The sequence below is a fragment of the Sporosarcina beigongshangi genome (genome assembly GCF_033485195.1).
Lineage (GTDB): Bacteria > Bacillota > Bacilli > Bacillales_A > Planococcaceae > Sporosarcina > Sporosarcina beigongshangi.
Genome location: NZ_JAWLIR010000006.1, coordinates 1 through 56311 on the forward strand (window position 1 = coordinate 1; position 56311 = coordinate 56311).

At 38.5% G+C, this 56311-nt stretch carries 62 protein-coding genes, 6 pseudogenes and 2 riboswitches (1 of these 70 cut by a window edge); of the genes and pseudogenes, 43 read left to right on the top strand and 25 right to left on the bottom strand.

Features of this window, described 5'->3' with window-relative positions; all coding sequences use genetic code 11:
- Nucleotides 1-103 precede the first annotated feature (103 nt).
- Nucleotides 104-676: pseudogene (locus R2B77_RS04355) on the bottom strand (TetR/AcrR family transcriptional regulator).
- Between the two features lie 181 nt (nucleotides 677-857).
- On the opposite strand from R2B77_RS04355, the gene R2B77_RS04360 reads away from it, so the two are divergent.
- From R2B77_RS04360 to R2B77_RS04370, 3 genes are all read left to right on the top strand, one after another.
- Nucleotides 858-1415, top strand: coding sequence for an NADPH-dependent FMN reductase (locus tag R2B77_RS04360; protein WP_203247300.1), 558 nt, complete (start codon nucleotides 858-860; stop codon nucleotides 1413-1415).
- A 69-nt stretch (nucleotides 1416-1484) separates the two neighbouring features.
- Nucleotides 1485-2432: a DsbA family protein gene (locus tag R2B77_RS04365; RefSeq protein WP_232843457.1), complete on the top strand. Its 948-nt coding sequence runs from the start codon at nucleotides 1485-1487 to the stop codon at nucleotides 2430-2432.
- A gap of 20 nt (nucleotides 2433-2452) precedes the next feature.
- A complete protein-coding gene (locus R2B77_RS04370) occupies nucleotides 2453-2758 on the top strand; it encodes a monooxygenase (protein ID WP_203247302.1) in 306 nt (101 codons plus the stop codon).
- Between the two features lie 60 nt (nucleotides 2759-2818).
- Here the strand turns inward: R2B77_RS04370 and R2B77_RS04375 are convergent, their stop codons facing one another.
- Together R2B77_RS04375 and R2B77_RS04380 are read right to left on the bottom strand one after the other, a co-directional pair.
- A complete protein-coding gene (locus R2B77_RS04375) occupies nucleotides 2819-3133 on the bottom strand; it encodes a DMT family transporter (protein WP_203247303.1) in 315 nt (104 codons plus the stop codon).
- Nucleotides 3133-3474 carry a DMT family transporter gene (locus R2B77_RS04380; RefSeq protein ID WP_203247304.1) on the bottom strand — a complete coding sequence of 114 codons (342 nt, stop codon included), beginning with the start codon at nucleotides 3472-3474 and terminating at the stop codon, nucleotides 3133-3135. Before R2B77_RS04380 ends, R2B77_RS04375 begins: the two co-directional genes overlap by 1 nt.
- Nucleotides 3475-3544: 70 nt before the next feature.
- Nucleotides 3545-3642, bottom strand: a riboswitch (guanidine-I (ykkC/yxkD leader).
- Between the two features lie 304 nt (nucleotides 3643-3946).
- On the opposite strand from R2B77_RS04380, the gene R2B77_RS04385 reads away from it, so the two are divergent.
- Nucleotides 3947-4510, top strand: coding sequence for a beta-class carbonic anhydrase (locus tag R2B77_RS04385; protein ID WP_212391427.1), 564 nt, complete (start codon nucleotides 3947-3949; stop codon nucleotides 4508-4510).
- Between the two features lie 123 nt (nucleotides 4511-4633).
- Here the strand turns inward: R2B77_RS04385 and R2B77_RS04390 are convergent, their stop codons facing one another.
- Nucleotides 4634-5179 carry a cysteine hydrolase family protein gene (locus tag R2B77_RS04390; protein ID WP_203247305.1) on the bottom strand — a complete coding sequence of 182 codons (546 nt, stop codon included), beginning with the start codon at nucleotides 5177-5179 and terminating at the stop codon, nucleotides 4634-4636.
- Between the two features lie 121 nt (nucleotides 5180-5300).
- On the opposite strand from R2B77_RS04390, the pseudogene R2B77_RS04395 reads away from it, so the two are divergent.
- The 6 genes and pseudogenes from R2B77_RS04395 (at nucleotide 5301) to R2B77_RS04420 (ending at nucleotide 8955) form a co-directional block, all read left to right on the top strand.
- A pseudogene (locus R2B77_RS04395) lies at nucleotides 5301-5644 on the top strand (Lrp/AsnC family transcriptional regulator).
- Nucleotides 5645-5866: 222 nt separating this feature from the next.
- The gene (locus R2B77_RS04400) at nucleotides 5867-6127 is read left to right on the top strand and encodes a metal-sensitive transcriptional regulator (RefSeq protein WP_203247306.1); all 261 of its coding nucleotides are present in this window, start codon (nucleotides 5867-5869) and stop codon (nucleotides 6125-6127) included.
- 76 nt (nucleotides 6128-6203) lie between these two features.
- Nucleotides 6204-6368: pseudogene (locus R2B77_RS04405) on the top strand (sulfurtransferase TusA family protein); the annotation flags it as partial.
- Nucleotides 6369-6436: 68 nt separating this feature from the next.
- Nucleotides 6437-6799 (top strand): rhodanese-like domain-containing protein, encoded by a 363-nt coding sequence (locus tag R2B77_RS04410; protein WP_203247308.1) that lies wholly within the window; start codon nucleotides 6437-6439, stop codon nucleotides 6797-6799.
- Nucleotides 6800-6841: 42 nt separating this feature from the next.
- The gene (locus R2B77_RS04415) at nucleotides 6842-7138 is read left to right on the top strand and encodes a rhodanese-like domain-containing protein (RefSeq protein ID WP_212391429.1); all 297 of its coding nucleotides are present in this window, start codon (nucleotides 6842-6844) and stop codon (nucleotides 7136-7138) included.
- A 119-nt stretch (nucleotides 7139-7257) separates the two neighbouring features.
- Complete coding sequence (locus R2B77_RS04420; protein WP_203247309.1) at nucleotides 7258-8955, top strand: FAD-dependent oxidoreductase; 1698 nt, start codon at nucleotides 7258-7260, stop codon at nucleotides 8953-8955.
- A gap of 313 nt (nucleotides 8956-9268) precedes the next feature.
- On the opposite strand, the gene R2B77_RS04425 is transcribed toward R2B77_RS04420, so the two are convergent.
- Nucleotides 9269-9997 carry a MurR/RpiR family transcriptional regulator gene (locus R2B77_RS04425; protein ID WP_203247310.1) on the bottom strand — a complete coding sequence of 243 codons (729 nt, stop codon included), beginning with the start codon at nucleotides 9995-9997 and terminating at the stop codon, nucleotides 9269-9271.
- Between the two features lie 193 nt (nucleotides 9998-10190).
- Between R2B77_RS04425 and R2B77_RS04430 the strand changes: the two genes are divergently transcribed.
- The gene (locus tag R2B77_RS04430) at nucleotides 10191-11519 is read left to right on the top strand and encodes a 6-phospho-beta-glucosidase (RefSeq protein WP_203247311.1); all 1329 of its coding nucleotides are present in this window, start codon (nucleotides 10191-10193) and stop codon (nucleotides 11517-11519) included.
- Nucleotides 11520-11970: 451 nt separating this feature from the next.
- Here the strand turns inward: R2B77_RS04430 and R2B77_RS04435 are convergent, their stop codons facing one another.
- Nucleotides 11971-12711, bottom strand: a complete 741-nt coding sequence (locus R2B77_RS04435; protein WP_232843458.1) for a GTP pyrophosphokinase — start codon at nucleotides 12709-12711, stop codon at nucleotides 11971-11973.
- A gap of 342 nt (nucleotides 12712-13053) precedes the next feature.
- On the opposite strand from R2B77_RS04435, the gene R2B77_RS04440 reads away from it, so the two are divergent.
- From R2B77_RS04440 to R2B77_RS04470, 7 genes and pseudogenes are all read left to right on the top strand, one after another.
- Nucleotides 13054-13461, top strand: a complete 408-nt coding sequence (locus tag R2B77_RS04440; protein ID WP_203247313.1) for a DoxX family protein — start codon at nucleotides 13054-13056, stop codon at nucleotides 13459-13461.
- 2 nt (nucleotides 13462-13463) lie between these two features.
- Nucleotides 13464-14327, top strand: coding sequence for a VOC family protein (locus R2B77_RS04445; protein WP_203247314.1), 864 nt, complete (start codon nucleotides 13464-13466; stop codon nucleotides 14325-14327).
- A 16-nt stretch (nucleotides 14328-14343) separates the two neighbouring features.
- Nucleotides 14344-14433, top strand: a pseudogene (locus tag R2B77_RS04450) (NADPH-dependent oxidoreductase); the annotation flags it as partial.
- 287 nt (nucleotides 14434-14720) lie between these two features.
- Nucleotides 14721-15730: pseudogene (locus R2B77_RS04455) on the top strand (C45 family autoproteolytic acyltransferase/hydolase).
- An 85-nt stretch (nucleotides 15731-15815) separates the two neighbouring features.
- Nucleotides 15816-16100, top strand: coding sequence for a HesB/YadR/YfhF family protein (locus tag R2B77_RS04460; protein ID WP_203247316.1), 285 nt, complete (start codon nucleotides 15816-15818; stop codon nucleotides 16098-16100).
- Between the two features lie 179 nt (nucleotides 16101-16279).
- Nucleotides 16280-17359: a PQQ-dependent sugar dehydrogenase gene (locus R2B77_RS04465; RefSeq protein ID WP_203247317.1), complete on the top strand. Its 1080-nt coding sequence runs from the start codon at nucleotides 16280-16282 to the stop codon at nucleotides 17357-17359.
- 310 nt (nucleotides 17360-17669) lie between these two features.
- Complete coding sequence (locus R2B77_RS04470) at nucleotides 17670-17927, top strand: hypothetical protein (protein WP_203247318.1); 258 nt, start codon at nucleotides 17670-17672, stop codon at nucleotides 17925-17927.
- A gap of 253 nt (nucleotides 17928-18180) precedes the next feature.
- Here R2B77_RS04470 and R2B77_RS04475 read toward each other — a convergent pair whose 3' ends face one another.
- On the bottom strand, nucleotides 18181-19062 hold the full coding sequence (locus R2B77_RS04475) for a cation diffusion facilitator family transporter (RefSeq protein WP_203247319.1): 882 nt from the start codon (nucleotides 19060-19062) through the stop codon (nucleotides 18181-18183).
- A 317-nt stretch (nucleotides 19063-19379) separates the two neighbouring features.
- Here R2B77_RS04475 and R2B77_RS04480 point away from each other — a divergent pair, with 317 nt between their 5' ends.
- Nucleotides 19380-19955 carry a TetR/AcrR family transcriptional regulator gene (locus R2B77_RS04480; RefSeq protein WP_203247320.1) on the top strand — a complete coding sequence of 192 codons (576 nt, stop codon included), beginning with the start codon at nucleotides 19380-19382 and terminating at the stop codon, nucleotides 19953-19955.
- 82 nt (nucleotides 19956-20037) lie between these two features.
- Nucleotides 20038-22131, top strand: a complete 2094-nt coding sequence (locus tag R2B77_RS04485) for an MMPL family transporter (RefSeq protein WP_203247321.1) — start codon at nucleotides 20038-20040, stop codon at nucleotides 22129-22131.
- 654 nt (nucleotides 22132-22785) lie between these two features.
- On the opposite strand, the gene R2B77_RS04490 is transcribed toward R2B77_RS04485, so the two are convergent.
- The 7 genes from R2B77_RS04490 to R2B77_RS04520 form a co-directional block, all read right to left on the bottom strand.
- Nucleotides 22786-23358, bottom strand: coding sequence for a 5' nucleotidase, NT5C type (locus tag R2B77_RS04490; protein ID WP_203247322.1), 573 nt, complete (start codon nucleotides 23356-23358; stop codon nucleotides 22786-22788).
- Between the two features lie 2 nt (nucleotides 23359-23360).
- Nucleotides 23361-24476 (bottom strand): bifunctional diaminohydroxyphosphoribosylaminopyrimidine deaminase/5-amino-6-(5-phosphoribosylamino)uracil reductase RibD, encoded by a 1116-nt coding sequence (gene ribD / locus R2B77_RS04495; RefSeq protein ID WP_203247323.1) that lies wholly within the window; start codon nucleotides 24474-24476, stop codon nucleotides 23361-23363.
- The gene (locus tag R2B77_RS04500; protein WP_203247324.1) at nucleotides 24469-25221 is read right to left on the bottom strand and encodes a GTP cyclohydrolase II; all 753 of its coding nucleotides are present in this window, start codon (nucleotides 25219-25221) and stop codon (nucleotides 24469-24471) included. Before R2B77_RS04500 ends, ribD begins: the two co-directional genes overlap by 8 nt.
- 379 nt (nucleotides 25222-25600) lie before the next feature.
- Entirely contained in the window at nucleotides 25601-26368 is a 768-nt protein-coding gene (locus tag R2B77_RS04505; RefSeq protein WP_203247325.1) for a DUF817 domain-containing protein, read from the bottom strand.
- A gap of 46 nt (nucleotides 26369-26414) precedes the next feature.
- Nucleotides 26415-26630 carry a helix-turn-helix domain-containing protein gene (locus tag R2B77_RS04510; RefSeq protein WP_203247326.1) on the bottom strand — a complete coding sequence of 72 codons (216 nt, stop codon included), beginning with the start codon at nucleotides 26628-26630 and terminating at the stop codon, nucleotides 26415-26417.
- Nucleotides 26631-26639: 9 nt separating this feature from the next.
- A complete protein-coding gene (locus tag R2B77_RS04515; protein ID WP_203247327.1) occupies nucleotides 26640-27116 on the bottom strand; it encodes a DUF2975 domain-containing protein in 477 nt (158 codons plus the stop codon).
- 222 nt (nucleotides 27117-27338) lie between these two features.
- Nucleotides 27339-27959, bottom strand: coding sequence for a TetR/AcrR family transcriptional regulator (locus R2B77_RS04520; protein ID WP_203247328.1), 621 nt, complete (start codon nucleotides 27957-27959; stop codon nucleotides 27339-27341).
- Between the two features lie 191 nt (nucleotides 27960-28150).
- Between R2B77_RS04520 and R2B77_RS04525 the strand changes: the two genes are divergently transcribed.
- Genes R2B77_RS04525 through R2B77_RS04535 form a run of 3 tightly spaced genes read left to right on the top strand, consistent with a single transcriptional unit; the run spans nucleotide 28151 to nucleotide 30764 of the window.
- Nucleotides 28151-29080: an ABC transporter ATP-binding protein gene (locus R2B77_RS04525; protein WP_203247329.1), complete on the top strand. Its 930-nt coding sequence runs from the start codon at nucleotides 28151-28153 to the stop codon at nucleotides 29078-29080.
- A 1-nt stretch (nucleotide 29081) separates the two neighbouring features.
- On the top strand, nucleotides 29082-29963 hold the full coding sequence (locus R2B77_RS04530; protein WP_203247330.1) for an ABC transporter ATP-binding protein: 882 nt from the start codon (nucleotides 29082-29084) through the stop codon (nucleotides 29961-29963).
- Nucleotides 29964-29978: 15 nt separating this feature from the next.
- Nucleotides 29979-30764 carry an ABC transporter permease gene (locus R2B77_RS04535; RefSeq protein ID WP_203247331.1) on the top strand — a complete coding sequence of 262 codons (786 nt, stop codon included), beginning with the start codon at nucleotides 29979-29981 and terminating at the stop codon, nucleotides 30762-30764.
- Nucleotides 30765-30972: 208 nt separating this feature from the next.
- On the opposite strand, the gene dapA is transcribed toward R2B77_RS04535, so the two are convergent.
- The 3 genes from dapA to R2B77_RS04550 all read right to left on the bottom strand — a co-directional run bounded on the left by dapA (nucleotide 30973) and on the right by R2B77_RS04550 (nucleotide 34068).
- Nucleotides 30973-31857, bottom strand: a complete 885-nt coding sequence (dapA, locus tag R2B77_RS04540; RefSeq protein ID WP_203247332.1) for a 4-hydroxy-tetrahydrodipicolinate synthase — start codon at nucleotides 31855-31857, stop codon at nucleotides 30973-30975.
- A 259-nt stretch (nucleotides 31858-32116) separates the two neighbouring features.
- A riboswitch (Lysine riboswitch) is annotated at nucleotides 32117-32294 on the bottom strand.
- A gap of 110 nt (nucleotides 32295-32404) precedes the next feature.
- Nucleotides 32405-33322: a DUF7916 family protein gene (locus R2B77_RS04545; protein ID WP_203247333.1), complete on the bottom strand. Its 918-nt coding sequence runs from the start codon at nucleotides 33320-33322 to the stop codon at nucleotides 32405-32407.
- Nucleotides 33323-33348: 26 nt separating this feature from the next.
- Nucleotides 33349-34068 (bottom strand): GntR family transcriptional regulator, encoded by a 720-nt coding sequence (locus tag R2B77_RS04550; RefSeq protein WP_203247334.1) that lies wholly within the window; start codon nucleotides 34066-34068, stop codon nucleotides 33349-33351.
- A 359-nt stretch (nucleotides 34069-34427) separates the two neighbouring features.
- Between R2B77_RS04550 and R2B77_RS04555 the strand changes: the two genes are divergently transcribed.
- From R2B77_RS04555 to R2B77_RS04585, 7 genes are all read left to right on the top strand, one after another.
- Nucleotides 34428-35411 (top strand): ring-cleaving dioxygenase, encoded by a 984-nt coding sequence (locus tag R2B77_RS04555; RefSeq protein WP_203247335.1) that lies wholly within the window; start codon nucleotides 34428-34430, stop codon nucleotides 35409-35411.
- A 17-nt stretch (nucleotides 35412-35428) separates the two neighbouring features.
- Complete coding sequence (locus R2B77_RS04560) at nucleotides 35429-36025, top strand: NADPH-dependent FMN reductase (RefSeq protein ID WP_212391433.1); 597 nt, start codon at nucleotides 35429-35431, stop codon at nucleotides 36023-36025.
- A gap of 153 nt (nucleotides 36026-36178) precedes the next feature.
- Complete coding sequence (locus R2B77_RS04565; protein WP_203247337.1) at nucleotides 36179-37117, top strand: ring-cleaving dioxygenase; 939 nt, start codon at nucleotides 36179-36181, stop codon at nucleotides 37115-37117.
- A gap of 18 nt (nucleotides 37118-37135) precedes the next feature.
- Complete coding sequence (locus tag R2B77_RS04570) at nucleotides 37136-37741, top strand: flavin reductase family protein (RefSeq protein WP_203247338.1); 606 nt, start codon at nucleotides 37136-37138, stop codon at nucleotides 37739-37741.
- A 27-nt stretch (nucleotides 37742-37768) separates the two neighbouring features.
- Nucleotides 37769-38197 (top strand): MarR family winged helix-turn-helix transcriptional regulator, encoded by a 429-nt coding sequence (locus tag R2B77_RS04575; RefSeq protein ID WP_203247339.1) that lies wholly within the window; start codon nucleotides 37769-37771, stop codon nucleotides 38195-38197.
- Nucleotides 38198-38341: 144 nt separating this feature from the next.
- The gene (locus tag R2B77_RS04580) at nucleotides 38342-38962 is read left to right on the top strand and encodes a nitroreductase family protein (RefSeq protein WP_203247340.1); all 621 of its coding nucleotides are present in this window, start codon (nucleotides 38342-38344) and stop codon (nucleotides 38960-38962) included.
- A 119-nt stretch (nucleotides 38963-39081) separates the two neighbouring features.
- Entirely contained in the window at nucleotides 39082-39351 is a 270-nt protein-coding gene (locus tag R2B77_RS04585; RefSeq protein WP_203247341.1) for an alpha/beta hydrolase, read from the top strand.
- A gap of 207 nt (nucleotides 39352-39558) precedes the next feature.
- Here R2B77_RS04585 and R2B77_RS04590 read toward each other — a convergent pair whose 3' ends face one another.
- A complete protein-coding gene (locus tag R2B77_RS04590) occupies nucleotides 39559-40434 on the bottom strand; it encodes a LysR family transcriptional regulator (protein ID WP_203247342.1) in 876 nt (291 codons plus the stop codon).
- A 139-nt stretch (nucleotides 40435-40573) separates the two neighbouring features.
- Here R2B77_RS04590 and R2B77_RS04595 point away from each other — a divergent pair, with 139 nt between their 5' ends.
- The 7 genes from R2B77_RS04595 to R2B77_RS04625 all read left to right on the top strand — a co-directional run bounded on the left by R2B77_RS04595 (nucleotide 40574) and on the right by R2B77_RS04625 (nucleotide 46146).
- On the top strand, nucleotides 40574-41545 hold the full coding sequence (locus R2B77_RS04595) for a DMT family transporter (RefSeq protein WP_203247343.1): 972 nt from the start codon (nucleotides 40574-40576) through the stop codon (nucleotides 41543-41545).
- A gap of 194 nt (nucleotides 41546-41739) precedes the next feature.
- Nucleotides 41740-42738: a metal ABC transporter solute-binding protein, Zn/Mn family gene (locus R2B77_RS04600; protein ID WP_203247344.1), complete on the top strand. Its 999-nt coding sequence runs from the start codon at nucleotides 41740-41742 to the stop codon at nucleotides 42736-42738.
- Nucleotides 42739-42766: 28 nt separating this feature from the next.
- Nucleotides 42767-43870: a GTP-binding protein gene (locus R2B77_RS04605; RefSeq protein ID WP_203247345.1), complete on the top strand. Its 1104-nt coding sequence runs from the start codon at nucleotides 42767-42769 to the stop codon at nucleotides 43868-43870.
- A 31-nt stretch (nucleotides 43871-43901) separates the two neighbouring features.
- Entirely contained in the window at nucleotides 43902-44051 is a 150-nt protein-coding gene (gene rpmG / locus R2B77_RS04610; protein ID WP_203247346.1) for a 50S ribosomal protein L33, read from the top strand.
- A 55-nt stretch (nucleotides 44052-44106) separates the two neighbouring features.
- Nucleotides 44107-44376 (top strand): 30S ribosomal protein S14, encoded by a 270-nt coding sequence (rpsN, locus tag R2B77_RS04615; RefSeq protein WP_203247347.1) that lies wholly within the window; start codon nucleotides 44107-44109, stop codon nucleotides 44374-44376.
- Nucleotides 44377-44711: 335 nt separating this feature from the next.
- Complete coding sequence (locus R2B77_RS04620; RefSeq protein ID WP_203247348.1) at nucleotides 44712-45314, top strand: RIO1 family regulatory kinase/ATPase domain-containing protein; 603 nt, start codon at nucleotides 44712-44714, stop codon at nucleotides 45312-45314.
- A gap of 37 nt (nucleotides 45315-45351) precedes the next feature.
- Complete coding sequence (locus tag R2B77_RS04625; protein WP_203247349.1) at nucleotides 45352-46146, top strand: EcsC family protein; 795 nt, start codon at nucleotides 45352-45354, stop codon at nucleotides 46144-46146.
- Between the two features lie 79 nt (nucleotides 46147-46225).
- On the opposite strand, the gene R2B77_RS04630 is transcribed toward R2B77_RS04625, so the two are convergent.
- Entirely contained in the window at nucleotides 46226-46513 is a 288-nt protein-coding gene (locus tag R2B77_RS04630) for a putative quinol monooxygenase (protein ID WP_203247350.1), read from the bottom strand.
- A 30-nt stretch (nucleotides 46514-46543) separates the two neighbouring features.
- Nucleotides 46544-47011, bottom strand: a pseudogene (locus R2B77_RS04635) (Gfo/Idh/MocA family protein); the annotation flags it as partial.
- 284 nt (nucleotides 47012-47295) lie between these two features.
- Between R2B77_RS04635 and R2B77_RS04640 the strand changes: the two are divergent.
- Together R2B77_RS04640 and R2B77_RS04645 are read left to right on the top strand one after the other, a co-directional pair.
- Nucleotides 47296-48327, top strand: a complete 1032-nt coding sequence (locus tag R2B77_RS04640; RefSeq protein WP_203247352.1) for a S66 family peptidase — start codon at nucleotides 47296-47298, stop codon at nucleotides 48325-48327.
- Between the two features lie 41 nt (nucleotides 48328-48368).
- Complete coding sequence (locus tag R2B77_RS04645; RefSeq protein WP_203247353.1) at nucleotides 48369-48845, top strand: cupin domain-containing protein; 477 nt, start codon at nucleotides 48369-48371, stop codon at nucleotides 48843-48845.
- 95 nt (nucleotides 48846-48940) lie between these two features.
- Here R2B77_RS04645 and R2B77_RS04650 read toward each other — a convergent pair whose 3' ends face one another.
- On the bottom strand, nucleotides 48941-49366 hold the full coding sequence (locus R2B77_RS04650) for a GatB/YqeY domain-containing protein (RefSeq protein WP_203247354.1): 426 nt from the start codon (nucleotides 49364-49366) through the stop codon (nucleotides 48941-48943).
- Between the two features lie 343 nt (nucleotides 49367-49709).
- Here R2B77_RS04650 and R2B77_RS04655 point away from each other — a divergent pair, with 343 nt between their 5' ends.
- Nucleotides 49710-50435 (top strand): hypothetical protein, encoded by a 726-nt coding sequence (locus R2B77_RS04655; RefSeq protein ID WP_203247355.1) that lies wholly within the window; start codon nucleotides 49710-49712, stop codon nucleotides 50433-50435.
- Nucleotides 50436-50500: 65 nt separating this feature from the next.
- On the opposite strand, the gene R2B77_RS04660 is transcribed toward R2B77_RS04655, so the two are convergent.
- The gene (locus R2B77_RS04660) at nucleotides 50501-51247 is read right to left on the bottom strand and encodes an alpha/beta family hydrolase (protein ID WP_203247356.1); all 747 of its coding nucleotides are present in this window, start codon (nucleotides 51245-51247) and stop codon (nucleotides 50501-50503) included.
- A gap of 198 nt (nucleotides 51248-51445) precedes the next feature.
- Here R2B77_RS04660 and R2B77_RS04665 point away from each other — a divergent pair, with 198 nt between their 5' ends.
- From R2B77_RS04665 to R2B77_RS04675, 3 genes are all read left to right on the top strand, one after another.
- Nucleotides 51446-52789 carry a catalase gene (locus R2B77_RS04665; protein WP_212391475.1) on the top strand — a complete coding sequence of 448 codons (1344 nt, stop codon included), beginning with the start codon at nucleotides 51446-51448 and terminating at the stop codon, nucleotides 52787-52789.
- Between the two features lie 203 nt (nucleotides 52790-52992).
- Entirely contained in the window at nucleotides 52993-53739 is a 747-nt protein-coding gene (locus R2B77_RS04670; RefSeq protein ID WP_203247358.1) for a class I SAM-dependent methyltransferase, read from the top strand.
- Nucleotides 53740-53876: 137 nt separating this feature from the next.
- Nucleotides 53877-54281 (top strand): GNAT family N-acetyltransferase, encoded by a 405-nt coding sequence (locus R2B77_RS04675; RefSeq protein ID WP_203247359.1) that lies wholly within the window; start codon nucleotides 53877-53879, stop codon nucleotides 54279-54281.
- A 68-nt stretch (nucleotides 54282-54349) separates the two neighbouring features.
- Here R2B77_RS04675 and R2B77_RS04680 read toward each other — a convergent pair whose 3' ends face one another.
- The 3 genes in view from R2B77_RS04680 to R2B77_RS04690 are tightly spaced (at most 24 nt apart) and all read right to left on the bottom strand, a layout consistent with a single transcriptional unit that may run on beyond the window.
- The gene (locus R2B77_RS04680) at nucleotides 54350-55345 is read right to left on the bottom strand and encodes an LLM class flavin-dependent oxidoreductase (RefSeq protein ID WP_203247360.1); all 996 of its coding nucleotides are present in this window, start codon (nucleotides 55343-55345) and stop codon (nucleotides 54350-54352) included.
- Nucleotides 55346-55351: 6 nt separating this feature from the next.
- Entirely contained in the window at nucleotides 55352-55648 is a 297-nt protein-coding gene (locus R2B77_RS04685) for a DUF3219 family protein (RefSeq protein ID WP_203247361.1), read from the bottom strand.
- A 24-nt stretch (nucleotides 55649-55672) separates the two neighbouring features.
- Nucleotides 55673-56311, bottom strand: partial view of an IclR family transcriptional regulator gene (locus R2B77_RS04690; RefSeq protein WP_203247362.1) — the 3' portion only. 111 nt of this gene lie beyond the right edge of the window; the window shows 639 of its 750 coding nt (coding positions 112-750); the start codon falls outside the window, past its right edge; the stop codon is at nucleotides 55673-55675.

Sequence of the window (56311 nt, forward strand, 5' to 3'; positions counted from 1 at the left end):
TCCATACATCTATACTAGCTCCACGCCTTATATCGGCTGGAGGCTTAACTTAATTAAGTTAAACAGATATAGTGATCGGGTAACTGTACACCTTAGCTAGAATTTAACCGTTAGTAGACCCAAAATCTATCCCAGAAATTATATAAGGAATGGCTGACTTGATAAATTCCTCTGGCAGTATCTGCTTACTAAAACTAATCCATTCTACAGAAGCACCGTAAATTCCCCAGCATAGTATAACAGAGGTAACTTTAAAAGCTCCAACCTCTTCGATTTAAAGTTGAATTAACACCATTTTATAAAAAATGACTTCGAGCTGTTCTCGAACGATACGAGCAATGGTATCTTCGTATCCTCTATGGCAACGATTGGATAATGACTTTTGAAAATTTGTGATGGCTAGGAAGATGCTTACTAATGCTTCTTCATTTAGTTTGTCGTTTTGGTAGTCAGCACAATCCAAATTAACTAACAATACTTCTGATAGTACCTTTTCTAATAAGTCATAGATATCTTCAAAATGATAATAGAATGTGGCACGATTAATCATAGCCTCAGTTGTAATATCCTTAACGGTAATATCCTTAAATTCTTTTTCGCCTGAAAGTTCCATAAAAGAATCCATGATTAATTTGCGGGTACGTTGAACTCGAGGATCAGTCTTTAATTGTGACATGTTAATCTCCCTCCTACTTTTCAAACAAATTCTTCAATGTGTTGTATAAACGACATTTCCAATAGATTATTGGTGTTGATACTTTTAATTATGGTCTACAATTCAATTGTAAAGCAAATAATTAACTTTCAAAGCAATGTTTAATAAGCATGCTTTGCAATACACATTAGGAGGAATTGTAATGGTTAAAATTGGTGTTATCACTGGGAGTACTCGAGATTCTCGAGTAAACATACAAGTCGCAGAATGGGTGAAATCCATTGCTGATCAAAGAACAGATGCTGAATTTGAATTGGTAGATATTAAAGATTATAACCTACCAAAATTTAATGAACCTATCCCTGCAATTATGTCACAGGATTATCAAGCACCAGAAGCGAAAGTTTGGTCTGAAAAAATTAGTGAGCTTGACGGGTTTGTTTTTGTCACACCGGAATATAACAAAGCTGTTACTTCAGGATTGAAAGATGCCATCGATTATTTATATGTCGAGTGGAATAATAAAGCAGCCGGAATTGTAAGTTATGGTTCTACTCTTGGCGTTACAGCAGCTAACAATTTGCGGTTAATTCTAACTGTACCAAAAGTGGCGACGGTAGGCACTCAGCCGGCACTCAGTCTTTTTACTGATTTTGAAGAAATGAGCACCTTTAAACCAGCACCGTTTCATGAAGAAACCGTTCAAACAATGTTGAATGAGGTCGTAGCTTGGTCTACTGCATTGAAAACGATTAGATAATAATTCCAATCAATAATCAAAAGCGAGGGATAAGAACTTTACTTCATTTCTCTCGTTTATTCTAGAGAAATGAGGGAAAATAAATTGAAGAACAATAATAATATGATGTGTGATTTAGAAACAGGTGTATGTGGAGTAGCAGGGGAAGAGGAAATGGAAATCATTGATTTCAATCAACCAGAAAAAAATATTAAACTTTACTATGTGACGGACCCTATCTGTTCTCATTGTTGGGCAATTGAACCGACATTCCGTCGCTTTACAGAGCAATATGGTCATTATTTTAACCTTCACACGGTTATGGGTGGTTTGCTGGAGAAATGGCATGATGGACCTATCGATCCTGCGAACGGAATTCATAAACCAGCCGACGTTGCGGGTCACTGGAGAGAAGTTGGAGAACACTCGAGAATGCCAATTGATGGTAGTTTAATGATTGATAATCCAGTTCAATCCTCTTATCCAGCCTCTCGTGTATTTAAAGTAATCCAAAAAAATCATAGCGATGCGACAGCATTTGAATACTTGCGTCGTGCCAGAGAAGCACTTTTCGTATTTAATCAAAACATTTCAGATCAATCCGTACTGATTGAAATCGTCGATAAAATGGGTCTTGATGGGGAAGAGATTGTAAATGAAGCTGAACAACAACCAATCGGACAACAATTATTGAATGAGGACTTTGCGTTAGTTAGAAACCTAGGTGCCAGAGGTTTTCCTACAATTATCATGGTGAATGAAGAAAATAAAGGTGTGAAAATTGTTGGTGGACGCCCGTTTGAATACTATGTTGATGGATTAAAACAAGTTCTAAATGTGGAAGCACTACACCCAAAACAGCAGCCATCTGTTTCTAGCTTGCTTGAAAAAGAAAAAATGCTATTTTCTAAAGAAATTGAAGTCATGTACGATGTTGAACAATCAGAGGTTCACTCTTTTATTGAAAACGAGCTTGCACCAAATAGCTATGAGGCGAAGGAAATTTTAGGGGAATTCTATTTCGCAACTACAAAATAAGCAAATAAAGGAGAATGACTATGGCACACGTATTACAGGTGGATTTTAAAATGAATGGACCATTCGGAGACGAAATGGCTGAGGCATTTACTGATTTAGCAAAAAGCATCAACGAAGAAGACGGATTTATGTGGAAGATTTGGACAGAAAGCCCCGAAACAAGTGAAGCTGGCGGAATTTATATTTTCGAAACAAAAGAAACAGCTGAAAAATACCTAGATATGCACACGAAAAGACTAGCTGGCTTTGGAGTTGCAGACGTCAACGCAAAAATCTTTGCTATTAATCCTAAGCATACTGAGATTACTAAAGGACCGATAAAATAATAATTAAGGCACCTAAACAATCTTTCTATTATAAATTTCGTAGTGCACAGTCACCTTTATCTACGAGACAAGCTTTAAACCAACTGCTGCGCCCAATACCATGGCTATAAAAATGAGTCTTTTCCAGTCTTTTGATTCACCATAAAAAATCATGCCTAATATTGCTCCACCAGATGCACCAATTCCTGTCCAAATGGCATATGCAGTCCCCATCGGTAGTGTTTTCATGGCATATGCAAGAAAAATAAAACTTGCGCCAAAGCCGAGAATGAGTAATAGCACTGATTGCCAATCTCGATCTTTGTGCAATTTATTGATCATCAATACACCAAACATTTCAAATAACCCTGCTACAACTAAAAAAACCCAAGCCATTAAGATTCAACTCCTTCTTCAACGGTATCTTTTGTCACTAATTTCAAACCAATTACCCCTGCCAATAAAACCAAAATTAACAGCACTTTTGCGAGTTGAAACGGTTCGCCAAAAAATAAGATATCCGAAAATACGGTTCCGGCAGTGCCTAGACCTACAAATACTGCATAGACAGTACCAACAGGTAGTTCTTTGCCAGCCATAATCATTAAGTAGAAACTAACGATAATTGCAATAACTGTTCCAGTCCAAGTCCAAAAGTCATCCGCATGTTTTAACCCAATGACCCAAAAAACTTCAAAAAAAGCAGCGATAATCACTTTCACCCAGTTTGCATTCATGCAAACAACACCTCCAATTTTATTCTTACCCAAACAACAAAAAAAGCCCAAGAGACAACTGTTAAACAGTTTCTCCCAGGCTTTTATCCTTCCGTGGCATAGCAGAGCTATGAGTTTTCTCTCGGACCAGACTAACAGATTCGTTACGGAACCCTAGAAAACATTTTGCTTATGCAATTACCATCGATTATACACAAATTTCGACTTAGTTCAAGGTTAAGGTTTTAGTGAATCAATCAATTAACTTGTAGGTAACTAGCGAATGATAGGCAAACCATTAAAATGAAGTTAGATTTTTGGCATTTGACCCAGTAGTCCGTATGCTAAATGCAATAAGTATTGAAAGTGAAATGTAATAACTATTTGACAATTCATTTATTTTTTAGTTATTCTTACTTGGAAGTTGTCGTAAAGGAATTTGATAAAACGGATTTGCTAATACCGCAAAAATATGAAGTGAGGAGAGATTTTTATGATGATTAATAGTATTTTAGAATACAATGAACAATTTGTGAAAGACAAAAAGTATGAGGAGTTCCATACAACAAAGTTTCCAAACAAGAAAATGGTGATTGTCACCTGTATGGATACAAGATTAATTGAACTTTTGCCCCAGTCGATGAATTTGCGTAATGGGGATGCTAAACTTATCAAAAATGCGGGTGGCGTTATTTCCCACCCATTTGGCAGTGCTATGAGAAGTATTCTCGTGGCATTGTATGAACTAAAAGCAAGTGAGGTTTGTGTAATCGGGCATCATGGGTGTGGCATGAACAATATAAATTCACTTGAGACGATTAAGAAAATGCAAGAAGGTGGAATTTCTCAACAAACATTTGACACATTGGAGTTTGCTGGCATTAATATTGAGGAATGGCTAAAAGGTTTTGAAAATGTAGAAGATAGCGTTCGTAATAGCGTGAATATGATTAAGAAACATCCCCTTCTCCCAATTGGAACGCCTGTCCACGGCCTAGTAATTGACCCGGAAACAGGTAAATTAGATGTGGTGGTAAAGGACGCTGAAACTATATAAATCACACTAAAAAAGAATTAGCGTTATCCAGCTACTTTCCGATGATTGTATTCGGATAACGAAATAAGTAAAAGGCATTTGAGAATTAGATCATTCCCAAATGCCTTTTACAAATTGCGTTTCTTATTGCAAGAAGTCCTCTGTCGAAGTTACAGCACAATACATACCGTTAAGTGCACCAACAAACGCATAATGAACCTGTTCAGCTGGAACGACCTTACCCCCATAAGATAAGTCCCTTGTCGCACATGCATCTTCAATAAGTGTCGTCTCAAAGCCAAGATCTACAGACGCTCTGACTGTTGCATCGATACACATATGCGTCATCATACCGACAACTACTACCTTAGTTATTCCTTTTTCTTTTAATTTGCTTTCTAATTCAGTCTGTAAAAAGCTATTAGGGAAATGTTTGACGATAATGCTTTCGTTTTCCAAAGGTTGAACAGTTTCATGTATTTCAGCACCCTCCGTATCCGGAAGGAAGAATCCTAGTGCTGGATCAGCTGCGATATGCTGCACATGAAAAATATTATCATTGTTGTTCTTTCTAAAATGTTCAAGCACTTTAGCAGCGTTCGCAGCCGCTTGATCTGGATTAACTAATTCCATTCTTCCATTCGAGAAATAGTCGTTTTGAATATCTACAATAATTAGCGCTGTGCTCATTATTCTCCACCTCATTTATAGTATTTTGTTACACTATAATCATAAGTCGTACATTGATTTTTATCGATAAGTTGATGAAACACTTTGATCTTTAAAAATTTCATGGTGAAAGGAGTTTATTATGGAACTTGATAACATTGATTTTCAGATCCTTCGGTTATTATCCCAAAATTCACGTATTCAATGGAAAGACTTAGGGGAACAAATTCATATGACGGGACAAGCGGTAGGGAATCGTATAAAAAAACTTGAGGATAGTGGTGTCATTAAAGCTTACTCTCTACTAGTTGATGAAATGAAAGTAGGGCTTACGTATACGGAGAAGGCTGTTACCATATAAAAATAAAAGTTAGTTCTCAGGAGCAATTAAATCTTTTTCTGGATAAAATACTTGAGTATGGAAATTATGCTGTACATTTATCGATAAAAGAGATTAAACAACAACATCCGTTGATTGCCACATGACAATAGGTGTTGTCTTATTCAGAAGATCAATAAAAATAGTGGGCAACTAAGTACAGTTAAATTATAGGGAAAGGCAAAGTTGTCAGTGTTGACAATATACCTGTAGGGGTATAAAATAATATTTGTTAGTGCTTCTTTGATGAACAAGGTATAAAATGATAGTTTATATTAACTGGTTGTAAATCTCATCGAGAAAAAACAGCGTTGTGGAGGCGAATACCTATGGAATACAATGATCAAACGAAGAATAGAGTCAAGCGTATGGAAGGCCAACTTCGTGGGATTTTAAAAATGATGGAAGAAGACAAAGATTGCAAAGAGGTCATTACGCAGTTGTCGGCTGTTCGCTCAGCAGTAGATCGAACAATCGGTGTGATTGTCAGTTCAAATTTAGTTGAATGTGTTCAAGAAGCCGAAAAAAGTGGAGAAAAAACGGATGAACTCATTCAAGAGGCTGTCAACTTGCTTGTAAAAAGCAGATAAGAATTTTTTGGTTGACAGCATTTTTTTATTTAGTAGTATACCTATAGGGGTAAGGGTAAAATGAAGTAGAGGAATCAAAATGGCTATAAATGAACTTGAAGCTGGTCAAATATTAGAGATTCATACAACGGATAAGAGGGCTAAAAGCGATTTTCCAGCATGGGCTAACTCAGGTGGACATGAGCTTTTGAAACATGAAGAAGAAAATGTTGTATTAAAGTTTTGGTTTAAAAAAGGTTAATCTTATTTTTTAAAATAGGTAAATACCCGCGGGGGGGAAAAGCGAGACCCGTAAAGGAGATGAAAGATTTGGATTATGTCATTTACATCATTATTGCTATTTTCTTATTTTCCACCATACAGCGTGCTCTACCAACAAAAGGTGTGAGACAGCTATCAACAACTGATTTAAAAGAGGAACTCATTCACAAGAATAAGCAATTTATTGATGTCCGAACACCTGGCGAATTTAAAGGAAACCATATAAAAGGTTTTAAAAATATTCCTCTTCATCAACTTTCTCAAAAAGCGGAGCAGGAGCTTTCAAAGGAAAAAGAAGTGATTGTCATTTGTCAAAGTGGAATGAGAAGCCAAAAAGCTAGTAAGGTGTTAAGGAAAATCGGATTTACAAAAGTAGCAAATGTCAAAGGTGGCATGAGTGCCTGGAGATAACTTGAATCAGCAAATGCTTTTTTACAAAAGGAGGATTTTATAATGAAAGAAATGACTGCAAAAGAAGTAGTGTCTTTCATAAGTGAAGGAAAGGCATTAACTATTATCGATGTGCGTGAAGTATATGAAGTAACAGCGGGGAAAATTCCGGGAGCTGTGAATATTCCATTAGGATTAGTGGAGTTTCGTATGCATGAATTGGATAAGTCAAAGGAATATATCATGGTTTGTCAATCGGGAGGAAGAAGTGGCCGTGCAACACAATTCCTTGAAAGCCACGGATATAACGTAGTTAACATGCAGGGTGGAATGCTTGCTTGGGAAGGAGAAGTTAGGTGAATTTTTTTCGGAACTTTTAAGACCCACATAAATATATGGTGGAATGGTAACGATGGTCGAAACAAAGTCATATCAAGCGCATGACAGAATAAATCTAAAGTTGAAAGGTGTGGAATCGCATGAAAAAACGAATTTTAGTAGTTGGTGGAGTGGCCGGTGGAGCATCTGCTGCTGCAAGAGTACGTAGAATAGATGAACATGCAGAAATCATCATGTTTGATAAAGGACCGCATGTATCTTTTTCCAACTGTTCATTACCGTATTATTTAAGTGGAGTCGTTGAAAATAGTGAATCTTTGGTATTGATGAATCCGGAAACTTTTAAGAAACGTTACAATATTGAAGCTAGAGTGAATAGCGAAGTGATAAAGATTAATCGTGAGGAAAAAACAATTACGATTCAGGATTTGGCAACTGAGAAGTTTTACGAAGAGGCTTATGATAAATTAATCTTATCTCCAGGTGCAGCACCAATACGTCCTAATAAGATTGAGGGCATAAATAATCCGAATGTATTTACAGTGCGAAATGTGGTAGATATTCAACAGTTAAATGGTTATATAAAAGAAAAGTCTATCAAAGATGTTGCAGTAATTGGTGGAGGGTTTATCGGCGTTGAAGTGGCAGAAAACCTTCGCTTAGCTAATTATAACGTATCCTTAGTAGAATTTGCCGATCAAATCATGACACCATTTGATTATGATATGGCTCAAATCCTTCATAAGGAAATGATTGACCATCGTGTAAACCTCATCGTGAATGATGGTTTAGCCAAAATTGGTGAAGGTTTTATTGAAACACAATCTGGTAAAAAAATCGCAGCTCAGGCAGTTATTTTAGCGATAGGTGTAAAACCTGAAACGCAACTAGCAGAAAAGGCTGGTTTAGAAATTGGTGAAACGGGTGCAATAAAAGTAAATGCCAATTATGTAACAAGTGATTCCGATATTTATGCAGTTGGAGATGCCATTGAAGTATTTCATCGCCTCATTTCTAAGCCAACACGCCTAACTTTAGCCGGACCAGCTCAAAAACAAGCAAGAGCGGTAGCCGACCATATTTATGGTACGCCAAGCCGTAACCTAGGTGTGATCGGATCATCTTCTATTCATCTGTTTGACTTAAATGCGGCATCAACGGGTTTAAACATAAGAACAGCTGAAGCTGCGGGTTTTAGTTATGATTCTGTTTATGTCATACCTGGTGACAAAGTAGGGTTAATGCCAAATAGTAATGTCATGCATTTTAAGTTAGTGTATGAAATACCTACAGGTAGAATCTTGGGTGCGCAAGCGATTGGGAAAGGCAATGTCGATAAACGTATCGATGTGATCGCAACAATGATTACGATGAATGGAACATTGGAAGATCTAAAAGATCTAGAATTAACTTACTCCCCAATGCTAGGTACGGCGAAGGACGTTGTCAATCATGCGGCATTAGTTGCTTTGAACCAACTATACGGAAGATATAGCGAAGTGAAAGTTTCACAAGTTCGCGAACTAGTCGAGAATAATGCTTTTATTATTGATGCTCGTGAGCAAAATGAATATCAGGCGGGACATTTAAAAACAGCTATTAATATTCCACTAAGTGAATTTAGAAATCGTTTGGATGAAATACCGAAAGATAAGCCAGTTTATATCCATTGCCGCTCTGGGCAGCGAAGCTATAACATGGTTATTGCGCTGAGAAACTTAGGATATACGACTGTATTTAATATCTCTGGATCTTACCTAGGCATTAATCTTTATGAATACTTTAATGATTTAGTAACAGGAAGAGAAAAAATTGTTACTGAATATAATTTCAAATAATGCTTCCTGACTGTCAATTCCTAATTCAAAATGGTTATAGTGCAATAAATATGGTAGAGCATGCTTGATGGGGAGGGAGAAATGGAGTAAGTCTCCTTCCTACCTTATAAAAGATGGAAAATAGAAGTGAAGAAAAAAGTAAAAGGAAAAGCTATGATTACACTAATATCACTTGTCTCAGTAGAAAAGTTTATCGACGAGCATCCATTTAGTTTTTTGTATGTATCAAGAACTAATTGTAGCCTATGTCACGTTTTATTGCCCCAGGTGAAGGATTTTTGTTTGAGTGACTGTGGTCGCCTTTAAGTTATTTTTACTTCCTATTTATTCCATACACCTTCCGTGCCATTTCCTCCAAAATAAATACAACAGGAATTTGTGTGGTGACATTCATACTCCCAATCCACTCCTCCGTCACATAATAGGAAATATTGATATCAGATAGTTTAGCAATAGCAGATTGTTCATTGTTAGTAATGCTTAAAATCTTGCTACCTTGCTCCTTTAACTTTTGAACATGTGACAGCGTAAAAGAACTTTCTCCTGAAACAGAAAGAGCAATTGTGATACTGCTATTCAAGTCGGTATGAATGGGCACAAACCAATCTTTTATATACATAGAGAACTTACCTACACTTGAAAAATACCTAGAACCATATTCAGCGAACGTTCCTGAACTACCAAATCCGATAAAAATGATTGTCTCTGTTTTAGAAATAACATCCGCTGCATCCTCTAACTTCGACATGAATTTCTTATTTTGAGTCCGCTCTAAAAATTCTGCGACGATATACTCGTTGCTTTTTATAGCTGGGTTAGGCTTTTTTTCATCAATTAAAAGCTTAAGTTTTACTTTGAATTCTGAGAAACCTTCGCAATTTAATTTTCTACAAAACCGCATAATCGTTGAAGTGGAAACATGCGCTTCGTCTGCAAGGTCCCGTATCCGCATATAAACAACCTTTTCTCTATTCTCCATGATGTATTTATAAAGTAGCATTTCAAGATCATTGAACGTTGTGATTACTTCGTTTGTAAACAAAAGCTATTCACCCCTCGTCAGTTGTTCGCTTTCTTCCAACTTCTATTATATATCAAATGAGAAACACAGTGTTACTTTAACGAAACAAATACCTTTCATTAAAAAACAAATCTAACGCCTCCTACACTATATCTTATTGGCTCTTTCTGCCCTAGTATAAGCATTATAAATAAGTTTTCTAGGAGGATGACCAATGAGTAAAGGGATTAAGATTGTCACGATTGGTGGAGGTTCAAGTTATACTCCGGAATTAGTTGAAGGGTTTATTAACAGATACGATGAACTGCCTGTAAGGGAATTGTGGTTGGTGGATATAGAAGCGGGTAAGGAAAAATTAGAAATCGTGGGAAACCTCGCAAAAAGAATGATAGAAAAAGCAGGTCTGCCCATTCAAGTCCATTTAACACTCGATCGAAAAGCTGCTTTACAGGATGCCGATTTTGTTACGACGCAATTTCGTGTAGGCTTGCTGGATGCTCGTGCAAAGGATGAAAGAATTCCTTTAAGCCATGGTGTACTTGGACAAGAAACAAATGGACCAGGTGGACTATTGAAGGGATTGCGTACGATTCCGGTCATTTTAGATATCATTGAAGATATTAAAGTTCTCTGTCCGGACGCATGGTTAATCAACTTTACGAATCCTGCCGGCATGGTAACAGAGGCTGTTCTTAGGTATACAGATCATAAGAAAATCGTTGGGTTATGTAACGTTCCAATCGGCATCGAGATGGGGGTTGCAAAGCTTTTAGACGTGGATCATTCACGTATACGTATCGATTTCGCTGGTTTAAATCATATGGTATACGGATTAGATGTCTATCTAGATGGAGTGAGTGTAAAGGAAAAAGTCATTGAGCTGTTAGCGAATCCGGAAAATAGTAGCTTTGTTAAAAACGTCGAAGGACAAGGCTGGGAGCCAGAATTTATACGTGCACTAAATGCCCTCACTTGCCCCTATCACCTGTACTACTATAAAAAAGATGAAATGCTGCAAAAAGAGCTAGAAAACTTTAAAAATGGAACAACGAGAGCAGAAGTTGTGAAGAAACTGGAAGAAGAATTGTTCGAGCTGTACAAGGATCAGGACTTGGCGGTTAAACCACCTCAGCTAGAGGAAAGAGGTGGAGCCTATTATAGTGACGCGGCTGTACGTTTAATTTCATCAATCTATAACGATAAGCGAGACATTCAGCCCGTTAATACCATTAATAATGGGGCCATTGCTAGTATACCGTTTGACTCCGCTGTTGAGGTCAGCTGTATAATTACAAAAGAAGGACCAAAGCCAATCATTAGTGGAGATTTACCAGTTGCAGTTCAAGGTTTGGTACAGCAAATAAAATCTTTTGAACGGGTAGCAGCTGAGGCGGCAGTGACAGGAAACTATGATACAGCACTGCTTGCCATGACTATCAATCCTCTTGTTCCATCAGATACAGTAGGCAAAGCCATTTTAGATGAAATGCTAGAAGCACATAAAGAGCACTTACCACAATTTTTTCAACGTGTAGAAGTGTAATTCTTGGGCTAACAACGCATGTTAACCTCATTCAGCCAGGGTTTGGATCCCACTGAATTTGAAGGCATATCTAGCATTCAAACTACCACTTATAGTAGTAGGAAACTTCTGTAGCTGACACTTCGCTTTTAGTACAAACACATTTGCTGAGTTAAGTTAAAATGAATGGAGCAAGTTTAGTTAAATGATGAAGTTGATTTAGTGCTTATGCAAGGTCTGCTAGCGGGATTTAGAACTGATTCTAGTAACAAATTGTTCAACTATGAATAGGTGGGAGTTATTAGCACCCGATGACGGCAACTCCTATACATTATGATGGAAAAGGCAACATTCACTCAATCCAATTTGAGTGAATGTTGCCTTTAGATTTTTAGGGGCTTTTTCACGGTGCGTATTGTGTACATCTATTTTTTGGCCCAGTCGAGCCTACCATTTTCATACGTATCGTCTTCTAGTTACTATTTTCATTCATCATTTCCAGGAATTTTAGCGGGATATTGAATTCTTTCTTTTCATTAAAAAGATTTGGAGTAAACTCTTCGTCCATTCGTTTAATTTCATTGATTTCTTTATGGAGTTTCTCCATTTTTTGATCCAATTCATTGGCAGATTCTGCTGCATCTTTCAATTCTGTTATCATTTTTTCAGGGACAGATTTGTCGAATTTATAAAAAATCTTATGCTCCAGGCTTGCCCAAAAATCCATAGCAATTGTCCTAATTTGCATTTCAACGAAGACGTGCTCCACCCGATCAGACATAAACACAGGAATTTTTAATATCAAATGGAGACTCCGATAACCATTAGGCTTCGGATTTTGTATGTAATCTTTATACTCAATCACTTCAATATCCTGTTGCTTTTGAATCATTTCACTTAGTTTATAAATGTCAGAGTTAAAGGAACAGTTAATACGAATCCCTGCGATATCTCGAATGTTTTCCTTTATGGAAGACATGGAAAGTCCGATATTTTTACGAAGCGCCTTTTGTATAATGCTTTCTGGTGTTTTCAAACGAGTATTAATATGTTCAATAGGGTTGTATTCGTGTATCAATTGAAATTCTTCTTCTAAGATATTGATTTTGGTGCTTACTTCGTCTAATGCAAATTTATAAGCTAGCATGAATCTCGTCACTTCTTTTTTTAGAAGATTCAATCGGCTATAGTCTAGTTCATTTGTTAGTTTCAACATAAATTCCTCTTTTCTTTACCTTACTCAATAATAGCACGAATGTGAAAATCAGCTGAACTTAAGCCTTATTGATTTTAGCGTTTTTATGGGATATTTGCTGTTTCGTTCACCCTTTGTTCAAAAAAATGAGAAGAGGATTCCGCTTTCCCCTTACAGCCTTATATTGAAATTCATCTCGCAGCATTGCCAATGAAGCCACATTCCTCTGGGTTTACTGCTTTAAAAGAAGAAGATAACATGCCGAGTTGAAAAATATGCAATTTTATTACTTGACGATAGTTAATTTATAATATGAAGTTAGTTACATAAAGTAACTAAAAATGAAGGAGAGAAAAGAATATGAAAAGAAATGATGCAGGTGTAGTTGTTTTACGAGTGATTTTAGGTATTACCTTTTTCATTCACGGATTATCCAAATTTCAAGGGGGCATAGGGAATACGGTTGGTTATTTCGAAAGCCTGGGTATTTTAGGGTTTTTAGCTTACGCTGTCGCAATTATAGAGTTAATTGGCGGTATTATGTTAATACTTGGGATGGGAACACGAATTATTTCTGTATTGTTTGCGGTTATTATGCTGGTGGCAATTTTCACAGTGAAACTCCCAGCGGGATTTCTTGGTGATGGTCAACTGGCAGGGTATGAATTGGAAGTAGCACTACTTGCTATAGCCATTTTTCTTGCAATTGCAAACAGCACTTCTTTCTCATTAGATAATAAATTTTTTGGTGAAGAGGGAGAGAAATGAAAATGGGGACAACAAATACGAAATTTCATAGTAAGCCAAATACTTTTGTAGGCCACGTAAACATTAAGGTACAAGATTTAGATCGTTCACTTACGTTTTATCAGGAAGTTCTCGACTTTCAAATTTTAGAGCAAACTGATCAGACGGTTAAACTGACAACAGATGGCAAAACGAGTGTGTTATCAATTGAGCAACCAGAAAATGTTGTTCCGAGGCAAGGAAACACTACGGGCTTATATCATTTTGCCCTTCTTCTACCTGAACGCTCTGATTTAGCGGAAATCGTGCATCATTTTCAGGAGATAGGTTTGCGATATGGCTCGTCAGACCATCTTGTAAGTGAAGCATTATATGTCAAAGATCCAGATGGAAATGGCATTGAAATCTATATAGATCGCGATCCTTCTGAGTGGATTTGGAGTAACGGTGAAGTGGCAATGGCGGTGGACCCATTGAATTTTGAAGCCCTGCTATCTGATGGTAAACAGCGGTCGTGGAAAGGTCTACCAGCCGGCACCGTCATGGGACATATTCACTTACATGTATCTGAATTAAGAAAGACTGAAGAGTTTTATTGTAAGGGGCTTGGCTTCGAGGTGGTAAATCGCTACGGCGATCAAGCACTTTTCATCGCTACTGGTAAATATCATCATCAAATTGCTCTAAACACTTGGGCTGGGGTTGGGGCTCCTACACCACCTGTAAATAGTGTTGGCCTGGAATCGTTTACAGTCGTTTTAGCAGATGAGGTAGCAAGGGATAATGTTATCGATCAGTTGAAGAGTATTGGTGCATCTGTGACAGAAGAAAACGGTTCTTTTGTCACCAGTGATCCTTCTGGGAATCGTATTTATTTAGGGATTTAACTTAATTCAGCAGAAGTTCAAACCTGCTGATTATCATGCAGACAACGCAAACGCCATGCTTGACCAAGTTCTTGCTTGGAGCGGTGCATTAAAAACTGTACGATAAACTAACTATTTTTGTGCAAGTACAAACGCAACTAGAATTGCGAAGGTACTTGCACGTTTTTTTATTTAAAACAACTAATAAACCGGCAAGCTACAGGCATAGGAGTTACAGTGGTAGCTTTGGGTGCAGATTCCTCGGTGGAGCTCTCTGTTCATGGTAAAATGATGTTAAAGGGTAAAGGATAATTCGAGTAAGAAGACTTTATTATCATGGGATCCCCTTTTGGAAAAAGAGGCTAAATCATCGGGATTGTAGGCTTTCTACAATATAGCAGGGAGGTTGTACAGATGAAGCATTTTTACAGCGACGTTATTCAATTTAAAGGAAATCATTATGATTTTGGTTATATGCAAGGCGAGCTGTTAAAGGAGTCTCCTATCTTGTATAACCGTGAAAAACAATGGGCCGCAAAGAGAAGACGTCATTTTACGATAAATGAACAAGAAGCGATTCAACTATTCACCAAGTTTCTCCCGAGTATGCTGGATGAGCTACAGGGGTTAGCAGATGCGCTGAACTGGACGATGGAGGATGCTCTATTTTAACGGGATCCGAATTTATTATTCGAAATTATGATAGCCATCCCGGTTACTACGAAGGACGGTATATCATTTATCAGCCAACAGATACGGGATATGCGACGATAGGTCCTTCCATGCAAATAACAGGACGCACGGATGGAATGAATGAAAAAGGGCTGGCAATGGGCTATAATTTTATTAATCGGATCGGCTCAGATGATGGCTTTGTTTGTAATATGATTGGCCGAATTATTTTAGAGACGTGTGCGAATGTAGAGGAAGCCATCACTTTGTTAAAGGAAATTCCCCATCGAACATCATTTAGTTATGTCCTAATAGATCCGAGTGGCGAAACATTTGTTGTAGAAGCTTCACCAAGAAAGGTGGAAGTGAGGAAGTCCAATATAAGTACGAATCATTTTGAAGTATTAACGGAAGAAAATCGTTATCGTACAGACGACTCAATAAGAAGACAGAAAGAATTAGAAAGTCAAAGTAATGTTGATCTAGATGTCTATAGGGCATATCAGCTATTGAACGATCAAGAAAAAGAGATATTTTCTAGTAAATATGATGCCTCTGCCGGAACAATACACACAGCTGCGTATATTCCAAGAGACAGGAAGGCCTTGTTTGCCATTGGTGGCAATCGAATGCCGGTTATCTTTGATTTTAATCGCTATTTAGCGGGTGAAAGAATAAATATTAAGCAAATCAAAGGCATGCTTAATTATCATAGATCATTTGTCAATATGGATCCGATTTACGACGAATAAGCTATGCGTATTATGTATTAGAGTGGTATTCAGTCTTCAGAAGTAGGTTTACAAATGAAAATACTAAAGAAAGTGGGATGACAATATGAATTTTTCCGTAAGTAAGGAAGCCGCCAAATGGTATATAGAAGAACTGGATTTAGCACAAGGCGATTTTGTTAAATTTTTCATCAAAATATATGGCGGAATACCAACTACACATCCTAATTATTTTTTAGGATTATCCATTGGAGAAGATGGAGATGTAGGCATTAAGGATGTAGTAGAAGGAGTTACTTTTTATTTTAACAGCCATGATGAGTGGTTTTTAAAGGATTATCCTTTAAAGGTGGAAATGGGCAAGGATGAGCCAGAATTCACATCCGAATAAATAATTACTTACAAAACACCAAGCATTTCCTACTGTTTAAGAAACAGCTGGAAATGCTTTGTGTTTTAAAATAACAAATCTGTTGATTGGCCATTATTCACTAAGTACCTTAAACAAACTTCAAAGTGTTTAGCCAAGACATAGGGAAAATACAGCATGAAAGGTAGAGGTGATTGAGGTTGAAAAAATTTTTAGCGATATCTTTCTTTGCAATACTGCTACTTGCCAGCTGTTCTAAAAAAGGACAACAAGATCTTAAGGATGAGCAGAAAATGACTATAGCTCAGCAAGAAAATCAGCAACAAGTAGTAGCAGAAAATCTCGAGGCTCCTTGGTCTATTGCCGAAGTTGGCAGTATCTTCTATTTGACTGAAAGAACAGGAAGTATCGTGAAAATAGAAAATGGAGAGATGGAACGGCAAAGCGTAGAACTAGAGAAAGAACTAGCGACAGCTTCAGAGGCAGGGTTATTAGGATTTGTGTTAGCCCCGGACTTTCAGGAATCGAATCTAGCTTATGCGTATTATACGTATCGAGACACTACCGGACAATTTAACCGTATGATTACACTCCGCTTAGAAGATAATAGTTGGCGGGAAGAGAATTTGCTTCTTGATAAAATCCCAAGTGGTTCCTATCATCATGGGGGCAGACTTAAAATTGGACCTGACGGAAAACTGTACGCAACGGCGGGTGATGCATCTGAGCCTGGACTAGCACAAGACACCGATTCATTAGGTGGGAAAATTTTAAGAATGAATCTTGATAGGTCTATTCCAAGTGATAACCCATTTCAAAATTCTTACATCTATAGTTATGGGCACCGAAATTCTCAAGGGCTTGCTTGGTCGCCTGACGGTACGCTATATGCAAGCGAGCACGGTAACTCTGCAAATGATGAAATCAATCAAATAGAAGGCGGTCAAAATTACGGCTGGCCGACTATTGAAGGCCGTGAGGAACAAGAAGGTATGGTTTCACCGCTATTCACTTCCGGAGATGAAACAACCTGGGCCCCATCTGGAATGGGCTATTATAATGGCAAGTTGTATGTGGCGGCATTAAGAGGAACGGCAATACTAGGATTCAATCCTGAAACAGGTGAACAATGGGAAGTCATCACTGAACTCGGCAGAATTCGGGATGTGCTAATTGAAGATAACTACCTTTATTTCATCACCAATAATACAGATGGGCGTGGCGATCCCCAGGAGAATGACGATAAGTTATATAGAATCTCACTTTCAGAATCAAATTAGCATGCAACTTATAAGTAAACCCAGCAAAATTATACGATCCATTCTTAGAAGTATTTTAAAACAAGCAGAGTAATTTCTACATTAACAACAGGCGCTTATTATTTAGCACCTAATATAGAGGTATTAATGGCGATACGTTTAGTACATGGTGCAGGATTTTGTAGCAGCGAATTATTCATATCAAGCAAGTGGCGATTCTGCACTTTAATAAATTGGGCTATGAAGGCGTTAAAATGGCACATATTGCAACAGAGCTCGGTATAAAAAACAGTCACTTTCCTATCACTATCCTTCTAAGAAGGAGTTAGTCATGGAACTTTATACAGAAGTGATCGCACAAGAAATCGAGTATGTAGAACATTTTTTCCAGCAAGATAAAGAGCTCTCTGCTAAAGATCATTTATACACATTCTTACAAGAATTGAAGGTACATGTTCAACAACAGCCTAATGTAACATTTTTGCAAATTACTGCTTTCATGGTGCCGTTCGCATTACAAAATTTTATTGTATCCAAATACCATACGTATTTACATGTAGTGAAACAAGAGATTTTATTGGTTTTTTAGTCAACTGGAGACAAATTGTTCGAAGGAAGAGTGCACAATTGCGTTTTTGGCAATTTTTGATGGACTGTTAACGAAATTAGTTTATGAACCCAGTCAATCATTCGAAGAAGTGCTCGATGCTGCATTTTCTATTTTTTGAAGAGGTATTTCCTAATCAATTGATGCGTAGTACACAGTCACTCAATCGTATTGGCACCTTATAAAAAGAAATACCAGCGTTCTCGTTAAATTGAACGCTGGTACCTGATACCATTTATTTGATAATTAACTCAGGTTCTACATGGACATGAACATCGTATACTCCGTAATCATCCATCATCACTTTCTCAACACGGCTCGCAATATCGTGGGCTTCTTGAATGTTCAATGAGGCATCGACAATAATTATCGCATCGATTACTTCGTTATTGCCATAGTTCCTGCCTTTAATATCTTTTAATCCTTTAACCCCTTCGACATTTTTGATTACATCACGATAAAGTTTAATTTTTTTCACATCAAACCCATCTGAAAGTTCATGGGAGGCCTGTTTAAAGATATCCCAAGCTGTTTTGCATATTAAAAGCCCAACAATAATGGCGGTTAACGTATCTAGCCATGGCATATTTAATTGTGAACCAAATATACCTATAGCTGTACCTATACTTACCCAAGCATCTGAAATGTTATCTTTTGCAGCAGCCATGACTGCCTTGCTATTAATTTTTTCCGCTAATTTTTTGTTATAACGATAAACAAAATACATGACAAGTGAAGAGAAAATACCTACAAAGGCAGCACCGATATGGGGAGATTCTTTACCTGTCTCAAATATGGAAGTAATCGCTCCATTCAATACTTGAATACCGACTGCGAGCATAATAAATGACGCAACCATGGAGGCGATTGTTTCACTCTTCCAATGGCCATAACCATGGTCTTTGTCAGGGGGCTTTTGTGAAAAGCGTAATCCTATGAGAACAGCAATCGAAGCAATGATATCAGTCGCATTGTTTAAACCATCTGCCTTCAAAGCTTCAGAGTCACTTAAATAACCGAAGATTAATTTTATAATGGAAAGACATATATAGGCGACAATGCTAATAATTGCTCCGCGTTCACCTAATTTAAGATCATTATACTTTTGGTTATCCACTTAGTTCGCTCCGTTCTGGTTTCTTTATTTTGAAACTGGTGTTGTACAGATAACCTATGAGAAAAATACTTTCCCTTAAGCAACAAAAAACCTCGACTGTTTCCAGTCGAGGTTTTGTATTTTATAAAAAAATATAGTTTTAAATGAAGGTTGTGTCATTTTTATCTTCTCGCTTCAATTTGAGTCTTCATTGACTTTATCATAAATGAACAAATTTTTGAAGTAATATCCTCGGAAGTGCTTGTTTAAGGATAGTTTAGCATGAAGATATTATGTACAATACTAGATAGGAAAGTAAGGCGTGAGGTGAGTAGTATATGGCAAGGGAACGGAAGTTTACTGATACAGAGTTGTTTAATGCTGCTAAAGTGATATTCATCAGAGATGGCTATGACTCGTTTACGATTAGTAAATTGGCAGGCAGTTTACGTGTATCTAGAGGAAGTATATATAAGTATTATGAAAATAAAGATGAGCTCATAGCAGAATTTCTTACGTTTGAGATGAACTATTTTCTAAAGGAGTTTAATACACTTGATAAAGAGGGAGATTTTCAAACTCAATTTCATATGCTAATTGATTTTATTTTTCAGTATAATAATAGTAACCATATCTTAGAAATCATTAGACAGATCCAGGGTAATCCAGCAAGAGCAATGGAAGATAATAAGTCTAGACTAAGTGAGTATTATGTCCGGATGTATAAGCAATTCCGAGGATTTATCGATTTAGGTAGGAAAGAGAAAGTGATTAAAAGTCATTTACCGACAGCGGTTTTATTGGGAATGATTTTTCAAACGATTGCAATACCAAATCATTTCGGTATTCCAGAAGAAGAATGGGTTGCCTCAATAAAAGAAATATTATGTCACGGTATGTTCATAAATGAGTAATTGACACAGGTGTCACCTTTAATGTTATGATTATGAAAGTGACACTAGTGTCACCAACTTTGCTTTATTGGAGAGTGAAATCATGAAGATGATAATACGCCACATCACAGATTTTGTCACTACGAAAAAAGGAATGTGGATTACTTTAGGAACTTGGTTAGCAATAACCGTATTGTTGGCTGTATTTGCTCCAAGTGCAAGTGAATACAAAGTGTCGAGTGTTCAATCTCTACCGGAAGATGCTCAATCTGTCATTGCTCAAGAGAATATTGATGAGCATTTTAAGGATGCTGAAAGTATTCCAGGTATTCTTGTTCTGCAATCCGAAAATGGAGAAATCAAGATGGAAGTGATTGGTAAGGTACTTGATGATGTAAGTGCCGCTGAAATTAATGGGCTAAAAGAAATGCTGCCTTTCAGTAGTTTGCCACCACAGGCTCTTGCTAGTTTTTTCTCGGAAAATAAAGAGACAGCGGTTATCCCTTTAAGTTTTGATCCATCGTTAGATACGAAAGAATTAGAGGTAAGTGTAGAGAAGGTAAAGGAAATCATACAAGACCAAACGGGTATGACGGTTTACATGACCGGTCCTGCAGGAATTGCTATTGATACCGTAAATTTATTTTCTAGAGCCGATCTCGTATTAATTTTATCAACGGTCGGAATTATTTTGATTTTATTGATCGTCATTTATCGTTCGCCGCTACTTGCTTTGATTCCTTTATTAGCTACGGCATTTGTCTATGAAGTAGTGAACCAAATATTAGGTTTGTTTGGGAAAGCGGGGTTAGAATTAGCAAGTCAATCGACATCTATTATGTCCATCTTATTATTTGCCGCCACAATTGATTATTCATTATTTGTTTTCTCTCGTTATCGAGAAGAGCTGAAAAACTATGAAAACAAATATGACGCGATGAAGTGGGCGATGCGTGAAACGGGAATCCCGGTATTTTTCGCCGGTGGAACTGTACTTGCTGCCATGCTTGTTCTATTTTTTGCGGAGTTTGGTGACTATCGTAACTTTGCCCCAATCTTTGGAACGACAATGTTCGTTATTATGTTAGCAACGGTAACGTTAATCCCTGCATTATTTACACTTTTCGGAAGGAAATCATTTTGGCCTAAAGTTCCGAAATTTGGAGAGACAGAAGTAAAAACGAATGCTTTGTGGAACAGAATTGGCGCATTTACTGTGAAGAAGCCCATTTTTTCTGCTTTGGCGGTATTCGCCTTTTTATTGGTATCCGCTTTAAATATGTTCAATTTGGAATATGAATTTGATACGATCAAATCCTTTCCAAGTGATATGCCTTCTCGCGAAGGATATGAGGTCATTGAAAAGGAATTTGAAAAAGGGGATCTTGCTCCAACGACTGTTTTATTTGAATCAAAAAATGCAATTACACCTGAAGCGCAAGCAAGTTTACTGGAGATGCTAGCTAAACAAGAATTGGTAAACAATGTGCGTTCTACTGGGTTATCAGGAGATGGGTTAGCCGTTCAGTACCAATTAACGTTTAAAGAAAATCCTTACTCGGTTGAATCAATGGATGCATTAGAAAGCATGCGTGATAATGCTGCAACCCTTGTGCAGGATAGTCAACTAGATGGGGAATTACATTTTGCTGGGGAGACGGCAACTAAAGTAGATGATCGATCAGTAAACGATCGTGATTTATTAGTCATTGTGTTATTTGAAACAATCCTCATATTTATCATGCTCATTTTCTTAACAAAATCATTTAAGATGCCTATTTATATGATGGGAACCATTTTACTGTCATTTTTGGCGGCATTAGGGTTAGGAATGTTCTTGGCTAATTTATTCTTTGATCTGGATACGATTAGTAATCGAGTTCCGCTGTACTCGTTTGTTTTCTTAGTGGCACTCGGGATAGATTACAATATTATTTTAATCTCAAGATTTATAGAAGAGCGTAAAAAACACTCGGTAAAAGAAGCCGTTCAAATTGCGGTTGCAAATACAGGTGGAGTTATTTCTTCCGCGGGTATCTTACTTGCAGCTACCTTCGCTGTACTTATGACGCAACCGATTCAATTGTTGTTTACATTTGGATTTATCGTAGCAGTAGGAATTCTTTTAGATACATTTGTAATCCGTGGAATTCTACTTCCTGCATTAATCGTGTTATTTGAAAAAGATAAAAAATAAAGTGGAGTTTATGAACACTTCTGTTGATTAATCATTTACTTGCATAAATTGTAATTAAACAAAGGCTTGAAAACCACTTTTTCACAGGACTAGTTCCGGTTGGCTTTCGGCCAACTATTCAAGACATCATTACCGATAAGCAAGCATGGCTAGAAACGACTTCGTCATTTCTAGCCATGCTTTTTCGGTTATCTTGTTATGAATAATCGCCTGTCGTGAACCCACAATTTTTAAGTGAAAAATGCTGTTGCTTGGAAAGAAAAGAATAGATAACTTTTTACAAAGAGTATAAGTTCCCGAAGATATCATTACGGGAACTATTGCACGTTGTACGGGGTGTCTCTAGTTAAAAGTAACACTTTCTAAAATAATAATGGAAAAGACTATTGTGAAAGTTTTTGCCGCCAAAATTGTATCTTTGGCGGCTCCCTCCAGTTAAGAAGCCCTCTATTCCCTCGTCCACAAAAGCATCAGCACTTTGTGTGTCTACGTTTTTGGAAAGCGACGGATGAACGATCACGATACGATTACCGCAAAGAATGAATAGGGATGCGACAAAGTCGCATCCCTATTCATAAAACAGTACGTTTATTGTATAGAAGTCAGTTCAATCCCAAAGCGATCAAAAGCATCTATATACAGAGCGCCTGGTGTTTAATTAAATTGTTTTTTGAGCAAATCGGCTAGTTCAGACCAATTTGTGATTTGTGGAATATCCAAATGCTTATTGTAGGATTGAGCCTTCGCAAACAAGTTTAGCTGACAATCCCTTAATGTTTCAAGAACTGCAGGCTTGTCATCGAAATAATAGTCAAGATTCAAATCTTTTATAATATGAACCTTGTCCTCATCATTCATTCCGTAAAAAAATCGTTCTTTCTGAACAGGAAAGCCTTGTTCAATCATCCATTCCATTGTACGTTCGCCATGTTCCTTTGGCCTTGCCGTAATATAATAGATTTCATGTCCATCTTTTTCTAGCTTTTTCAATGTTTCTACAGCATCAGGATACGGTGGGCACGATGTATAATAGATTTCTTCGAGTGAGCGATTCCACATTTGACTGCCTTCTTCAGCCGTCATGTCGAAGATGTCATGAATTTCTACCTTGTTTAATGCGTGAAAAAGATCTATATGTACATCGCGATTCAACTTTTCGTTGTACAGTTGAAAAGCGTGTTCTCTTAAATTGATCAATGTATCATCGATATCAAAACCAAATTTCATCGTTAAACACCCTCATTAGTTTGTTGTCTAGTATATTTCGGATAGCCCGTGAACTTGAAGTCCTTACCTATTTGCGTAATATGGAGGTCTTCTAAATCTACAGCATCACGCATTAATTCAACGCCTGTACCTTCCAAGAATGTAGGCGCTTGTGAGCCGCCGACTAATTTTGGAGCAATATAAATCTCCACCTTGTCGACGAGCTGCCTTTCAAGGAAGGCGGCATGAATCGAACCGCCACCTTCAATCAAGACAGAAGAAACAAGTTTTTCACCAAGAATCTGAAGTACTTCATCGGTGTCTACATGTTTACTTCCAGAAGTATGGTACATCAACACGCCTTTTTCTTCTAATCTTTTCTTAGCATCTTCCTTATACGTAGTTGCAGTGAAAATCCACGTTTCTGCTTGTCCATCCGTTACTACTTTCGAATCAAGAGGAATGCGTAATGTAGAATCTAAAATGACGCGAATTGGATTTCTACCATTCGGAATCCTCGTTGTTAGTTCAGGATCATCCTCGATTACCGTATTGACACCGACTAAAATGGCCATGTTCTCATTGCGCAATACATGCACATCGTTTCTTGCCTCGGCGGATGTAATCCACTTACTATCAGCTGTATGTGTAGCAATTTTTCCGTCCAATGTACTTCCGGCTTTCATCGTGACGAAGGGCCTCTGTTCGACGATAAATTTGTTAAACACTTCGTTCATCTTTCGGGATTTCTCTTCTAATACGCCGATAACGACTTCAATTCCTGCATCTTGCAAAATCTTCACACCGTTTCCGGCTACGACTGGATTCGGATCGAGTGTGGCAATAACGACAGTCTTTATTCCCGCTTCAACAATCGCTTCTGCACATGGCCCCGTTCTTCCAACATGAGAGCATGGCTCAAGGGTGACATAAATTGTTCCGCCATTTGCCTTCTTACCAGCCATTCGAATGGCATGTACTTCAGCGTGGGGTTCTCCGGCTTTTAAATGCGTACCTATCCCAACGATTCGGTTTTCATTGACAATAACTGCACCTACAAGTGGGTTTGGGTCAGTTTGTCCCTTCATTGCTTGTGCATTTTCTAGGGCCAAATTCATGTAAAACGCATGGTTAGTCATTCGGCTGATTCCCTTCCTCAATATGGCCAGAGCGCCGAATCTTTGTTTGCAAATATTTTTCGTTGAACTCTGATTGATCTCCCCACAGTGGCTCGCGACCCGAAACAGGAAGGCCAGCATTCTTCATTGCTTCGAGTTTTTTGGGGTTATTCGTCATAAGCTTGACTGGTTTTGTTCGGAGCGTCTTTAAGACGCGAATGGCATCATCGTAATTTCTAGAGTCATCGACAAAGCCAAGGCTTTCGTTTGCTTCTACTGTATCGTATCCATTCTCTTGGAGTACATAAGCCATTGCCTTGCTAAATAATCCGATTCCGCGGCCTTCATGGTTCGCTAAATAAAACAGCGCACCTGTCCCATGCTCGACAATATTTTGCATAGATTGTTTTAATTGATAGCCGCAATCGCATCGTTTACTACCAAATATGTCTCCCGTATGACAAATGGAATGCATCCGAATGAGTGCATCATCTGACTCTTTAAAATCTCCGTAAACAAGCACGCTTGACTGTTGGTAATCCGCCAAATTAGCAGAGGAAAGCTGATCAATAATTTCCTGATAGTTCTCTGTTACTTGGCAGCGATTCAGCCAACAATACCATTGAAAAATAACCGTTTCTCCGTAAAGGTTGACGGGTAATTTAATGGGACCAACTAAGTAAATGGCTCCTTCATCTGTTTCGATTAATTGAATTTTATCTTTTAGAATATCAAGAACTTTCGGCTCTAATTTCGCATGTAACATGGAATCATTCCTTTTATTTGAATTTGGGTTATTGCGTAAATGGGTTTTTGACAATTTTTATTTAAATAGTATGTTAAACCACATAGTCAAATCATGGTTGTACATTCTTATAAATACATTATATTCTTACGAGTAAATAAAAGTGTGGACAAAAGTATTTTGTAGGAGGTTCTGTTTCTCGTAACATAACACCGTTTTAGGAATAACGTCAAACAATTGGCGCTATTATGCTTACAGGATAAGGAGGAGAGTCTGTCATTGTGAAAAACATTGGAGAAGAAGGGTGGTCTTACAAATGTTATTGTCTGCTCAGAAGGGAATAATAAAGGTGGAGTATTCAAATCGGCAATTACTTAAAACGATACAGAGGGTTATCGGTTTAAGTAGAACTGTTCCCTTTAACCCTCTTTAAAGTCGCCACAATCAGAAAGCTGACAATGACTAATAAAAGCCATGAGCTCACCTTACCTAGATGAACAAGACTCCATGTATCGTTTTGGTTTGGATATTGCCAAGCGCCAAAGAATGTTGCAATATTTTCTGCTATCCATATAAAAAATCCGATGAGCACAAAGGAAAGCGCGAGTGGCATACGGTAACGGGTCTTTCCAACCCTATACGTGACCCACGATTGCCAAAAGACAATTATGACAAGTGCAGCTAAGCACCAACGCACATCAATCCAATAATGGTGGGTGAAAAAGTTTAAATAAATCGCAGCTGCAAGAGGGACAACTAGTAAAAAAGGTGGCCACTTAACGAGTTCAACATCAAGCCTTCTCCACGCTTGGCAGAGATAACTTGCGACACTTGCATACATGAATCCGCTATACAAAGGCACGCCAAAAACTTTGACATAGCCTTCCTCTGGATAAGACCACGAACCCATATGTACTTTGAAAATTTCAAGAGCAAGTCCAATAACATGGAACAATGTAATAACCTTTAATTCATCCCGAGTTTCAAGTCCTGAACGCACCATCCACCATTGCATCAGAAGGCAGATGATAAGTATCCAGTCATACCGTGGCAGAAAGGGGAGGGAGATGATTTGCGTCAAAGCCAAAGAGGCGAAAATAACGACGGGAAACAAACAGGATAGGGCTTGTTCCCAGCCGAAACGAACAAGTTGTTTAAGTGCTCTCATGATTAATGCCTCCAACGATTTTTTCTGACGATAGAAGTTCCACAGATTACTTGTCCTCATCACTTCGATATTCCAAAATATCTCCAGGCTGACAGTCTAAAGCCTTACAAATCGCCTCTAAAGTGGATAAACGAATTGCTTTTGCCTTGCCATTTTTTAATATAGAAATATTAGCCATCGTGATTCCGACCTTTTCTGTAAGTTCAGTTACGCTCATTTTCCTTTTAGCCAGCATCACGTCAATATTAATTATAATCGTCATATTATCACCTCAGACCGTTAAATCATTTTCTGATTTTATATGAATTGCTTCTTGCAAAAGTCTTTGAAGAACAGCGGCAAAGACAGCAATCACCATTGAAGCAAAAACAGGAACCATTCCAACTATGACTAAACCCGGTGCATCGTCTAGATCTGCAACGAGAAATACAAATGGCAGAATGATCATATACAATCCACTAATTGTCATTGCGCAGAATTTAATATTTTTGAGCGCTGTAACAGACAGCTCCGAGAAAGATTGGTTATTGTCAATATAATTTAACAGTTTAAAAGCCTGATACAATGCGATGAAAAACGGTATAGCCGAGACATACATACCTATTAAAATGGGATAGAGTATATGGGCATAATCCGGGTTTACTGGATTATTGGCGAGCTGATATACCCCAAATGTACACAGAGCAAGGACTGGCATTCCCATTAGAATAACAGCCGTCTTTAAAAATAGTGTTGACCCTCGTTTCATAAAAGCACCTCATTTAGTTATTGTAAAATTGATTCTAACACCGTATTTATCGTTTTGCAATAAATTACTATTGCGTATAGATGTATTATTATCGTTCGGAAAACGTTTTTTGATTTTAGATAAAGATAAAAGCATCCCACAATACAGTAGAATGCTCTATCACTTTAAATTATTTAATTGATTCATATTCACTGATTCAAATTGTGTGGAGACATACTGAAATCACTTTTTTAACCCAGCAGCATAGAAAGGACCGTTTAGTGTGATGGTCGATAAAATCCGTGCCATTTCTTGTGGTGATTCTTGACTGCCGCTATCTAGCCACTGTTGAATAACGCCTATGTGTGCCGAGGCGATATAGGAAACTAAATATTCACCAGGTACAAGTAAATTCTCCTTATTGAAAGTAGATATTTCATTGCCCTCAAATAGTATTCTCCACATTAAGCTTTTCAATTTCGTTTGAAAGGTAACATCTCCTCTTGTACCTAACAAGGCTCTCATAAGCTCCCTGTTGTCGTAAAGATACTCAAATATAGAAATTGCAGGAGTGAATGCATTAAAATCAGGTGTTTTGTTCATAGTAAAGCTTTCTAGCGCAACGGGTATTTTCTTTGTCACAATGCTCCTCATACCGTTCAGAATACTTTCCTGGCATTTATTCATCAAATCATTTTTGTCTACATAATGTGCATAAAAAGTACCTCTGTTGATCCTTGCTTTCGAAGCAATATCCTTCACCGTAATAGCCTCGAAGCCTTTCTCATCAATCAATTCTACGAGTGCGTGTCGTATCGCTTCTTTTGTGCGTATAACCCGTAAGTCTGTATATAATTCATCCAAGGTTCTGTCCTCCTTCATTTTATCCAACAGAAAATGCCGATATGTTGGATAAGCAACACAACTACTATTACTGATTCTTGTCTTACTTTTTATTTCTATCTATTCTATAGATAGAAGATAAACAACACGTTGTTTGTTACTGTACTAAATAAACGGGTATAAGTACATTACTTTCAGAAGGGGGTTTTTAAATGTCTGTATTACAGGTTCAAAATTTAACAAAAGACTATGGCCATAATCGAGGCGTATTCGATGTGTCATTTACTGTGAATAAAGGGGAAGTATATGGCTTTCTCGGACCTAATGGGGCAGGTAAAACAACTGCAATTCGTCATATTATGGGCTTTTCTAAACCGCAGAAGGGGCATACATTTGTCAATAACCTAGACAGTTGGGAGCATGCTGCTGACATTCAAAAAAATCTAGGTTATTTACCAGGGGAAATCGCGCTACCAGAATCACTCACGGGTACACAATTTATAAAAATGATGGCAGATTTACGAGGCATTAAGGATTTTACGCATACAGATTATTTAATTGACAAGTTTGAACTAGAACCAGCAGGGAAACTAAAACGTATGTCCTTGGGCATGAAGCGTAAGCTAGCAATCGTTACGGCTTTTATGCACGACCCAGCTGTACTTGTCTTGGATGAACCGACGAGTGGACTGGACCCAATCATGCAAACTGTTTTTATAGAATTTATTAAAGCAGAAAAAGAGCGTGGAAAAACAATCCTTATTTCCAGTCATATATTTAGTGAAATCGATGCTACATGTGACAGGATTTCGATTATTAAAGATGGACGATTAATATCATCATTTGTGGCGGATGATCTACGTTATAACGAACAAAAAGTATTTGAAATCGAATTTTTAAGTACTGAGGAATTCAATCGTTTTTATGAGGACATAGAAGCGAAGAAGGACCTACATGTGCTAGACGCCAATCATTTGAAGAAACAAGCGAAAATCCAAGTAGAGGACAATGATATCAATCATTTTATCAATCATATTTCTACATATGACTTAAAGTTCTTCTCTGAAATTAAATTCACGTTAGAAGATTACTTTATGAAGTTTTATGATCGCAACTTAGATACGGAGGAAGGTGCTAAGTAATATGTCGACTATTGAAATTAAAAACATGACAAAGGACTATGGAAATGGCAGAGGCATATTTGATATTAACCTTTCGATTGAAAAGGGTGAAGTTTTTGGCTTTGTAGGGACGAATGGGGCAGGTAAAACAACAGTTATCCGTCATATGATGGGGTTTCTACAACCACAAGCTGGATATTGTTTCATCAATGGGTTAGATAGCTGGAGGGATTCTGCAGAAACAAAGCAATACATTGGTTATATTCCTGGCGAAATTAATTTTCCAGATGCCAAAACGGGAACAGAATTCTTAAAATGGCAAGCCGAATTAATCGGATTAACAGATATGTCTTATGCAAATGAAATGATTGACAAGCTTCAACTCGATCCGACAGCAAATTTAAAACGAATGTCTAAAGGGATGAAGCAAAAGACAGCGATTGTAGCAGCTTTCATGGCTGATCCAGACATCTTAATCCTTGATGAGCCGACAACAGGACTAGACCCGTTAATGAGAGTTGAATTTGTCAATTTATTAAATGAGGAAAAGAAAAAAGGAAAAACCATTTTTATGTCGAGCCATATGTTTGAAGAGGTTGAGCATACTTGTGACAAAGTGGCGCTTATTAAAGAAGGGAAGATTATCGCGGTTAAACCAACAATCGAAGTGAAACACAACACAGATAAGGTATATAAAATTGCTTTTTCTACTTCACAAGACTATCAAAGGTTTTTATCCGAACCCTTCACTTTTATAGAAAAAAGAGAGGATCAGTATCAAATCACGGTTACTGTGAATGACCAGGATATCAATCCATTTTTACGGGTGTTAAAAGGATATCCTATTCAATTTATTACAGAGATCAAGTATACACTTGAAAAATACTTCAAAAGCCTATATTAAGAGAGGATGCTTGTCATGATGAATGCCACGATTTTTAAACAAACAGTGCGGGCTAATTACAAACTGTGGATTGTATTTACAGTCGTATTAAGTGTTTTAAATGCAGTGCTGATTGCCGTATTCGAACCTTCTACGCTAACAAATATGGCCGATATGGTCAAAGATACGCCGTTAGCAAGTCTGTTAGGTGATACAAGCTTTTTAGGGATGCTGACACAAACGTTTTATTCGATTCATGGTGTTATATTGCCTCTTATTTTTATAATTATGACTGCAAATAGTTTAGTTGCCTCCCAAGTAGACAAAGGATCGATGGCCTATTTGTTATCGACGCCAATTAAGAGAACGGCAGTCGTACGAACACAGGCATTGTACTTAATTGCAGCTGTTTTTACGATGTTTTTAATCGTGACGCTTGCGGGAATGGTAGCCATACACATTTCTCAAGGAGATTTGGGTACCTATTTGGTAGATTTTATAGCGCTGAATGCAGGCTTATTTCTTCTTATGTTTGCAACAAGTGGCATTTCTTTCATGTTCTCTTGTATTTTCAATTTATCTAAACATTCGCTGGCATTAGGTGCGGGTATTCCGGTTGCCTTCTTCTTATTTCACCTGATGGCACAGGTAAGTGATAGTTTGGAGGGATTCAAATATCTATCGTTGAATTCACTGTTTGACACAGCTGCTATTTTAAGTGGAGATAGTTATTGGTTGCCATTTACTATACTTGGGGTTGTGGGGATTGTTATTTATATCATTGGTATACGTGTTTTTAAGGGCAAGGACTTGCCTCTTTAATGAACATCAAGTGTTTACTTTCATATCAATGAAAAAGGCTATCCAAAAGTGTAATAAACTTTTGGATAGCCTTTTTAGAGTCGGACGGATGTCCTCTTTCAGAACCTTACAGCTGCTGCCATTTTTATCCGTCGTACTTTAATCCTGATTGAATTGAATAGGGCATGGTGTTTTTCTAAGTGTTTAGGTGAATGTGTCACCGTGATGATCAAACACTCACACTATCATAACTAGACAACGTACGTTGCAATGAATGGAGCTGTTCATCGTTCAATGGAATCATCGGCAAACGGACGCCGCCGACGGGGATTCCTTTTAGATTCAATGCCGCTTTTACTGGTGATGGATTTGGGGCGGCAAAAAGGGCTTTCATAATAGGCAACAATTTACGGTGGTCTGCAGCCGCCTCTTTGATATTGCCCATTTTGAAGTTTTTAATCATTGTTTGCATTTCATTTCCTACAACATGGGAGGAGACAGAAACAACGCCAGCTCCACCAATTGCTAATACCGGGATAGTTAGGCCGTCATCGCCGCTATACAAGGAAAATTCTGTTGGTGTTTGCTCGATGATTTCAGCCATTGCATCCAAATTACCGCTAGCTTCTTTAATCGCGACGATATTAGTGATTGCTGCGAGGCGTATGACTGTGTCGACATCGATGTTGACAACTGTTCGTCCCGGCACATTGTATAACATAATTGGTAAAGAAGTCGCCGCTGCAATCGTTTGGAAGTGTTGAAACAATCCTTCTTGGCATGGCTTATTATAGTAGGGAGCGACGAGCATAATCGCATCGACACCAACATCTTCTGCTAACATCGTCAGTTCAATCGATTCCCTTGTGCTGTTCGAGCCCGTTCCAGCGATTACCGGCACTCTGCCATCGACAACCTCCACTGTAAATTTGAATAATGCTATTTTCTCTTCCGTCGTTAACGTCGGGGACTCACCAGTCGTCCCTGACACCACTAAACTATCCGACCCATTGGCGATTAAATACTCAATCAAATTTTTGGTTGCTTCAAAATCAATGTCCCCATGTTCATTAAAAGGAGTTACCATCGCTGTTACAATTTGTCCGAAATTCATCATTCTCCACATCCTATTCATTTTTTATTATCTGAATTCAGCGGAAAACCTTTGCTGAATTCAGATAAAGCCTCCGGCGGATGTCACGGATTTTTAAGGAAGCTATTCGAGCGAGCTCGAAAAAAATCCGGACGCAATTACGCCAAGGCGTAATTGATAAATAAAAAATAAAATAGAGGGTGGAGGGCAATTTATCAGTAGACGCAAAAAAGCAACAACGAGGGCTCGTTGTTGCAGTGAAATAATGGATTATTTCTTTGCATAAGATAGCCCTCCATATAGTTTCCTATATGACAATCCTGCACTTATTCAACGCAGAACCAGCTTCGAGATAATGAGTGTCTCTCCACTTCGGCAAATCCCCCTTTCTACAATCTTCGTAGGATCTCATTATCCTCGGATTGTCTACTAATGGTTTTTGCGCCTCTATCCTTACTTCAAAGTTTCGAAATAAGTAATATTAAATTATTACCACCTTACACGGTATTCAGTACAATTGCAAGTTGAAAGTAAAGTGGAGTGTTTGGGCGGTATGATAAATCCTCGTTTAGCGCCTAACTGACGCTGCCATTCTTACATACGTATGGCGTCTGCCTCTGATAACGATTGAATAGGTCATGATGTTTTCTGGCACCGCGATTCCATAAAATCCTGTATCGCCGATATGGTAAATGTCTGCACCAGCCATTTTACTATTGAGTGCGATTTGACGAATTGTTGCCTCATCTGCTCCTTCTTGACTTGTGCCGATAGTGAGCATGGCTAACGCGCCTTTTGCGTGGACGAAGCGAACGTATTTTTCAGCTGTATCGACTGTGATTCCTGGCACAGTTCCCGGGGCAGGCATTAAAATAACATCAGCGCCTGCTTCGATAAAGCTTGAAAGAGTCGCCTCTGAAATAATGCCGCTACCTGTTTCGTTTGCGACACCAGCGCCATGCATTTTCCCAGCGATGATTAATCCTTCTTCACCAAAAATCTCCCGTGCCTTCTTAATGGCAACGACTGTTTCCTCGTTTGTCACTCCGGTTTTGGGATTCCCAGTTAAACAAATAAAATCAAAGCCTAGCTTTTTAGCTTCACGTAATGCTTCTTCGGTAGCTGTTCGCCCCTTTGAAACAGTATCTAGCTTTTCAATTTGTTCAGCGTTCAGATCAACGGGTTCTAAATTTAGACCGATAGGACGCCCTGTTAATTCTTTTACCTTTTGAATGATTGATTCATTCTCATCGCATTTGTATCCTTCAACGGCAGGGTTAAAAACGTCAAATAAATTCAATAATAGTAAATCCGCACCAAAGGAAGCAGCAAGTTCAGCATTTGTAATACCTGGATATAATGGTGCTACAGAAGTCATCGTCTCCGATAACATCACTCTTCCTTCACATGCGCGTATCGATTTCTTTAAGTCTTGGCCATTCATTTTTTGAAAATCGGAAGCGGTACAATCTAATAATCTTTTCACAGAAATTCCTCCATTTAATTAGTATTTTATCTTGTCACTTTCACTTTGAATTTATAGCGGTCAGCACGATAAAATGATTGTACAAACTCTAATGGACTATCATTTTCAACAAGACCTACTCGGGAAATATAGAGTACGGGATCACCCACTTTAATATGAAGAGCTTCTGCTTCACGCTTCTCGGCAACCATTGCTTCTACATCCTGTTGTGCGGACAATATACTCAAGTTAAGCTCACTTTCGACATATTGATAGATGGACTGTTCTGCAATTTCCTTTGTTAACCCTGGCACGAGGTCCACTGACGTATAAAATAGTTGTAAAGCAATTGGTAAATGGTCGGCTAAGCGCAATCTTTTGATTTCATAAATAGGTGATCCTTCTTTTAGCCCTAATTTTTGCGCTATCTCTTCGTTTGCTTCAATTTTGTTGAATGCTAATACCTTTGTGCCTGGTTCCATCCCTCGTGAACGCATATCCTCCGAAAAACTCGTTAAGTGATCTAAATTTTGCTCGAGCTTCTTCAATGCAACAAAGGTTCCTACTCCGCGTTTACGTTGCAGGTAGCCATCGTTTGTAAGATTAGTAATCGCTTGTCTTACTGTCATTCTACTCACTTCGTACTTCTCAGCAAATTCGCGCTCGGAGGGTATTAGATCTTCGGGATTTAGTTGCTTCGTGATTAATTCCTTTATTACTTGTTCCAATTGAGAATAAATTGGTATGGACGAGTTTTTGTTTATCATTCTGTAAATTCCCTTCATCCTCAAGACGTAACCTCAAATTTCATTTTAACACCTAGTGGTATAGTTGTCTATACCACTAGGTGTGCGCTACTTAAAATATCATTCCCCGATTGAAGTAGGAAATTTCATACGAGTTGATAAGGGAAGTATTTACGTTTAAAGTACTTGTCACTACCCTTTTTAAACTAAAGTGTTGACAGTAAGATTAAATCTATGTTAAATTTAGTTTGAATTCAAGATAACTGAATTCGAGGTATTAATAAAATCGAGTAAATTTGATAAGGGTAGTAAATTTTTTTGAATCAATATATCTAGAATTCAAGGTATATTGGTTCGAAATAACAATAGGAGGAAATAGAATGAACCATTTAAAAGGAATGCACCACGTAACAGCGATTACGAGCAGTGCAGAGAAAAACTATGAATTTTTCACATATGTATTAGGAATGCGTCTTGTGAAGAAAACAGTCAATCAGGATGATATTCAAACGTATCATTTATTCTTCGCAGACGATAAAGGCTCTGCTGGTACGGACATGACATTTTTTGATTTCCCTGGTATTCCAAAAGGTACACATGGAACGAATGAGATTTACAAAACAGCTTTCCGTGTCCCGACGGATGCTGCACTTGAATACTGGGTGAAACGTTTTGATAAGTACGAAGTGAAAAATACAGGTATTGAAGAAACGTTTGGGAAGAAAACAATTTCATTTGTGGACTTTGATGACCAACAATATATGTTAGTGTCTGATGAATTGAACAAGGGTGTTGCATCAGGCACGCCTTGGCAGAATGGTCCGGTACCTTTGGAATTTGCGATTACAGGTTTAGGACCCATTCATATTCGCATCGAACAATTTGATTATTTGAAGGAAGTATTGGAAAAAGTAATGTTAATGCGCGAGATTGCACAAGAGGGTTCCCAGCATTTATTTGAAGTTGGTGAAGGTGGAAATGGTGCGCAAGTAATTGTCGAGCACAATACGACTTTACCAGCGGGTCGACAAGGATTCGGTACAGTGCATCACGCGGCTTTCCGTGTAGAAGATACGAAAGTATTATATGAATGGATTGAACATATGGAAGCTGCTGGTTTCGGTACTTCTGGGTATGTGGACCGCTTCTTCTTTGAATCTTTATATGCACGCGTAGCACCTGGCATCCTTTTTGAATGGGCAACAGATGGTCCTGGATTTATGGGGGATGAGCCTTATGAAACAGTAGGTGAAATTCTATCCCTACCGCCATTCCTTGAAGGAAAACGGGAGCAAATTGAAGCAACAGTGAGACCAATCGACACAGTGCGTAGCACGCTTAAAATTGAAAAAGAGTACTTATAAGGAGGTGAAATTGGAAAATGGGCTTTTTCGGTAAATTATTTGGAGCACAACAAGAGGAGGAAAAAATAATGACAAAATCAAATATAGGTATTATTTTAGGATCAACACGTGAAGGACGCGTAAGTCCACAAGTAGGAGCATGGGTAAAAGAACTAGCAGATAAACGTGGAGATGCAAACTACACGATTATCGATATTGCAGAATACAAATTACCACTGTTAGGTGAAGCAGGCGGCGACGCATCAGGTGCAGCAGCATGGTCAGAAATCATTGCCAAACAAGACGGATTCGTATTCATCGTTCAAGAGTATAATCACTCTATCTCAGCATCACTTAAAAACGCATTAGATTACTTGCGTGATGAGTGGAACAACAAAGCAGCGGGTATCGTATCATACGGTTCAGTAGGTGGAGCTCGTGCTGCAGAACATTTACGTGGCATTTTAAGTGAATTGCTTGTCGCACATGTTCGTGTACATCCGGCATTATCATTATTTACAGACTTCGAAAATGGTACAGACTTCAAACCAGCTGCTGTACAAGCAGATTCAGTAAATCAAATGCTAGACCAAGTAATTCCTTGGACAACTGCATTGAATACAGTACGTAAATAATCTAAAAGTAAGTAAATCTCTACAAATCACAAAATGTGTATGCGCACATTTTGTGATTTTAATAAATAAATTCTGAGCAAAACGCTATTAAATAGATTAAAGGTTTTGCTCAGAATTTATGAAGTTCATTCAAAAAAAGAGGAGGAAATAATAATGAAAAAGCAAACAGCAGGTATTCACCATATTACAGCCATCGTCGGTCATCCACAGGAAAATATTGATTTTTATGCGGGAGTATTGGGTTTACGTTTAGTTAAGCAAACCGTGAACTTCGATGACCCTGGTACTTACCATCTCTATTTTGGTGATGGGGGAGGCAAGCCAGGAACAATTATTACATTCTTCCCTTGGGCAGATGCCTATCAAGGACAAATTGGGGACGGACAAGTTGGTGTAACAACGTATGTTGTGCCAGAAGGATCTTTAGATTTTTGGGGAAACCGTTTGACAAAATTTAGTATTGAATTTAAAAAAGCAGAGCGATTTGGAGAACAAGTCATTCAATTTGATGATCCGCACGGCTTACATGTAGAGCTTGTAGCACGCGCAGAAGGTGGACAAAACAACTGGACATTTGGCGGCGTAACACCGGAAGTTGCCATTAAAGGATTCGGCGGTGCAACACTGTACTCAAGCAAACCAGAAGAAACTGCCGAAACACTAACTAATGTAATGGGCCTTGAATTGGTTGGAACGGAAGGTGATTATACACGCTATCAAGCTCCAGCTGCTATCGGTAATATCATAGATTTAAAAATGATCACGGGTGTTCGTGGCACAATGGGTGTCGGGACTGTTCACCATATTGCATGGCGTGCAAAAGATGATGCGGCTCTTCTTGAATGGCAACAATATGCCGGAGATCATGGCCAATATGTAACTGAAGTGAAGGACCGAAACTATTTCAACGCACTATACTTCCGTGAATCAGGCGAAATACTATTTGAAATCGCAACAGACCCACCAGGATTTGCCCATGATGAAACAGCTGAAACAATGGGAACACAGTTGATGTTACCGGCACAATATGAGCAGCGTCGTGAGCAATTAGTTCATTCGCTTATTCCAATTCAAGTGCGTCCAATCGACTAAATAAGGAGGCTAAGGCAGTTGATTTCAATCAATCCTCAAGAAAATAGTGAGCGGGATAATTATAAACTTCTTATTGGTTCTATCATTCCTAGACCGATAGCTTTTGTTACGACACAATCTGAGGATGGTATCGTAAATGGTGCACCTTTTAGCTATTTTAATATTGTTTCATCCAACCCACCAATGGTTTCACTTGCTATCCAAAGGCCGGATGACCATCTAAAAGATACGGCTCGAAATATTTATAGTAATCGCCAATTTGTTGTGCATATCGTGGATGAGGATAATATGGTGAAGGTTAATGAAACTGCAGCCTCATTACCGGCAACTGAAAGTGAAATCGAATTGGCGAATCTAACGCTTGTACAAAGTGAAAATATATCTGTACCGGGCGTGAAGGAAGCGAAAGTTCGAATGGAATGCAGACTTGTTCAGGCTATTCCTTTAGGTGGAGATGCCCCGGGTAGTGATTTGTTTATTGGAGAAGTTGTACGATTTCATGTCGATGAAGCAATATATGAAGATGGACGAATCGACCCTAGAGGTTTAAAGGCAGTTAGTCGTTTAGCAGGTGCCAATTACGCGCGGATTGGTGATATATTTTCTATTGAAAGACCGAAGTAGTGAGATAGCATCTCGTGAGGTGATTAAATGAATGGAAAATGTGAAAATCAAACCTATTTGATGTTAATGAAAACAACCAAAGCAATTCAGGAGCGAATAAGGCGAGAAATGCTTACTAATAAGCTGAACATAACGGAGTTTTCTGTACTAGAGGCGCTTTATCTGGAGGAGAAGCAAACGATTCAGCAGATTGGCAATAGCATACTCATTTCTAGTGGTTCTATGACTTATGTTATAGATAAGCTGGAGCATAAGGGATTATTAAATCGTAATGGATGTCCGAATGATCGACGAGTCATCCATGTGCTATTAACGGAAGATGGGATTCGCTTAATGGAGAAAATCATGCCTACCCATCGAGAGATGGTGAATGATCTGTTTGGCTCTTTAACTGATAATGAGTCCGAGATGATGGTAAAGCTTTTGGGTAAAGTGAGTAAAAAAGTGAAGACATAATTTTTTTGTTTAATAATACCTCGAATTCGAGATTAGTAATAGTATAAAATGGAAGTAGTAATAACTTAAAAAATAGGGATTTACCAACCAATGGACTTGTAGTTTCTCATGTTAGTTCACTAAAATAATTTTGGAGGTAAAAGTATGGAAGCGTTTAATCAGTTAGTAGTGGAACGACGTTCAGCAAGTAACTTTATGGAGGGGGTTGAAATCACTGCAAAGGAACTCGATGAAATTTTCGGTCTTGTGAAGATGGCTCCCTCTGCATTTAATTTACAACATACGAATTATCTTGTAGTACTGGATTCTGAATTAAAAGAAGAGGTTAGAAAAGCCGCATCTGGGCAATATAAAGTTCACTCAGCTTCGGCAGTCATTATTGTTCTAGGTGACAAGGATGCATACAAAGAAACGGAACGGATTTATGAAGGTCTACTCATGCTTGGCATTTTGAATAAACAACAATACGAACATGAAATACAAGACGTTATTTCTCTATATGAAAGCCGGGGAGAAGTGTTTCAGAGGGATGAAGCCATTCGGAATGCTTCATTATCAGCGATGATGTTTATGCTTGCAGCAAAAAGTAAGGGATGGGATACATGCCCGATGATTGGCTATGATTCGGCGCAACTAAAAAAGTTATTGTCTATTTCCGAGCAATATGAACCGGTTATGATGATTACCATAGGAAAAGAAAAGGTGGAAAGTAGAAGACCAAGAGGCTATCGAAAGCCCATAGGTGAGTTTGTGCAATACGTGTGAAAAACCGGAATTTGAGAAGGAAAAAAGTATGCGCCGATGTTTAGAAATGGTAATCAAGAAGATTGGTATAAGCCGTTTTACAAAAACAGAGTAGAAAATCCTTAGTATGAGGTGAAGATGTGCGCATTAAAAAAGCCCAACCAATTTTTATAGAGGGCAATGAAATTGCTGTTCTCTTGCTCCACTCTTTTACAAGCCATACGCGTGATATGAAAGCATTAGCTGAACCGATTCATCAGTCATTTGGATTTACTTGCTTCGTTCCATTGTTTAGTGGACATGGACAGGAGGCGGAGGCATTAATCGCTTATACGATAGATAGACCACCCTTAGAGTTGAAGCGACGGACGATTGACTACGCAGTCCGTTATAAGAAAATGGAAAATTAGTCTGAAAAACAGATTGAGGAAGATTTAAAGCAGCTCCATTCATTATCAATTGACTCATTTGAGCGCTTTCAACAGTTCATTTATGAAACAATGGATGAATTAGGGGAGGTCATAGCACCCATCGCTGTTTATTATGGAGGGCGGCCTTCTCCAGTTCAGAAGACCTCTATTCCCTCGTCCCAAAAGCGGTTGGTTTCGACAAAATCGTCAAGTTAGCAGATAAGCCAGGTCGCCTTCGCTATGTTCAAATGTTTCGATAAACTTTTCGAGTGTGGAGGTTAAATACGCGTCTTTTCGTCTTATGAATACGGTATTGATTTTACTATATTTTTCAGGTAAGTAATGATACTGGACAAGACCTTTTTCTGCCAAGTGGGAAACGGCTGATTTTGGAACAAACGTAATGCCAAGTCCCATGGAAACACTGCCTATGATTGTTTCCAAGGTCCCGAATTCCATCACTTTTTGTGGCGTTATGTTTTGATCTTTATACCATGTTTCCAGTCTTGCCCGGTAACCGCATCCTTTGCTAAAGCATAGGAATGGTTCCTGTTTCAATTGTTCAATTGATGTTTTCGTCTTGTCCGATATTAAGACAAGCTCTTCTTGAAAGACGTCATGGGAAACAAGTTCAGGATGTTGGTCGATTTCTGTCACGAAAGCACCGTCTAAACTGTGATTTAATACATCTTTTTGGAGTTGTTCAGTAACACCTGTCACGAGTGATAAGTCTACATTTTTATATTTTTTGTTATAGGAAGATAGTATAGCTGGTAATTTAATGACTGTTTCTACGGATCCAACTTCCAGTTTTCCTGCTGGCTCGGTTTTACTTTGGACGACCTTTTTCATTTCATTTGTTAGTGATAGGATTTTCTCGGAATAGACAAGCAATTTTTTACCTTCAGGTGTTAACGTCATTCCGCGGTTGTGACGATTAAATAGAGCCGTGTTCATTTCAGCCTCAAGCTTCTTGATTCTTGATGTAATATTGGATTGGACGTAACTTAATTCTTTTGCAGCTTCGGTAATCGTACCTTTTTGCGCAACCATTTGAAAGATTTCCAAGTCTTTAAACTCCATGTGATTACCCCTTTCAACTTACTTTTATTCTATGATATCAACAATAGTGATGTTAGGCATCAATATTGTTCATTTTGAGAGATGTCAGACCTGTGGTTTAATGAATAGGTAGAAGACAATTGAAGGAGATAGGGGTTTTATGAAAAACAATGTATTATGGGGAGCTATTTTATGTTTGATCGCAGCAATATCGTGGGGAGCCATGTTTCCAGTAGCGAATCATGCATTTCATCATATCGACCCATTTTATTTTACGATTTTTCGTTATGTCTTTGTAACGATCATTTTAATCGTGTGGCTGTTATGGAAGGAAGGTAAACAAGCTTTTCGTTTTGAAGGGAAAGGTTGGTACCTTTGGTTTTTCGGCACAATGGCCTTTACGGTTTATAATTTGCTGATTTTCTGGGGACAAGACTTATTGGGCAATCCAGGTACAATGGTAGCTTCCATTATGGAAGCTTTAATGCCGATGATTTCAATCGTCATTGTCTGGGCGCTAGTAAAGCAACGCCCTCATGCAATTACGATATTTTGTGTGTTTATAGGATTTGTCGGCGCATCGTTAGTCGTCACAAAAGGTCATTTTGGGGCATTTTTCACAGCGGAAAATGATATTATTCCATCTTTATTCATTTTTATTGCAGTCGTTGGATGGGTCGTCTACACGATGGGTGGAAGCCGTTTTAGTAAGGATGGCTGGTCTGCATTACGTTATTCTACGCTAAGCTGTTTACTTGGAACGGCTACGGCAGCCGTTGTCGTTTTGGGTGCGACGCTTTCTGGATATATCTCGTTTCCGACGGTTGAAACGATGATCATGACGAGCCCTCATATTGCTTTTATGGTGATCTTCCCGGGCGTTATTGCCTTGGTAGGATGGAATTATGGCGTGAGTGTTATCACACCGTTGAATGGATTATTATTTCTTAACTTTGTACCCGTTACGACATTGGTGATTCAAGTTTTTCAAGGTGTAGGCATCACTGTTTATGATTATGTAGGTACAATTTTCATTATCATATCCTTACTTTCAAATAATATTTTTCATAGGTTGCTGGAGAAAAAAAGGAAGCCGAAAGAGAAATTCAAAGGAAGATTATTGGAAACGTAAAAAACGACTTCAACAAGTCGTTTTTTTATGTTTCTATGAAAGTTTCAAGCTGATCAGTCTCGTGCCAGATCTACTTTTTTAAAATATACATTTTGTATAAATGCAGTTGCAAAAAATAAATCCTTCTTGTATGATAAATAAGCACCTAAAACGTAATGATTACGATTTGTGGAGATGAAGGAGGAATTGATTCAATGAATAAGAAGTTGTTTTCGGTTTTATCAGTGATTATCCTATTATTACTCGCAGCATGTGGCAACAAAGAGTCAGCAAAAGAGAAGGTGAAAACGGAGGCAAGTGAAGATGTTTTATCTGTCTACACAACTGTTTATCCACTTCGATACTTCACAGAACGGATTGGTGGGGATGCGGTTGATGTCCAATCTATTTATCCCCCCGGGGCCGATGAGCATACGTTTGATCCTACGCAAAAGGATATGATTGCACTCGCTGATTCGGATTTATTCTTTTATATCGGACTTGGGCTTGAAGGATTTGTGGAGAATGCTGAAAAGACCATGGAAGGCGAACGCGTCAAAATGGTAGCAGTCGCTGATGATATTCCAGAAGAGTCGCTAGGTGAGGGTCATGACCACAATCACGGAGAAGAGGGATATGAATCCCATGAGCATGACGAAGAGGGTCATGATTTGCACGACCATGGAGAGTTCGATCCTCATATATGGATTTCACCTATATTAAGTATAGAACTTGCAATAACCATTAAAGACTCGCTCATCGAGGCATCTCCTGACAAAAAGGATGCATTTGAGCAAAACTTTGAAGGACTAAAAAAAGATTTACTTGAAATTGATCAAAAATTTAAAGATATGGCAGCCAATGCTTCTATAAAAACATTTTTCGTCTCACACGCAGCTTTCGGTTATATCGCTGATACGTATGGATTTGAACAAGTGGCAGTTGCCGGATTAAATTCGCAAAGCGAACCTTCACAAAAGCAACTAGCTTCTCTCGTTGAATACGCGAAAGAGCATGACGTAAAATATGTTTTATTCGAACAAAACGTCTCTTCTAAATTAGCCGACGTCATTCGAAAAGAAATCGGTGCCGATTCACTGATGTTACATAATCTTGGTATCCTAACGACCAAGGATGTGGAGAATAAAGAGGACTATTTATCTTTAATGGAATACAACATCGAAACGTTAGCGAAAGCATTGAGTAATCAATAACTTTTGGAGCAAGAAGGGTGAGGAAATAATGAAAAAGATACCGGTCACTGTCTTAAGTGGATACTTAGGTGCGGGAAAGACAACCTTATTGAATCATATACTACACAATCGAGATGAACTGAAAGTTGCTGTCATTGTTAATGATATGAGTGAAGTGAATATCGATGCTTCTTTGATTAAACAGGGTGGCTTTTCACGCACGGAAGAAAAGCTCGTGGAGTTACAAAATGGTTGTATTTGCTGCACGCTTCGAGAGGATTTAGTTCTCGAAGTAGAAAAGCTGGCGACTCTTGGAGATATCGACTACATCGTTATCGAATCTTCGGGAATTAGTGAGCCGATTCCGGTAGCGCAGACATTTACTTATATAGACGAAACACTTGGTATCGATTTGTCGAAGATTTGCAGACTGGATACAATGGTTACCGTTGTGGACGCCAATGCCTTTTGGCGAGATTTTACATCGGGTGAAACTTTGCTTGACAGACGAGAGGCTGTTACGGAAGTTGATGAACGAGAGATTGCTGATTTGCTTGTCGATCAGATTGAATTTGCCAATGTGCTGTTGTTGAACAAGACAGATTTAATTCCACAGGAAAAGGTGGGCGAGCTGAAAGGGGTTCTTCACGCGTTAAACCCCGATGCAAAGGTCATCGAAACGGTGCAATCCCAACTGGCACTGAGTGAAGTGCTTGACACAGGATTGTTTGATTTTGAGACGTCTAGCTACAGCGCTGGATGGATCAAAGAGCTGAATGAAGAGCATGTTCCGGAGACGGAAGAGTATGGAATCGCATCGTTTGTTTACCGGAGCCAAAAACCATTTCATCCGGGGCGCTTAAAAAATTGGCTTTTAGAATGGCCGGTTGAAATTGTTCGTGCAAAAGGATTTCTTTGGTTGGCTACTCGCAATGATATCGCGGTTTTAATTTCCCAAGCGGGTCCATCTTTAAGTATTGAAAGTGCTGGATTTTGGGACGCAGATTCCGGTGAAAAGATGAATGAATTAGTCTTAATTGGTATTAGCATGAATCAGCCGGAAATTACGGAAGGCCTGGAGAATTGCTTACTTACAGAAGAAGAATTAACACAAGATTGGACCAATTTTGTAGACCCATTGCCTGTTTTTTAAGCTGGAAAATAATCTGTTGGAGGAGTTTAATATGAGGATAAATATTATATTGGTCTGTACAGAAACAGGAGATCGTAATTATATTACGACAAAAAACAAACGTAACAATCCAGAGCGGATTGAATTAAAGAAATACTGCCCACGCTTGAGAAAAATTACACTTCATAGAGAAACGAAGTGAAAATTTTTTCGTGTTTTTTAAATCGGAATGATTACTGATTAAGGGTGGGGATAAAATGGCGAAAAAATCAAAAGTAGCGAAGGATGAAAGACAAAGGCAGTTAGTTGCTCATTACGCGGCATTTCGTAAAGAACTGAAGGAAAAAGGTGACTATGAAGCTTTAAATAAGCTGCCCAAGAATTCCTCCCCAACAAGGTTGAAAAACCGTTGCAAACTGACTGGAAGACCAAGAGGGTTTATGCGGAAATTTGGCACGTCACGTATTGCCTTCCGAGAGCTTGCACATAAAGGTCAAATCCCGGGCATTACAAAAGCGAGTTGGTAGTACCTAGTGTTTGATTATGTGATTTACTAGTTATTCTTAGCTAATCAACAGGCGTGTCCATATTTGAATGTCATGAATCACAAGGCTATTGAATTGACTCCAATTACGGTAGCACTTACAATAAGCATACAAAAAAATATTCAACTTCCTTTAAGAGGAGTAGCTATACAGCAAAGTCGTCATTACGGGATTGCAATCCCCGGCTTTGTTGGCAACGACAGTTGTTTGCGAGATCTTACCGATTATTTGGTGAGGTCTTTTGTTTTTTTAGAGAGGATATGACCAGGAATTGGACATATTACCTTTGTCATTTTGAAATTATTGGAGGCCAAACTTTGCAAACCTATCAAGCGCTTGCAAAAACAGTTACGATAAACGAGAAAAATCGCTTAATTAGCTTTGATGATTCGTTAGAGCATGTTGGAACAGGAAGAAGTGCATTTGTGTTTAGAATAAAATCCACAATGAGTGCAATGAAAGTATATTTCCCTGCTTTTGAATACCTTGCCAAAGAGGAAACTGAAATTTATAAAAAGCTTCAAGGCCTTACTTATTATCCAACTGTCTATGATTCAAGATCGAATTATGTCGTGATGGATTATATTGAGGGCCATACACTTTTTGAATGCTTGTCTCTTGGGAAAACTGTAACGACTGAACATATTCAAAAAATCGATGATGCCCTATCCTTAGCAGCGTCAAGGGGCCTAAATCCATCTGATATTCACTTGCGTAATATTTTAATTACTTTTATCGATGAGGTAAAAATAATTGACGTTGCCCGCTTTAGACAAACGAAGCATTGTAGGCAGTGGCAAGATTTAAAAAAGGCTTACGAAAAATTTTACTGCAGACGTTTATTTCCAAAGAAGATTCCGGCTCCATTCCTGAATATCATTGCTAGTCTTTATAAAAAAGGATGGATCCGATTTTATTAGGATAACTTACTCATTTGAGAAAGAGGGGGAAAGAACGGTGATTGATTCTAAAGAACAGCTCATGGAAGAGCTTAAAAAAGTAGAGGAATGGGAAAAAGATCAGAGTGATTTATGGTTTTGGGAAAAGCTGGGGCGCTTACCGTTTAAAATAATTGATAAATGGACGCCTGATTTCATTCAGCGTAAAATCGGTATACTTCTGGACGAGCTTGGCCAGTACATTCAAACAGGGGGGAGTTATTTAAGCTCCGTCTCTAAAATTTCTTCTTATTACCCTGACTTGGATGTGAGTACGTTAGAAAATGTTGAAAAGCTCCAAATTTTTACTATGGATGCCGCTGTTGAACAAATAACTGGTAATCGCAAAAAACTTGCAACGCTACAGGGAGCAAGTACAGGTATTGGCGGTGTTTTCACATTAACAATCGACATTCCGTTATTGCTTAGTTTGCAATTAAAAACATTACAAGACATTGCGATTTGTTATGGCTATGACCCGAATCAGAAAGAGGAACGATTGTTTATCATAAAATGCTTGCAGTATGTTTCAGCCGACATTGTAGGTAAACAGGCTATCTTGACCCAATTGTCCCGATTTGATTCACCTGATGATGCTTCTAAGCGTGAGATGCTTTCTGAGCTACAGGGCTGGCGTGAAGTCTTTTTTTCCTATCGGGATCAACTTGGTTGGAAAAAGTTTTTTCAGATGATTCCGATTGCAGGTCTCGTGTTCGGTGCATTCATTAATCGCTCCGCTGTAAATGATATTGCTGAAGCAGGGAAAATGCTTTATCGAAAAAGAAGAATTATTGAAAAGCTGAGCTTAATGTGAAGTTTCTTAGCGAGGAGTACCAGGTTCTTGTGAATTTCTGAATTGATTTTGGAACGCTGGTACTCGACTCTAATGAAAATTACTTTAGTTCTCGATACAGATTGATTTCTGTACTTTCTCGAAGTTTTCTAAGCTCTGGAACAATTTTTAAAACATGTTCACTTTTATTATGTTGATGTAGCGCCCCTTCATTCTCCCATTCTTCGAGCATCGTCAGGATAGTCGGGTCATTGATATCCTCGTGAAGTGTATACGTGATACACCCTTTTTCTTTGCGGGTTTCTGAAATAACTTCCCTAGCAATTCGTAAATAGTCTTCAACCTTTACACTTGGTTTTAGTTTGGCTTTAGCTACAACTTTAATCATTTAAATTAGCTCCTTCTTTTTAAATCATGTTTAATGGGTTCCAGTGACATCTAATGTAGTGTTCGTTACATGTTTTTTCTCACCGGTTGAAGTAATAAATACGCCCGTCGCCCCATTTTCGTATTCCACATATGCGGTTACATCAACTTCAATATCATGATACTTTCCAAAACTACACACGGCACGAACACTCTTTGGCATATACCCAGTTGTCCACTGCCAAATATCTAGTTGGTGAAGTGCCTGATTGATTAAGACACCACCGCCTTCACCTTTCCACGTGGCTCTCCATTTACTGGAATCGTAATAACTTTGTGGACGGTAGGTGTCAGTTACAATCCAATTAGTCCGTTTAATGGCACCCACTTCACCTGAATGAATAAGGTCCCGTAATTTTTGATAAAGGGGATTTGCTCTTTGGTTATACATGATACCGAACAATTTTCCACTTGCTTTGGCTGCATCATTCATTTCCAATACATTTTTTGTGTAGACGCCAACCTTAATCAAACTCATAGATTCCACCCCATTTATTATTTTCTAGTACTTTACTTATTGTCCTTAACCTTCGTAATAAAATCTATGTTCACACTTAATTGTATCATTGGAGGGAATATTCTTTCTAATGGATATTTCATAGATTGAACAGCTTTTTTGAATGAGCTGCAAATTAGTGGGTTCTTTGTAATTCAAGTAGCAATAATGCAATGTTAAGAATTGCCTTTATATATTATAATAGGATTGGTTGAACTCTTTGAGTAAAAGATGAGGAGGGCTTTACGATGTTAATAAAACCAAAAATGCTAAGAGCCGGAGATAAAGTAGCGACGATTAGTTTATCTTGGGGTGGAGCAGGGGAACCGGAATTAAAATGGCGCTATGAGCAAGGAGTAGAAAGGCTCAGAACCGTTTTTCATTTGGAAGTTGTTGCAATGTCAAATAGTTTAAAAGGCTCCGATTATTTATACGACAATCCGAAAGCACGTGCCGAAGATTTGATGAATGCATTCAAGGACCCTTCGATTAAAGGAATCATTTCAAATATTGGAGGAAGCGAGAGCATTCGTCTGTTACCGTATATTGATTTTGATGTGATTCGAGATAACCCTAAAATATTTATCGGCTATTCGGACTCAACAATCACGCATTTGTTTTGCCATAAAGCAGGAATTACATCTTTTTATGGACCATCGATTATGGTAGATTTCGCTGAAAATGTGGAGATGCATGTGTATACAGTAGAAGCGTTGAAAAAAGCTCTATTTGCAAATGAAGCAATAGGTGAAGTAAAGCCAGCTACAGAGTGGACGAGTGAGCGTGTAGAATGGATTATTGAAAACAAAAATAGGCAAAGAACGATGAATCCGAATAAGGGGTATGAGCTACTGCAAGGAACGGGAGTTGTTCAGGGTAGATTAATCGGAGGATGTATAGAAGTGCTGGAGTTTGCGAAAGGAACATCACTGTGGCCGAGCGAAGCGTACTGGGAAGACAGTATCTTATTTTTTGAAACATCCGAAGAGACACCCGAGCCAGCTCAAATTGAATATTGGCTGAGAAACTATGGCTCGCAGGGCATTTTACAAAGGGCAAAAGGTATTGTATTCGGAAAACCCTTAAAGGAGCAATACTATGAGGAATACAAAGAGTCTATCGTGAAGATTATGAAGGAATTGGAGCTGACTTCGCTACCTATCCTGTATAACTTGAATTTTGGTCATACAGAGCCTAAGTTTGTACTGCCGTATGGAGCAATGGCTGAAATAAATTGTGAAGATGCTACATTTTCTATTTTAGAAAGTGGCGTGGAATAATCTTTTTAGGTGACCGGGAATTAGTATAGGAGGGATGCTGTATGGAAGCACAAAAGTGGATTGATCAGCTAGAACTTACGCCGCACCCAGAAGGCGGGCATTATGCATCAACCTATCGATCAGATATGTTGGTGGAATGTGAGCAAGGAAAACGTCCTCTTTATACGAGTATTTATTTTTTACTGCGCTCTGGAGAGGTGTCACATTTTCATCGTCTTCAATCGGATGAACTGTGGTACTTCCATGCAGGTAGTTCTTTAACGATTCATATGATTACGCCAGATGGAGAGTATCGAGAGGTAGCACTAGGAATAGATGTTGCAAATGGTGAGGTTCCGCAGTTTGTTGTACCGAAGCATACTATTTTTGGATCCTCCGTAAAGGATGGCCATACATTTTCTGTGGTTGGCTGTATGGTGTCGCCGGGGTTTGATTTCTTAGATTTTGAATTGTTTTCACAGGAGACACTATTGTCAGAGTATCCGGGTTTTGGTGAGATTATTAGGAAGCTGACTTGATGTAGGTTGGACGATTGAAGTGATTATCGATTTACAAATAATATGGGGCTCCTGTGCGAGAAACCATTAAGTCGCACAGAAACCCCACACCAAAATCAGATTAAACTTTTCACAACTTTCGACATCGTTCCGCCATCTGTTTTCCCAGCGAGCAATGGTTTTGCAATTTTCATAGCGTCACCCATGTTCATACCTTTGGTAACTCCTGCCTCCGTCAACATCGTTACAATTTCTTCCTCACTAAGTTGTGCAGGCAAGAACTTTTTAAGAAGAACCAACTTAGCTTCCTCTTGTGCAATTAAGTCTTCACGCTGTGCTGTTTGTGCGCCTTCTAATGCTTGGTGAGTCTGTTTGATTTCACGATTGACGATGGCAACTTCCTCTTCAGTTGAAAGAGCTGCTCCTTTTTCCTTTTCTGCGCTATCCAGTCCTGCTTTCAATAATGTTAGTACGCCTTTGGAGAGCACATCTTTTTCTCTCATAGCATTCTTTAAATGTTCGAATACAGTTGTCTTTAACATTTTTGCATCTCCTCCCACTAGTGGTTAAAAGTATAAAAGAGCTGCATGTGAAAAGCAACAAATGGTGATTGGACAGCTATTTGAATATCGGAACTTATTTGCTGTTTTGTCTTACATATATACTTTGAAAAAAGAATGAAATCATTTGTTACAAATATCATCAATATGATAATGAATGGTTTTGATGACGCTGTCACGCCTCGAACACTTTGGTACCTTTATAAATAATTCTATCAAAATCTTGTAACTTTAAATATGATTTATTCAAATCATATTTCATTTAATAAAACCCAATATATGTCGATATAGAGAAGTAAGAAGTTGAAAAGGACGGTGTTGGGAAATGAAAGTGTTTAGTGGATTAAAAGTAAGTCTGGTCACAAAAACTTTTTCACCACATACCAGTCATAAAGCGAATGATGAAAACGCAGAGAAATCTGGCAAGAGAGATTCTATTATCATTAGTGATGAAGCACGAGCGCGGCTAGGGAATTGGCGGGAAAGGTCTGCCAACATGATTGAAAGCTTATTGGAAAAACGCCAAAAAGTTCAAGAGGCGAAAAGTAATTTGGTAGAACGTACATTGGAAGCTGGAGAAGAACTTTCTACGATTAAGGAGCAGCTGGGAGCATTCGACGAACAAATTGCTGAAATCGAAGGACAAATGGCAGCAATAGAAGCACAAAAACGCGAGAGAGAACAGCGTGAACAAGAAGAAAAGCAACAAGCTGCTGCCAAAACACAAGAGAAATCTGAAGCTGTCCAATTGACATCCCTTCTTCAATCAGTCCAATCCCTTGACCAAATTAGCGCATTAAAACAAGTGAAAGTACCTATCGAAAATGCGCATCGTCGCCTCAAAACAGAAATGGAAAATGACTTGGGACGCGGGACATTTATGGAGAGTAAGGCAAAGAAAATTGAAGAACTTGCGGGGCGTATGCGGAGCCTCGATAGCGAAATGAACAACCAAATTAGAAAAGCGAAAGAATCTTCTACCGAAATGAATGAGGATGTTTCTGCTGAGGAAGAAAGGGAAGAGTTAGTAAGAGAATCGCTTGAGAACTAGATAAAGTATTAAGGTGCCAGTCTCTTGTTTGTTTGAGAGATTGGCACCTTTTTGGTTAATCAGTTCTAATTTAAGCTATCTAAAGTTTCTATAATATATTTTGATGTTTCCATTATCTGCTGTTTATTTGTTAACGAAGATTTACCATCACCTTTTTGGTGACCATAATCTCCAAAACCTCCGTGATTTCCACCTGTTATTTCTATAAATTTTGCATCACTTGGCATCACATTTTTAGCCTCGTTTACTTTGCTTACATCTGCAACTCGATCATTGCTGCCCCATAATGATAAGACGTTTATTGATGTATTGCTTAGATCTGTTTTACTTTGGGGATAGGATGCTAATAACACTAACCCTTTTATTTCTTTATTTTCAAGTGCATAATCCGCCGCCATAACTCCCCCTAAAGAATGCCCGCCTATCACCCAAGCATCAATATCTTTATGATTTTCTATTATACGGTCTGCACGATTAGGAGATAAAATAGCTAAGTTAAAGTTCATTTTAGCAATAATAACAGTATAGCCATTAGAGGCGATTTCTTTTGCTAAAGTGGCATATGCAGGGGGCTCTACCTTTGCTCCTGGATAAAAAATAAACCCTGTATTTTTAGCATTAGAAATGGGTTCAAATAGAATATCCCCGTTTTCTTCAACTGTAACTAGGGAGTCGGATTTCAAACTATCCAAAGCTAACGAACTAGCCTGATAGTATGAGCTGACATACACAAAAAATGCCACTGCTAATAGGATTAAAAAAATAGCGATTAGAGTAAAAATTTTAACCTTCAAAGATTTCATTTGTGTCATTTACTATCATCTCCAATCTTGAATAATGTATGCAAGTTGGACCCCTTCCGTTAGTGGTTAAAAGTATAAAAGAGCCGCATGTGAAAAGCAACAAATGATGATTGGATAGCTATTCGAATTCATAATTGGATGAAACCTGACATAAATAATACTGTATCTTAGCGAATTAACTAGTGGGTACAGGAGGCAGGAATCGTGATGAGAGAAAACGCTGAAGGCGAATCAGGCTCTAAGGAACTGCATTCACAGACTGTAGGCGAAAGAGGGCCCGTATTGGAGCAGGATAGTATTTTGCATGAGACATTGGAGACCTTTGTCCATTCAAAAATTTTAGAAAGACCCGTGCATGTGAAAGGTTTTGGTGCTTTTGGTTACTTTGAGACTGCGTATTCTATGACAGAACATACAAAGCTTAGCTTTTTACAAAATTCCGGTCAACAGGTACCTGTCACGGTAAGGTTTTCACTTGCTGTCAGCAATAAAGGAACTCCGGATACCTCTCGAAATGTGCGAGGATTTTCGACTAAGTTTTATACTGAAGAGGGCGTTTTTGATATGGTTTGCAACCATATCCCAGTTTTTTTAGTACGGGACGCCATGCGCTTTCCGGCGGCGATTCAGGCTTTATTGCCTTCTCCGGTAAATAACTTAATGGATCCCGAACGGTTCTGGAGCTTCATAGCGAGAGCGCCAGAAGCCACTCATTTTGTTGTTCGGCTTTACTCGGATGCCGGAACAGTGAAAAGTTTTCGCCATATGCCGGGACATAGTGTGAATACTTATGTTTGGCGGAATGCGCAGGGCGTTCGCAGTTATGTTAAATATCACTGGATACCTGAAGCTGGAGTGCAGTATATAGACAGTCAAGAAGCTGCCCGATGGAACGGTGAGAATCCAGATATTGCGGGTCAGGATTTGCATGATGCTCTAGCAAAGGAAAAACCTGTTGTCTATGGGCTTTATGTACAGCTGATGAATCCAGAGGACGAAGCCACACTTTCCTATGATCCATTGGATGATACAAAGGTTTGGGATGAACGGCAGTATCCCCTTCTACCAGTTGGCCGCCTGATGTTGAACCGAAACCCAGATAATTATATGGAACAAGTGGAGAAAGTGGCGTTTTCACCGTCTAATCTTTTGGATGGAGTCGAATTATCAGATGACAAAATGCTGCAGGGGCGTGCCAATATTTACTGGGATTCTCAGCGTCGACGGCTGGGACCAAATTTCCGCAAAATACCAATCAATCATCAGCAAGACTGGTCGCCAGACTCTCTTGTAACAAGCGGAGATGGGAGATATGTGGAGGGGCAGCTTGTACGATCTGTTTTGCCTAAACAGGATGATTTTACGCAGGCTGGGCAATTTTATAATGGTCTTCCCGCTATGCAGCAAGACCATCTAGTCAGTAATCTTGCTGCTGATCTCGCCGGCATATCCCGTGAAACGCAACGCATTGTTTTGACATATTTGTATAATGCGTCGCCGGAATTGTGGGAACGGATTGTCCGAGAAATTGACATGCAAACGAAGAGCTAACTCTATAACCTGGAAGGGCTGTGTTTTTGGATAAAATATCTTTTAGTACAAAGAAGTGAGCCAATGTTTATTATAAAAGTGTCAATTAGAAATAGCTGCTCAACCGATTGGTATTGAGGGCTATTTTCTTTTGGGGAAATAAAAGGAAACGGACACACGTTTGTCGAATGTATATTCTTATAAAGGTCTAGGAGGTTTTGGGCATGAACGCTAATGCATTGATAGTTAACAAAAAAAGTTGGGATGAGGTCGCACCTCGATTTTTCGGACGCAATCCTCTTCCCGAGTATGGACCGCTTGCTCCTGGAGAAGAAGAATTGAATTTATTGGGTGATGTGACAGGCGCAAAAGTGTTGGATATCGGTTGTGGTAGCGGCCATTCATTGCAATACATGGACCAACGGCGTGCTGGGGAGCTTTGTGGAGTGGATCTTTCGAAGACGCAGATTGAAACAGCGAAAAAGCTACTGGATTCATGCAAATCACCTGTCCATTTATTTGAATCTCCAATGGAGAAAAATCCAGGTTTGCCCAATGATTATTTTGACATTGTCTACTCGGTTTATGCGTTAGGCTGGACGACTGATCTTCATCAAACAATCAGTAACATCCACCAATATTTGAAACCAGGCGGTATTTTCGTCTTCAGTTGGGAACATCCGTTATTCAGTCGGGCTGAGCTAGCAGAGAACGAGCTTCGTTTCCATAAATCCTATCATGAAGAAGGTTCTTATGATCATGATGCCTGGCATGCTCCTGCCATCATGCAGCAGTACAAAATTAGTACATATATCAATACATTAATCGAATGTGGATTCCAAATTGAGAAAGTTATAGAGGAAGTTTCTTTGTCTGAGGAAGATAGGAAAAAGCATACGAATAGCTGGTATTCCTATGAAAAAGCGAAGATGATGCCGACAACGTTAATTATAAAGTGTAAAAAATGTTAGGAATGGACTCTACGGATTGTGGAATGAATGATTCATGGTGCTAGTCGCCGAATGCTTGGGGGTTATATTTTTGTTATTTTACTTTTGATAGGTATCATCTCTCTAATAAGTTACTATAATTTAGGAGCTGATGCAGTATGATATACAAAAACGAACTCGATGGAATTTCTGCTGATATGCTAAAAGGATTTTTTGTCGATTGGCCCAATCCGCCAAATCCAGAAACGCACTTAAAACTGTTAAAGAACAGCAGTAAAGTGATTATTGCTATGGATCGCATGTCCAATCAAGTAGTCGGATTCATTACAGCGATCAGTGATGGAGTTTTATCCGCCTACATTCCATTACTTGAAGTTTTACCGGCATACAAAAATAAAGGGATTGGTAAGGAATTAGTACATCGGATGTTGAAAGAACTGGATGACATATACATGATTGATTTATGTTGTGATGATGACCTAGTTCCTTATTATGATAAAATCGGCATGATGCAGACAAATGGTATGATTTTGCGGAACTATAATAGGCAATCCGGAAGTTGAAAAGACAGCTATAAGCCAAAAACGCTTGCGAGTTTATGCAAGCGTTTTTTAATTCATAGCGTCACCCTTTAAAATACTTCTTCCGCAATTAATTTATAGGATTGAATTCGATCTTCGAGAGAGTATGTGATTGTGTTCATCATGATTTCGTCTGCTCGATAGTTAGTTTGTAACTCAAACAACTTCTGTCTCACTTCAAGAGGATTGCCGATAATCATGTTCTGTTTCATTGCTTTTAACGATTCCATTTCTTTATCAGTTAGCTTATAGTGTTTGGCTTCCTTAATAGAAGGAATGCCTTGATGTCCTTCCCCTTTTGCTTTTTGCAAAGACCAGATGAGGAAGCTTAGTGCGATTTCTTCTGCTTGTTCCGTTGTTTCTCCACAAATAGCCGAAATAGTTACGATGACTTGTGGCGTTTGTTGTTCTGTTCGCGGCTTAAAGGCATCCATATATTCCTTGACGATAGCTGGTCCATCATTGTCGCTCATAAAATGACCAAAAGTATAGGGCAACCCATTTTCTGCGGCAAGTAAGGCGCTTTTTTTGCTTGTGCCGAGAAGCCAAGGAATAGGCGGGTTTTCAGGTATTGGAGATGCGGAAATTTTTGAATACTCATGATCCGTTGGAAAATCACCATTTAAAAAATGGAGCAATTCGTTCACTAACGTAGGTAAATCCCAAACCTTTTGCAAAAAGTTTTCAGACAAAGCATTCGTCGCTTCAGCCGATCCACCTGGTGCTCTTCCTATTCCAAGATCAATTCGATTTGGAAATAATGTTGCGAGCATATTAAATACTTCTGCCACTTTATAGGGCCGATAATGTGGCAATAAAACAGCCCCGGCACCAATCCGAATTCGATTCGTGTTGGCTCCGATATAGCTTAACATCACTTCAGGCGCAGAGCATGCGAGTCCAGGTAAATCATGGTGTTCGGCAATCCAGTATCTTGTATATCCTAGTGCTTCCCCAGCTTGTGCTAACTTCAACGAACCATTCAACGCGTCAAAGGCGGTCTGATTGGAAGAAATCGGGGATTGATCTAATATGCTTAACCTCATTACACCTCAGTCCTTTTCTTGATGACTCATTTCCATCAAAGTCAATTTAAACTGTCCGATTTGATCTTTTACATACAAATTAGTAACGGAAGTAGAATAATTATGAATGGTTCCTCTAAATGCTAGGTTTCTCTCAGGAACCTTCACGTCAAAAGTTCCATTGTACAGTAGAGATGTAATGTCATGGTAATCATCACTTGTTACGTTAAAATCAACCGAAACTTTATAGTATCCATTTACTTTTTCCTCTTCATACCTATGTAAATGAATGGTTTTGTCATTCAAAATTATTGTACCGGCCAATAAAAATCACTCCTATTTGTAGTTTTAAGAGGTGTAGCCAAATGTTTTAGATAGTTCCTCTTGCATCTTTAATAGATATTGACTTACGGAGTCAGCGATAGCGGTTGGAATGTCTTGCGTGAATCCAACAACTGTGATGATTCCAATGAGATCCCTACTATAAGACAGAATTGGAAATGACACTGAAGAGATAGAGGCAATCAAAGGTTCCTTTGTAAAAGCAATCTTTTCTTCTCTTATGCTAAGGAATTCTTTATCTCCCTCTTTTAGAGTAGGTTCCGCCGTTTTCCGCCAATTTTCGGTGATATGACCGTTATAAAATACGTTAAAAATCTTTCCAGTAGAAGAGTTAGGTGGTAGCAGTGTCCCGATTTGTGCACCAATGTTCAATATCCGGTCAGGGCTCCAAATTTTGGCAATAATGGGGCCGTTCGTTGTGGCTGAAGCTAACAACACAGAGCAATTCGTGTGCTGACTGATAGCTTGTAGATAAGGGGTTACAAGTTCAAGTACATCTTGGTTGCCGATGGCTGTAGCTCCGTATTGAATAAGCTTGGAACCGAGATGGTACAAGCCCGTTGAATTCTCTCGAGTCAATAAATCAAGCTGCGTCAATGTGTTCATGTATTTATACAAATTACTTTTTGTCATTTTTGTTTTTTC

Coding starts and splice junctions, on each gene's coding strand:
- R2B77_RS04360 (WP_203247300.1), top strand. CDS start 858: ATGGTTAAAATTGGTGTTATCACTGGGAGTACTCGAGATTCTCGAGTA.
- R2B77_RS04365 (WP_232843457.1), top strand. CDS start 1,485: ATGAGGGAAAATAAATTGAAGAACAATAATAATATGATGTGTGATTTA.
- R2B77_RS04370 (WP_203247302.1), top strand. CDS start 2,453: ATGGCACACGTATTACAGGTGGATTTTAAAATGAATGGACCATTCGGA.
- R2B77_RS04375 (WP_203247303.1), bottom strand. CDS start 3,133: ATGGCTTGGGTTTTTTTAGTTGTAGCAGGGTTATTTGAAATGTTTGGT.
- R2B77_RS04380 (WP_203247304.1), bottom strand. CDS start 3,474: ATGAATGCAAACTGGGTGAAAGTGATTATCGCTGCTTTTTTTGAAGTT.
- R2B77_RS04385 (WP_212391427.1), top strand. CDS start 3,947: ATGATGATTAATAGTATTTTAGAATACAATGAACAATTTGTGAAAGAC.
- R2B77_RS04390 (WP_203247305.1), bottom strand. CDS start 5,179: ATGAGCACAGCGCTAATTATTGTAGATATTCAAAACGACTATTTCTCG.
- R2B77_RS04400 (WP_203247306.1), top strand. CDS start 5,867: ATGGAATACAATGATCAAACGAAGAATAGAGTCAAGCGTATGGAAGGC.
- R2B77_RS04415 (WP_212391429.1), top strand. CDS start 6,842: ATGAAAGAAATGACTGCAAAAGAAGTAGTGTCTTTCATAAGTGAAGGA.
- R2B77_RS04420 (WP_203247309.1), top strand. CDS start 7,258: ATGAAAAAACGAATTTTAGTAGTTGGTGGAGTGGCCGGTGGAGCATCT.
- R2B77_RS04430 (WP_203247311.1), top strand. CDS start 10,191: ATGAGTAAAGGGATTAAGATTGTCACGATTGGTGGAGGTTCAAGTTAT.
- R2B77_RS04440 (WP_203247313.1), top strand. CDS start 13,054: ATGAAAAGAAATGATGCAGGTGTAGTTGTTTTACGAGTGATTTTAGGT.
- R2B77_RS04445 (WP_203247314.1), top strand. CDS start 13,464: ATGGGGACAACAAATACGAAATTTCATAGTAAGCCAAATACTTTTGTA.
- R2B77_RS04460 (WP_203247316.1), top strand. CDS start 15,816: ATGAATTTTTCCGTAAGTAAGGAAGCCGCCAAATGGTATATAGAAGAA.
- R2B77_RS04470 (WP_203247318.1), top strand. CDS start 17,670: ATGGAACTTTATACAGAAGTGATCGCACAAGAAATCGAGTATGTAGAA.
- R2B77_RS04480 (WP_203247320.1), top strand. CDS start 19,380: ATGGCAAGGGAACGGAAGTTTACTGATACAGAGTTGTTTAATGCTGCT.
- R2B77_RS04485 (WP_203247321.1), top strand. CDS start 20,038: ATGAAGATGATAATACGCCACATCACAGATTTTGTCACTACGAAAAAA.
- R2B77_RS04490 (WP_203247322.1), bottom strand. CDS start 23,358: ATGAAATTTGGTTTTGATATCGATGATACATTGATCAATTTAAGAGAA.
- ribD (WP_203247323.1), bottom strand. CDS start 24,476: ATGACTAACCATGCGTTTTACATGAATTTGGCCCTAGAAAATGCACAA.
- R2B77_RS04500 (WP_203247324.1), bottom strand. CDS start 25,221: ATGTTACATGCGAAATTAGAGCCGAAAGTTCTTGATATTCTAAAAGAT.
- R2B77_RS04505 (WP_203247325.1), bottom strand. CDS start 26,368: ATGAGAGCACTTAAACAACTTGTTCGTTTCGGCTGGGAACAAGCCCTA.
- R2B77_RS04510 (WP_203247326.1), bottom strand. CDS start 26,630: ATGACGATTATAATTAATATTGACGTGATGCTGGCTAAAAGGAAAATG.
- R2B77_RS04515 (WP_203247327.1), bottom strand. CDS start 27,116: ATGAAACGAGGGTCAACACTATTTTTAAAGACGGCTGTTATTCTAATG.
- R2B77_RS04525 (WP_203247329.1), top strand. CDS start 28,151: ATGTCTGTATTACAGGTTCAAAATTTAACAAAAGACTATGGCCATAAT.
- R2B77_RS04530 (WP_203247330.1), top strand. CDS start 29,082: ATGTCGACTATTGAAATTAAAAACATGACAAAGGACTATGGAAATGGC.
- R2B77_RS04535 (WP_203247331.1), top strand. CDS start 29,979: ATGATGAATGCCACGATTTTTAAACAAACAGTGCGGGCTAATTACAAA.
- dapA (WP_203247332.1), bottom strand. CDS start 31,857: ATGAATTTCGGACAAATTGTAACAGCGATGGTAACTCCTTTTAATGAA.
- R2B77_RS04550 (WP_203247334.1), bottom strand. CDS start 34,068: ATGATAAACAAAAACTCGTCCATACCAATTTATTCTCAATTGGAACAA.
- R2B77_RS04555 (WP_203247335.1), top strand. CDS start 34,428: ATGAACCATTTAAAAGGAATGCACCACGTAACAGCGATTACGAGCAGT.
- R2B77_RS04560 (WP_212391433.1), top strand. CDS start 35,429: ATGGGCTTTTTCGGTAAATTATTTGGAGCACAACAAGAGGAGGAAAAA.
- R2B77_RS04565 (WP_203247337.1), top strand. CDS start 36,179: ATGAAAAAGCAAACAGCAGGTATTCACCATATTACAGCCATCGTCGGT.
- R2B77_RS04575 (WP_203247339.1), top strand. CDS start 37,769: ATGAATGGAAAATGTGAAAATCAAACCTATTTGATGTTAATGAAAACA.
- R2B77_RS04580 (WP_203247340.1), top strand. CDS start 38,342: ATGGAAGCGTTTAATCAGTTAGTAGTGGAACGACGTTCAGCAAGTAAC.
- R2B77_RS04590 (WP_203247342.1), bottom strand. CDS start 40,434: ATGGAGTTTAAAGACTTGGAAATCTTTCAAATGGTTGCGCAAAAAGGT.
- R2B77_RS04595 (WP_203247343.1), top strand. CDS start 40,574: ATGAAAAACAATGTATTATGGGGAGCTATTTTATGTTTGATCGCAGCA.
- R2B77_RS04600 (WP_203247344.1), top strand. CDS start 41,740: ATGAATAAGAAGTTGTTTTCGGTTTTATCAGTGATTATCCTATTATTA.
- R2B77_RS04605 (WP_203247345.1), top strand. CDS start 42,767: ATGAAAAAGATACCGGTCACTGTCTTAAGTGGATACTTAGGTGCGGGA.
- rpmG (WP_203247346.1), top strand. CDS start 43,902: ATGAGGATAAATATTATATTGGTCTGTACAGAAACAGGAGATCGTAAT.
- rpsN (WP_203247347.1), top strand. CDS start 44,107: ATGGCGAAAAAATCAAAAGTAGCGAAGGATGAAAGACAAAGGCAGTTA.
- R2B77_RS04630 (WP_203247350.1), bottom strand. CDS start 46,513: ATGATTAAAGTTGTAGCTAAAGCCAAACTAAAACCAAGTGTAAAGGTT.
- R2B77_RS04640 (WP_203247352.1), top strand. CDS start 47,296: ATGTTAATAAAACCAAAAATGCTAAGAGCCGGAGATAAAGTAGCGACG.
- R2B77_RS04645 (WP_203247353.1), top strand. CDS start 48,369: ATGGAAGCACAAAAGTGGATTGATCAGCTAGAACTTACGCCGCACCCA.
- R2B77_RS04650 (WP_203247354.1), bottom strand. CDS start 49,366: ATGTTAAAGACAACTGTATTCGAACATTTAAAGAATGCTATGAGAGAA.
- R2B77_RS04655 (WP_203247355.1), top strand. CDS start 49,710: ATGAAAGTGTTTAGTGGATTAAAAGTAAGTCTGGTCACAAAAACTTTT.
- R2B77_RS04660 (WP_203247356.1), bottom strand. CDS start 51,247: ATGACACAAATGAAATCTTTGAAGGTTAAAATTTTTACTCTAATCGCT.
- R2B77_RS04665 (WP_212391475.1), top strand. CDS start 51,446: ATGAGAGAAAACGCTGAAGGCGAATCAGGCTCTAAGGAACTGCATTCA.
- R2B77_RS04670 (WP_203247358.1), top strand. CDS start 52,993: ATGAACGCTAATGCATTGATAGTTAACAAAAAAAGTTGGGATGAGGTC.
- R2B77_RS04675 (WP_203247359.1), top strand. CDS start 53,877: ATGATATACAAAAACGAACTCGATGGAATTTCTGCTGATATGCTAAAA.
- R2B77_RS04680 (WP_203247360.1), bottom strand. CDS start 55,345: ATGAGGTTAAGCATATTAGATCAATCCCCGATTTCTTCCAATCAGACC.